This window comes from Thalassococcus profundi (assembly GCF_003344785.1).
Taxonomy (GTDB): domain Bacteria; phylum Pseudomonadota; class Alphaproteobacteria; order Rhodobacterales; family Rhodobacteraceae; genus Puniceibacterium; species Puniceibacterium profundi.
Map to the genome: position 1 here is coordinate 1 of NZ_QPMK01000013.1, position 57671 is coordinate 57671.

50 protein-coding genes (1 of these 50 running past the window's edge) are annotated in these 57671 nt (G+C 61.8%); 25 read left to right on the forward strand and 25 right to left on the reverse strand.

The window, feature by feature from the left end; translation table 11 throughout:
• Positions 1-114 (forward strand): integrase core domain-containing protein (locus tag DU478_RS15240; RefSeq protein ID WP_147276363.1); only part of this gene is annotated, 114 nt, incomplete at its 5' end.
• Here DU478_RS15240 and DU478_RS15245 read toward each other — a convergent pair.
• The 6 genes from DU478_RS15245 to DU478_RS15270 form a co-directional block, all read right to left on the reverse strand.
• Entirely contained in the window at positions 111-386 is a 276-nt protein-coding gene (locus DU478_RS15245) for a BrxE family protein (protein ID WP_158545795.1), read from the reverse strand. The two genes, DU478_RS15240 and DU478_RS15245, sit on opposite strands and share 4 nt — an antisense overlap.
• A gap of 11 nt (positions 387-397) precedes the next feature.
• Positions 398-589, reverse strand: a complete 192-nt coding sequence (locus tag DU478_RS15250) for a helix-turn-helix domain-containing protein (RefSeq protein WP_114511834.1) — start codon at positions 587-589, stop codon at positions 398-400.
• Between the two features lie 390 nt (positions 590-979).
• Positions 980-1183, reverse strand: a complete 204-nt coding sequence (locus DU478_RS15255) for a helix-turn-helix transcriptional regulator (RefSeq protein ID WP_114511835.1) — start codon at positions 1181-1183, stop codon at positions 980-982.
• A 624-nt stretch (positions 1184-1807) separates the two neighbouring features.
• Positions 1808-2725, reverse strand: a complete 918-nt coding sequence (locus tag DU478_RS15260; RefSeq protein WP_114511836.1) for a plasmid partitioning protein RepB C-terminal domain-containing protein — start codon at positions 2723-2725, stop codon at positions 1808-1810.
• The gene (locus DU478_RS15265; RefSeq protein ID WP_114511837.1) at positions 2722-3633 is read right to left on the reverse strand and encodes a plasmid partitioning protein RepB C-terminal domain-containing protein; all 912 of its coding nucleotides are present in this window, start codon (positions 3631-3633) and stop codon (positions 2722-2724) included. Before DU478_RS15265 ends, DU478_RS15260 begins: the two co-directional genes overlap by 4 nt.
• Positions 3633-5204 (reverse strand): recombinase family protein, encoded by a 1572-nt coding sequence (locus DU478_RS15270; protein WP_114511838.1) that lies wholly within the window; start codon positions 5202-5204, stop codon positions 3633-3635. Before DU478_RS15270 ends, DU478_RS15265 begins: the two co-directional genes overlap by 1 nt.
• Before the next feature lie 246 nt (positions 5205-5450).
• Here DU478_RS15270 and DU478_RS15275 point away from each other — a divergent pair, with 246 nt between their 5' ends.
• The 3 genes from DU478_RS15275 (at position 5451) to DU478_RS15285 (ending at position 6417) form a co-directional block, all read left to right on the forward strand.
• Positions 5451-5762 carry an XRE family transcriptional regulator gene (locus DU478_RS15275; RefSeq protein WP_114511839.1) on the forward strand — a complete coding sequence of 104 codons (312 nt, stop codon included), beginning with the start codon at positions 5451-5453 and terminating at the stop codon, positions 5760-5762.
• An 84-nt stretch (positions 5763-5846) separates the two neighbouring features.
• Entirely contained in the window at positions 5847-6101 is a 255-nt protein-coding gene (locus DU478_RS15280; protein WP_114511840.1) for a ribbon-helix-helix domain-containing protein, read from the forward strand.
• A 4-nt stretch (positions 6102-6105) separates the two neighbouring features.
• Complete coding sequence (locus DU478_RS15285; RefSeq protein WP_114511841.1) at positions 6106-6417, forward strand: type II toxin-antitoxin system RelE/ParE family toxin; 312 nt, start codon at positions 6106-6108, stop codon at positions 6415-6417.
• Positions 6418-6697: 280 nt separating this feature from the next.
• Here the strand turns inward: DU478_RS15285 and DU478_RS15290 are convergent, their stop codons facing one another.
• Complete coding sequence (locus DU478_RS15290; RefSeq protein WP_147276364.1) at positions 6698-8914, reverse strand: Mu transposase C-terminal domain-containing protein; 2217 nt, start codon at positions 8912-8914, stop codon at positions 6698-6700.
• Positions 8911-9465 carry a hypothetical protein gene (locus tag DU478_RS15295; RefSeq protein WP_114511843.1) on the reverse strand — a complete coding sequence of 185 codons (555 nt, stop codon included), beginning with the start codon at positions 9463-9465 and terminating at the stop codon, positions 8911-8913. Before DU478_RS15295 ends, DU478_RS15290 begins: the two co-directional genes overlap by 4 nt.
• A gap of 674 nt (positions 9466-10139) precedes the next feature.
• Between DU478_RS15295 and DU478_RS15300 the strand changes: the two genes are divergently transcribed.
• From DU478_RS15300 to DU478_RS15330, 7 genes are all read left to right on the forward strand, one after another.
• Complete coding sequence (locus tag DU478_RS15300; protein ID WP_158545796.1) at positions 10140-11393, forward strand: helix-turn-helix domain-containing protein; 1254 nt, start codon at positions 10140-10142, stop codon at positions 11391-11393.
• A gap of 195 nt (positions 11394-11588) precedes the next feature.
• Positions 11589-12662 (forward strand): DNA (cytosine-5-)-methyltransferase, encoded by a 1074-nt coding sequence (dcm, locus tag DU478_RS15305; protein ID WP_114511845.1) that lies wholly within the window; start codon positions 11589-11591, stop codon positions 12660-12662.
• Positions 12655-13143, forward strand: a complete 489-nt coding sequence (locus tag DU478_RS15310) for a very short patch repair endonuclease (protein ID WP_233501333.1) — start codon at positions 12655-12657, stop codon at positions 13141-13143. The genes dcm and DU478_RS15310 overlap by 8 nt, the downstream gene beginning before the upstream one ends.
• A gap of 12 nt (positions 13144-13155) precedes the next feature.
• A complete protein-coding gene (locus DU478_RS15315; protein ID WP_114511847.1) occupies positions 13156-14784 on the forward strand; it encodes an ATP-binding protein in 1629 nt (542 codons plus the stop codon).
• Positions 14765-15616 carry an HNH endonuclease gene (locus DU478_RS15320; protein ID WP_233501334.1) on the forward strand — a complete coding sequence of 284 codons (852 nt, stop codon included), beginning with the start codon at positions 14765-14767 and terminating at the stop codon, positions 15614-15616. The genes DU478_RS15315 and DU478_RS15320 overlap by 20 nt, the downstream gene beginning before the upstream one ends.
• Positions 15613-17436: a DEAD/DEAH box helicase gene (locus DU478_RS15325; RefSeq protein WP_233501336.1), complete on the forward strand. Its 1824-nt coding sequence runs from the start codon at positions 15613-15615 to the stop codon at positions 17434-17436. Before DU478_RS15320 ends, DU478_RS15325 begins: the two co-directional genes overlap by 4 nt.
• Positions 17433-17867 carry an EcoRII N-terminal effector-binding domain-containing protein gene (locus DU478_RS15330; protein ID WP_114511849.1) on the forward strand — a complete coding sequence of 145 codons (435 nt, stop codon included), beginning with the start codon at positions 17433-17435 and terminating at the stop codon, positions 17865-17867. The genes DU478_RS15325 and DU478_RS15330 overlap by 4 nt, the downstream gene beginning before the upstream one ends.
• A 53-nt stretch (positions 17868-17920) precedes the next feature.
• Here the strand turns inward: DU478_RS15330 and drmB are convergent, their stop codons facing one another.
• Genes drmB through DU478_RS15345 form a run of 3 tightly spaced genes read right to left on the reverse strand, consistent with a single transcriptional unit; the run spans position 17921 to position 25114 of the window.
• Positions 17921-19681 (reverse strand): DUF1998 domain-containing protein, encoded by a 1761-nt coding sequence (gene drmB, locus DU478_RS15335; protein ID WP_114511850.1) that lies wholly within the window; start codon positions 19679-19681, stop codon positions 17921-17923.
• On the reverse strand, positions 19678-22818 hold the full coding sequence (locus tag DU478_RS15340) for a helicase C-terminal domain-containing protein (RefSeq protein WP_199488356.1): 3141 nt from the start codon (positions 22816-22818) through the stop codon (positions 19678-19680). Before DU478_RS15340 ends, drmB begins: the two co-directional genes overlap by 4 nt.
• Entirely contained in the window at positions 22808-25114 is a 2307-nt protein-coding gene (locus DU478_RS15345; RefSeq protein WP_158545797.1) for a UvrD-helicase domain-containing protein, read from the reverse strand. The genes DU478_RS15340 and DU478_RS15345 overlap by 11 nt, the downstream gene beginning before the upstream one ends.
• A 106-nt stretch (positions 25115-25220) precedes the next feature.
• Between DU478_RS15345 and DU478_RS22950 the strand changes: the two genes are divergently transcribed.
• From DU478_RS22950 to DU478_RS15355, 3 genes are read left to right on the forward strand one after another with little or no spacing between them, the layout of a single operon-like run.
• Positions 25221-25931, forward strand: coding sequence for a hypothetical protein (locus DU478_RS22950; RefSeq protein ID WP_158545798.1), 711 nt, complete (start codon positions 25221-25223; stop codon positions 25929-25931).
• Positions 25915-26262, forward strand: coding sequence for a hypothetical protein (locus DU478_RS15350; RefSeq protein WP_158545799.1), 348 nt, complete (start codon positions 25915-25917; stop codon positions 26260-26262). Before DU478_RS22950 ends, DU478_RS15350 begins: the two co-directional genes overlap by 17 nt.
• Complete coding sequence (locus tag DU478_RS15355) at positions 26259-29045, forward strand: SNF2-related protein (protein WP_114511853.1); 2787 nt, start codon at positions 26259-26261, stop codon at positions 29043-29045. The genes DU478_RS15350 and DU478_RS15355 overlap by 4 nt, the downstream gene beginning before the upstream one ends.
• 184 nt (positions 29046-29229) lie before the next feature.
• Here DU478_RS15355 and DU478_RS15360 read toward each other — a convergent pair whose 3' ends face one another.
• The gene (locus tag DU478_RS15360; protein WP_114511854.1) at positions 29230-29697 is read right to left on the reverse strand and encodes a hypothetical protein; all 468 of its coding nucleotides are present in this window, start codon (positions 29695-29697) and stop codon (positions 29230-29232) included.
• 9 nt (positions 29698-29706) lie between these two features.
• Complete coding sequence (locus DU478_RS15365; protein WP_114511855.1) at positions 29707-29907, reverse strand: hypothetical protein; 201 nt, start codon at positions 29905-29907, stop codon at positions 29707-29709.
• A gap of 350 nt (positions 29908-30257) precedes the next feature.
• Between DU478_RS15365 and DU478_RS22700 the strand changes: the two genes are divergently transcribed.
• Together DU478_RS22700 and DU478_RS15380 are read left to right on the forward strand one after the other, a co-directional pair.
• Positions 30258-32888, forward strand: a complete 2631-nt coding sequence (locus DU478_RS22700) for an NACHT domain-containing protein (protein ID WP_147276366.1) — start codon at positions 30258-30260, stop codon at positions 32886-32888.
• Positions 32889-32949: 61 nt separating this feature from the next.
• Entirely contained in the window at positions 32950-34230 is a 1281-nt protein-coding gene (locus DU478_RS15380; RefSeq protein WP_114511858.1) for a hypothetical protein, read from the forward strand.
• 325 nt (positions 34231-34555) lie between these two features.
• Here the strand turns inward: DU478_RS15380 and DU478_RS15385 are convergent, their stop codons facing one another.
• Together DU478_RS15385 and DU478_RS15390 are read right to left on the reverse strand one after the other, a co-directional pair.
• Positions 34556-35197, reverse strand: a complete 642-nt coding sequence (locus tag DU478_RS15385) for a hypothetical protein (RefSeq protein WP_114511859.1) — start codon at positions 35195-35197, stop codon at positions 34556-34558.
• Positions 35198-35573: 376 nt separating this feature from the next.
• On the reverse strand, positions 35574-36050 hold the full coding sequence (locus DU478_RS15390; protein WP_233501338.1) for a hypothetical protein: 477 nt from the start codon (positions 36048-36050) through the stop codon (positions 35574-35576).
• A 392-nt stretch (positions 36051-36442) separates the two neighbouring features.
• Here DU478_RS15390 and DU478_RS15395 point away from each other — a divergent pair, with 392 nt between their 5' ends.
• The 3 genes from DU478_RS15395 to DU478_RS15405 all read left to right on the forward strand — a co-directional run bounded on the left by DU478_RS15395 (position 36443) and on the right by DU478_RS15405 (position 37834).
• Positions 36443-36838 (forward strand): hypothetical protein, encoded by a 396-nt coding sequence (locus DU478_RS15395; RefSeq protein ID WP_114511861.1) that lies wholly within the window; start codon positions 36443-36445, stop codon positions 36836-36838.
• 257 nt (positions 36839-37095) lie between these two features.
• Positions 37096-37446, forward strand: coding sequence for a hypothetical protein (locus tag DU478_RS15400; protein WP_114511862.1), 351 nt, complete (start codon positions 37096-37098; stop codon positions 37444-37446).
• Positions 37436-37834: a hypothetical protein gene (locus DU478_RS15405; protein WP_114511863.1), complete on the forward strand. Its 399-nt coding sequence runs from the start codon at positions 37436-37438 to the stop codon at positions 37832-37834. Before DU478_RS15400 ends, DU478_RS15405 begins: the two co-directional genes overlap by 11 nt.
• Positions 37835-38395: 561 nt before the next feature.
• Here DU478_RS15405 and DU478_RS15410 read toward each other — a convergent pair.
• Positions 38396-41800 carry an LAGLIDADG family homing endonuclease gene (locus tag DU478_RS15410; RefSeq protein ID WP_114511864.1) on the reverse strand — a complete coding sequence of 1135 codons (3405 nt, stop codon included), beginning with the start codon at positions 41798-41800 and terminating at the stop codon, positions 38396-38398.
• 139 nt (positions 41801-41939) lie between these two features.
• Between DU478_RS15410 and DU478_RS15415 the strand changes: the two genes are divergently transcribed.
• Positions 41940-42371: a DUF1489 family protein gene (locus DU478_RS15415; RefSeq protein ID WP_114511865.1), complete on the forward strand. Its 432-nt coding sequence runs from the start codon at positions 41940-41942 to the stop codon at positions 42369-42371.
• A 74-nt stretch (positions 42372-42445) separates the two neighbouring features.
• Here DU478_RS15415 and DU478_RS15420 read toward each other — a convergent pair whose 3' ends face one another.
• Positions 42446-43354, reverse strand: a complete 909-nt coding sequence (locus DU478_RS15420) for a porin family protein (RefSeq protein ID WP_114511866.1) — start codon at positions 43352-43354, stop codon at positions 42446-42448.
• 202 nt (positions 43355-43556) lie between these two features.
• Here DU478_RS15420 and yghU point away from each other — a divergent pair, with 202 nt between their 5' ends.
• Entirely contained in the window at positions 43557-44420 is an 864-nt protein-coding gene (gene yghU / locus DU478_RS15425; protein ID WP_114511867.1) for a glutathione-dependent disulfide-bond oxidoreductase, read from the forward strand.
• A gap of 275 nt (positions 44421-44695) precedes the next feature.
• On the opposite strand, the gene choV is transcribed toward yghU, so the two are convergent.
• The 7 genes from choV to hisS form a co-directional block, all read right to left on the reverse strand.
• A complete protein-coding gene (choV, locus tag DU478_RS15430; RefSeq protein WP_114511868.1) occupies positions 44696-45706 on the reverse strand; it encodes a choline ABC transporter ATP-binding protein in 1011 nt (336 codons plus the stop codon).
• A complete protein-coding gene (gene choW / locus DU478_RS15435) occupies positions 45703-46539 on the reverse strand; it encodes a choline ABC transporter permease subunit (RefSeq protein ID WP_114511869.1) in 837 nt (278 codons plus the stop codon). The genes choV and choW overlap by 4 nt, the downstream gene beginning before the upstream one ends.
• On the reverse strand, positions 46527-47282 hold the full coding sequence (locus DU478_RS15440; protein WP_233501340.1) for a DUF6946 family protein: 756 nt from the start codon (positions 47280-47282) through the stop codon (positions 46527-46529). Before DU478_RS15440 ends, choW begins: the two co-directional genes overlap by 13 nt.
• On the reverse strand, positions 47279-48202 hold the full coding sequence (gene choX / locus DU478_RS15445) for a choline ABC transporter substrate-binding protein (protein ID WP_114511870.1): 924 nt from the start codon (positions 48200-48202) through the stop codon (positions 47279-47281). The genes DU478_RS15440 and choX overlap by 4 nt, the downstream gene beginning before the upstream one ends.
• Before the next feature lie 542 nt (positions 48203-48744).
• Positions 48745-49461 carry an ATP phosphoribosyltransferase gene (gene hisG, locus DU478_RS15450; protein ID WP_114511871.1) on the reverse strand — a complete coding sequence of 239 codons (717 nt, stop codon included), beginning with the start codon at positions 49459-49461 and terminating at the stop codon, positions 48745-48747.
• A complete protein-coding gene (locus DU478_RS15455) occupies positions 49458-50549 on the reverse strand; it encodes an ATP phosphoribosyltransferase regulatory subunit (protein WP_233501344.1) in 1092 nt (363 codons plus the stop codon). The genes hisG and DU478_RS15455 overlap by 4 nt, the downstream gene beginning before the upstream one ends.
• The gene (gene hisS, locus DU478_RS15460; RefSeq protein ID WP_114511873.1) at positions 50546-52012 is read right to left on the reverse strand and encodes a histidine--tRNA ligase; all 1467 of its coding nucleotides are present in this window, start codon (positions 52010-52012) and stop codon (positions 50546-50548) included. The genes DU478_RS15455 and hisS overlap by 4 nt, the downstream gene beginning before the upstream one ends.
• A gap of 202 nt (positions 52013-52214) precedes the next feature.
• Between hisS and DU478_RS15465 the strand changes: the two genes are divergently transcribed.
• Complete coding sequence (locus DU478_RS15465; RefSeq protein WP_114511874.1) at positions 52215-52418, forward strand: SlyX family protein; 204 nt, start codon at positions 52215-52217, stop codon at positions 52416-52418.
• A gap of 15 nt (positions 52419-52433) precedes the next feature.
• On the opposite strand, the gene dnaE is transcribed toward DU478_RS15465, so the two are convergent.
• Positions 52434-55982: a DNA polymerase III subunit alpha gene (gene dnaE, locus DU478_RS15470; RefSeq protein WP_114511875.1), complete on the reverse strand. Its 3549-nt coding sequence runs from the start codon at positions 55980-55982 to the stop codon at positions 52434-52436.
• Between the two features lie 117 nt (positions 55983-56099).
• On the opposite strand from dnaE, the gene DU478_RS15475 reads away from it, so the two are divergent.
• The 3 genes from DU478_RS15475 to xdhA form a co-directional block, all read left to right on the forward strand.
• Positions 56100-56429 carry an ArsR/SmtB family transcription factor gene (locus DU478_RS15475; protein ID WP_114511876.1) on the forward strand — a complete coding sequence of 110 codons (330 nt, stop codon included), beginning with the start codon at positions 56100-56102 and terminating at the stop codon, positions 56427-56429.
• Complete coding sequence (locus tag DU478_RS15480) at positions 56426-56896, forward strand: SRPBCC family protein (RefSeq protein ID WP_233501348.1); 471 nt, start codon at positions 56426-56428, stop codon at positions 56894-56896. Before DU478_RS15475 ends, DU478_RS15480 begins: the two co-directional genes overlap by 4 nt.
• Positions 56897-57065: 169 nt before the next feature.
• Positions 57066-57671 carry the 5' portion of a xanthine dehydrogenase small subunit gene (gene xdhA / locus DU478_RS15485; RefSeq protein WP_114511877.1) on the forward strand. 756 nt of this gene lie beyond the right edge of the window, so 606 of the gene's 1362 nt are visible here — the first part of the coding sequence; it begins with the start codon at positions 57066-57068; the stop codon falls past the right edge of the window.

A 57671-nucleotide genomic window follows, 5' to 3' on the forward strand; every position in this document is an offset into this window, starting at 1 on the left:
ATCGAAAGATGGCGCCGCCACTACAATACTGTCAGACCGCACAGCTCCCTCGGATATCGCCCGCCAGCGCCAGAAAGCTTCATGCCGATGGACCACAGACCGACCATGCACTAACATTCCATATGGATCACTCGATGGGGGCAGGCCATACCGATGCGGCTGTCGTGAACCCGCCGTGCCGATTCGATCACACCACTAAGGCGGGCGGCGTCGGAGCGACTGCCATAAATAGGCGAAAGAAATGCCGACGCGTGAGGGGAGAGCCAAAGCGAGGCCCACCAATCGCTTTGCTCTTTCTCGCCCAAATACCCGACGCACAGCCTAAGGGTCAGGATGTCGGAAAGAGTGGCATCGGCAGCGACAAGTCTTCCTTCATTCTCAGTCAAGCTCTGCTCCCTCAACTCTTTCCTGGCTGTTTCTCGCCAGTTTGCTCATCTATCCATTGCTCGATCTCTGTGCGCCTAAAGCGCCACGAGCCGCCAACTTTGAAGGCGGGGAGCTTACCCTCACCGGCGAGGCGGTATGCCGTCTTCTCCTTTATTCTCAGGTAGGCCGCGACCTCGCTGACGGTAAGGATGTCTTGCTGCATCGCCGGCTCCGAATATTCGGCCTTCTTGAGAAAATACGGGAAAGTTGCCCCCTCCTACAACCCTCCGGTGTTCGCTTCTAAGCCATGTTTGGTGGTCGCCTGTCGGCATGGCACGTTCGCCGATCCCTGCCTCAGGGACCGGCCCAGGGTCTTCAACACCAGCCCCGCCGACGTTCGCACCGTCCCGGACGAAACTACGGAAGAGCGACGGAATTTGCATCCGGATGTCACCAAGAATGTCGCCGCGCCCTGCTAGACCCGGGCCCGCAGCTATGGGGCTCGAGGCGCACGTTTGGAGTAGTTCGCGGATGCGGAGGCCCCGGACGCAGTCGGGGCTCCCCCAACGGCCAAAGGTTGTTCCGGCGTTCGCCCGACAGGACAAACGGGGCGTCAGTAGGCCGGGACGTTCTGATCGGAGGTGGCGTTGATCACGTCGCGCTCGAAGGCCTCGATATCGGCGATACGGTAGACGACACGCCCTCCGATCTTCATGTATGCAGGGCCCTCGCCGGCCCACCGCCAGCGTTCCAAGGTTCGGTGCGAAATGGTCCAGCGTTCCGCCAGTTCTTTCTGGTTCAAGCAGGTTGGTTTCATCGTGATCTCCTTCTTCGCAACTCACAGCGGTTGCAGGAGGAAGAAGGCGTGAAAGAAAAAGAGAGGCAAGTCAGTGTCTTGAGGCGCTCTGCGCAAAGGAGCCGCGGCCGCGGAGAGCCGTTATCGCGCCCGGCGAGAGCGAGAGAAAGCAATCGTATCGGACGATATTCCCAGAGAAACGTGGCAGATGGTCGGCATTTGAATCTGCCCGCTGAGCGGAGTTTTTGCGTATCGCTTTCCCTCCGATTTCGCGGGATTACGATGGGATTCACAGCAATAACCGATGGCTACGATTCCCCTTAGAATCATGCGTTTGAAAGTCTCGGTCGGACACTTTGCTCCCGCTTTATATTTGCTTTGATCGTGTTCTGTTCAGTCGCAACCGAGTAGTAGCGAGAAGAAATGGCGGGTGGGCGTGCCGAAGTTGCCCGGCCTTCGACACGCCCCGAAGAAACGCAGTCACGAGCGCGGCCGCGCGGCCGGCGAAAACTCGAGCCAGCCTGGTGGGCCCCGAGCGGGTTCGCCGCCATCCCCACCGCCGCGCTCGATCCGGCCCACAGTCCGGCGTCTCCCGCGGTCCCCGCGCTTATCGGGTCCGGGTCCCCATCAAGTCTGCCGCGCCGGCTATTCCGTCTCGGCCGGCACCACTGACTCCATCTCGGCAATCGTCTGAAACTCGGACAGGAATTCGGGTCGCGTCTGCATGAGGTAGCGAACGACCCTGGCGTTCCCGAGCAGCTTGACGACGTAGGCCTTGATCACGGTCAGATGCAGGTGATCTTGGCCGTAGGTGTCCTGGATCGAGGCGATGCCCTCCTGCAGGCGGGCGAGTTCCTGTTCCATCCGCGCAATCGCCTCGGGAGTGATGCCCTTCACCTTCTTTGGCTTGGACGCGTCGACCAGCTGCGCCTGCGGCGTGCCAGCGAGGATCGCCTTCACGTAGGCGACGGAGTAGTTGTTGGCGTTGACCAGCAGTTCGGCCGCCTCGATCTGGCGCATGGTCTTCATCTTGCGGAGCGCGTCGAACACGGCGCCCGTAGCGGGCTTGTCTTTCAGGATCGCAATGGCTTCCTCGGAGATGCCATCGAGCAGCTTGATCTTCTTCTGGATGCTGCGGGTGCCGAGATCGAGCGCGGCTGCGATCTTCTCCTCGGGCACGCCGCGCTCGATCGCCTTGCGGATCATCCTGTGCTCCTGGATCGGCGCAAGGCGGCTGACTTGCCTATTGTAGGTGAACGCCTCGTCGTCGGTGGAGACGAGGCATTCCACCTCCTGCACGCCGTCATCCTTCAAGGCCTCGATCCGCAGGTGCCCGTCGAGCAACAACCAGGTGGCGGATTTGTCGGGGTTCGGGACGACGACTGGTGGTTCGACGATCCCGATCTGCGCGATGGAGGCGACGATCTGACGGTATTTTCGGCTGGATTTTGCGCTCTTGCTAAGGGTTCGCAGGGGCAAGATCACGTCGATCGGCAGCGTGACACAGTCATCCTCGAAGCCGTGATTGACGCTGGCCGGGCGTTTGTCCGCACCCCGTTTCATGACAAGGGTCCGTCGGTAACCGCCTGCTGCGCAAGATCGGCGGGCATCGTCTCCAGCCCCTCGGCCCGCAGCAACGTCATGAAGTGCTCGTCCGCGCATAGCTTCCGGAACGCCTCGCGCACGAACATGAGCCGGCTCTGCGTGAGTTCGGCCTTCTTGATCAGCAGCTTCTGGCGTGCCGCTTCCTGCTGATACGCCCGGACAAGTCCCTCGCTGGTCAGCGCGCGTTTCGCCACCCTCCGCCCGAGCGCATTGCTCTTGATCTGGGGCCCGCGGAGCTCGCGCTGCTGGATCAGGCGGCGCACAAGCGACAGTTTCCGGCCACGCAGCTTTTTCTGAGTGTAGGCGTCCATCAGCGCCTTCTGAGCGCCCTTGGCGTCGGTCTTGGAGATCTGGATGGCGAGGTTGAGCGGGAGCAGTCCAGTCTCCACGGCGGAGACGAGGCGCTCCTCGCCCTTCTCCAGCAGTCCGGCGATCATGTTCACGTACTCGTAGGAGACCCCGATCTTTTCGCCGATCTGGCGGTCGTTGTAGCCGCGTTCGCGAAGCGAGCCGATCTCGCGCATCAGATCGATCGGGTTGTACTGCCGCCTTGCGCAGTTCTCCACGAGGCTCATGACGAGGCAGTCGCTCTCGTCGGCTTCGATCACGATGGCCGGGATGTTGTCCTGCTTGAGTTCGATGAAGGCCTCGAGGCGGCCCTGACCGCAGACCAGGTCATACTCCTGCGGATCGGTCCCGGCGCGCGGCGCCACGGTGATCGGTCGCTTCAGGCCGATGCGCGCGATGTTCTCCACCATCGCCTCGAAGGTGCGCCGGTTGCGGACGCGGGGATTGAGGATCCGGATCCGGTCACAAGGGATCAGGGTCACCTGCTTCTGGCTGGTCGGCTCCATGTCGTCGGGCATCACGCCACCTCCGCGATCCTGGCCCGCGAGGCGAGCGCGTAGAAGAAATCGAGCGTGTCGAACCGGTACGCATCGAGCGCGAGCCCGTTCTGCTCGGCGAATTTCAGCTTCCCGAAGGTCATGTCGATGCTGGGCAGCACGTAGTAGTCGCGCGGCGCCTCGTTTACCTCGTCCATGCGCACGGCGATGGTGATGTCGGGAACCAGGCCGGTGTCGAGGCGGATGCGCCAGCGCAGCGATCCGGCCGCCGTCGCCGCGCAGCGGGCGAGCACGATGGACACGGTGAACTCGTCGTTGACGCGAAGCAGATCGGTCTCCGGATCTTGCACAGCCCGCCCACCGTGCCGCGTGACCCCGGCGATGATCTCGGCCACCACCTGCGGATGCGCCTGTCGCAGCGCCCGGTTGATCTCGATGTAGCTGTAGTCGCGGTCCGGCTCGTAGCCGATCAGCCGGTAGGCGCGCAGCAGGCTGCCGAAGCGGCTGCGATAGGCGCTGGAGGAGGGAAGATCATCCTCCTCGTCGATGATCAGACCCGACAGCATGCCTTGCCGCTTCAGGATCGTGCGCAAAGCATCGAGCAACACTTCGTCAGAGAAATGGTGGCTGCGGGCGTCGACGATTTCCCGGGTCCGCAGGAAAAGGGCCTTGTCGACGATAGCCGGGAACGCGCCCTCCGCCCGGATCCACATATCCCGAGGGTTCACGACACGGCGCTGCTTCAGCTTGAACGACACCTTGTTGAAGACGTTGTTCCCGATGTACTTTTCGTTGGTCAGCACCTGATGGACGGTCGCCCGGGTCCACGGTCGGTCGAGATCGGTGCGGTGGCCTTCGGCGTTCAGGACCTCCGCGATCTCGCGCTCGGGACTTCCCTCGTTGACGAACATCTCGTACATGCGCTGGACGACCCGCTGCTCCTCTTCAGGGCCCGGCACCAGGATCACGCGATCGGTCTGGAGGCTCTTCTGCTCGCCGCGGGACAGCTCGCCCTTCGGATTGCCGTGCTCGTCGATCAGCACTCGCCGCAGCCCGTATCCGGCGGCGCCGCCCTGGCGATAACCGAGTTCCACGAGGCGGCACTGCCCGGCGAAGACCTTCACCGACAGCTCGCGGCTGTACTCGCCGGCCATCACGCGCTTCACGGTCTTCAGGAGGTTCGAGCCGATGCTGCCGTCGTTCTCGAACTGCTCGCCGCAGTAATGGACCCGGATGCCGGCGCGGGAGCAGACGTGCTCGTGATAGGCGCCCTCGTCGGCGTCCTGAAACCGGCCCCAGCGGCTGACGTCATAGACGAGGATCGCCTTGAAATCGGCTTGGCCCGACTGGACCTCGGCCATCAGGCTCTGCAGCGCCTCCCGGCCATCCAGCCGCAGGCCGGATCGCCCGGAGTCCTCGAACGTCCGCAGGATCGTCAGGCCGCGGGTTTCGGCATACTTGCGAATGACGTCCAGCTGATTTTCGGTCGAGTACTTCTGGTGGTCTGTCGACATCCGGACGTAGGCGACAGCGGGGACGTCTTGCTCGGCCGCCGTGCTACCCGTTTCGGTGTTGCCGCTTTGACCTGCCATTCACCGTGCCCCTGTTCACAGCGCGAAGCCCCGGCAAGCCCGTTGCGGGTGCCGCGCTGTGCCTCGGCGGGCGGCCAGTCGCATTGGCCCCCTCATGCGTCCATGCGCCGGCGTTCCGGTTCTGCCGTTCATATTCCTCACCTTCGGAAGTGCGGATGCCCGCCGCAGCTTTCCGGACCGGCCCGTCACGGGCGCAGACGGATTCTGCGGTTTTCATGTCTCTCCAGACATTTAGCGGAGAAACACATGAAGATGCGGGTGAAGATGGGCACAGTTGTGCCGAAGATGGGCACATTTGTGCACCCCGAGGATGTTCCGGGCGATTATCGCGCGGCCGTGGCGATGGCGTTGCACGCGGAACTCGGATCGACCCACCGGGCGATCAAGTCCGCCATGAAGTGGACTGGGGCCAGCGAGAGGACGGTGAAATACTGGTTCGCAGGCGAGCGCGGTCCGAGCGGCGAGCACCTGGTGTCGCTCGCTCGGCATTCGGACGTTGTGCTGGTCTTGCTGCTGACAATGGCGGATCGTCTGGTTCTGGAGGATGGAGAAGGGTAGGCAGGACCGCCACCCGCCGAGCGTGCCCCTTGTTCCGTGTTCGATATTGGTTATCTTGAACACACACGATGTAGGGAGATCGCCATGTCTCGGACCACCACCATGACCGTGCGCGTCAGCGGCGCGCTCAGCGAGTTCGTCGCGACCAATGTCGGCGAGGACGGCGCCTATGAGAACGTCAGCGAGTACATCCGCGATCTGATCCGTCGCGACAAGGAGCGCGTCGAGCGTGAGGCGTTTGATCGGCTGAAGGCCGAGTTGAACCGTGCCTTCGCCGCGCCCGAGGAGAGCTACAAGCCCCTAACCGCCGCCGAGGTGATCGCCCGGAACCGGACCTGAGCGCATGGCGATCCGGATCCAGGAGGCGGCGTCCGTCCGCCTCGACGAGATCTACCAATACACACGTGACACGTGGGGCGAAGCGCAGGCCGAGACCTACATCACCGGCTTGTTCGCCGCGTTCGAGCAGATCGAAACGCGCGGTGTGCATTCGCGGGCCGTGCCCGCCGAATTCGGGGTGGAAGGGTATTTCTTCCGGTACGAGCGGCATTTCGTCTATTGGAGGCACCTGTCGAATGGCGATGTCGGCATCGTCACGATCCTGCACGAACGGATGCATCAGATTGACCGTTTCAAAGAAGATTTCTTCGGATAAAGCTCGGCGCGCGGGCCATTCTCCAAGGCCTTGAGCCGGCAGCCGCAGACAAAATGATCTTGGTTTGTATCCGTTTTGATCATGCTTTGTTTTGCAAGCAGCGCAAGCAAGCGTAGGCCCGAGTTTTGAACAGAACCTCCTTGGATTCGCCGATTTCAGAATGGATCCCGGTCGCTACTTCGAGCAGAGGTTTCAGGCGCTCCGCTCCCTCCGCCACTTGCCCTCGCGAAAGCGTTCTCCCGATCCGGCTGCGGCCGGATTTTTCCGTTGTTTTCGGGGGTTATGCGGGAGGGGCTGTTAACCGGCTCACGCGCCGAAGGGCACACACGCATTCGCGAGGCAGGATCTCCTCGCCAGGTTCCTCGCCATCGTCCAAAAGCGAACCGCCGTCGACCATGTCGAAAGTCGAAAAGAGCGATGCTTCGAGGCGCTTGAATTCCTTTTCGGAGATCGCCGTGTCGGGAAGTCCAAAGACCGCCGCCTTGTGCGCGGAAAGAGCCTCGATCTCGTCGATCGCTCGAAACACCGTCTCCTCGTCCCAAGCTTTTCGCCCTGCCGACCGGGCACGAAGCGCTCGGCGGCTCGTCAGCCAGACGTGGAGGTTCACACCGGCGAACCGCTCATGAACAGCAGGAATTTCGCGCCATTCGCCATCAAGGAAAACCTCGATTGCCCCCAGGTCTTCCGCTTCCCAGCGGATATCGACGACCGTGGGTCCGGACCGGATGAGCCGTGCCGCGAGGTCTCGGTGATGATACTTGATGCCCATGACAACGATGCCGGATTTCGAGATTTTCCGTTTGTCACGAAGCCCGAATGCCAGTCTTTTGCTCCGCGTGTCCGGCAGAGCTCGGAGCGGATAGTTGCCGTTGGATATATCCTCATCCCATTGCTCGCGGGGTGTGAGCCCTTCGAGACCCGCATGCGGAGAGTTGTGGTAAATATCGACGATCCAGCGGACCAGGGCGAAGGCGACATCTGACGCATCCAGACATGCGCGGCCTGCCGCGGGATAGTCACCCCTCTCCCTTGGATTGGAAAACGTTCGTCCGCGAAGCCGTGGCATGAGATCGAGACCTGCCGTGTGAAACACTCGCTCGACAGTCCCGCGCATGCCGGGAATGCCGCCAATTGTCCTGAGGAACGACATCCCCAAGTCCATGCAGGTACTGCTGAACAAATCCGCTTTAAAAGCTGGGCCATTGTCAGAGACAAGTAGTTCGGGAATTACGGCATAGGGCCATGGGCTCAGGGCACCCACGTCGTCTGCCCATTGACCCTTGTCACTCATCACCATGCGAAGGCATTCACGTGCTGCGCTGGTGGTCGGGTTTCTGGTAAGCTTGGCTCCAAGGATGACCTTTGTGCGACAATCTATTGCGAGAACCAACCACCAGCGCGCTTTCTCCCCGTTCAGCTCCAACGCCTCTATGAAGTCTTTCCCAAAAACCTGATCAAGTTTCGCAGAAAAAATCATGGATATGAGGTCAATTCGCCACTCATCAATTTCGACGCGTTCACCAGGTCGGGAGACCTGCACGCCCTTCGCGACGGATCGTAATTTCTTTATTGCGTGATCACGGCCCCACCGTGCGATAAGGACCTTCAGAAAGTCGAGCTTACCAATCGTTGACAGAATGGCGTCACGCCCCGGAATATCCAGCAACTCTACTCGCTCTGCCGCCGGCTTATCCCTATTCTCGGCCTCGCGCCTCTGATTTTCCTTCCGGAACCCGCGCCGAACGTCTTGGACAGTCTGCTTTTTGGTCTTTCTCTCGGTTGTAAGGTAGCTCGCCTGAACAAGCTCCATCATCAGACCGAGCACCTCCGGCCTATAGGCAGAGGTTCTGTTCCCCGAATACGAAAGATTGTCGACCAAGGCTGACAATCCGTGTTTCCGATATTCAGCGACAAACTTTCTGATCGTGTCCGAACTGAACAGGGTAACGGTTACCTCGGGCTTGCCGCCTCGCTGCTTCCGGCCAGCCCTCTCTATACGCCGATCACCACGGTTCTTCCGTTCGTGCTCGAGCATCTGCTGCTGAGAGGCCACCTCTTGGAAGTAAGGTTTGATCAGCTCCTCAATCTTGTCTCGGGACTCTTCAATGTCTGTGGTGTTATTGCGAATTCCCAGTTCTTCGACTGCCATTACATGGGCATACCGGCTGAAGAACCGTGCCCTTGGCTTATCGGGAAGATCAGAAACCCTGAAGCTGACGTCTGCCAGCCCCACCGCCGGCCTCAGATCGGCGGGAAGGTAATACCCGACCTCGTGCTTGATGCGTCCAATTGCGCTCAAGCGACTTAGATTAGACATCGGAAACTGCTCGGCTAAGCCAATCCCATCTGCAGGCACGAGTTCCACGTCTTCGCCGACGTATCTGTTCAAACGAAAGGCTTTGCCGTTGATCGTTATCCGATCATGCACGCCGATGCTGAACCCGGTCCCGACAGGCTTTATCTGGTCCGCCGGCACCATTCTGAATGGAACACTCAACTTACGGACTCCTTGCGCGAAACCAGCGTCACCGGGGTTATCCGCTCGTTTTGGGGCACGAGCAGGTCACCGAAAGAAATGAGCTTCAGGAGCGCGCGGTAGCCACGTGCTCCGAGACCGAGATTGTCTGTCAGGGCCTTGATGCTGACGCGCCCCTGAAGATTCCCCACGAGCGCCCGGGCGGCATCTTCGGCATCTGGATCCCGATCCCGAAGCGCGACGTTGATGTTTGCGTTGTGCAGCGCTTTTGCGTCGATATCCTGCTCAGTCAGCAACCGGACCGAATGGGCAAATTTCTTTTCCTGCACCCACCACGCGACTGTCCGCATGTGTTCGACAAAGCGACCCGACTGAAGGTCGATCGTCGGCTTGATTGTGCACGCAATACGCCGACCGTCGCCTTTCGTCACGACCATGTCGAAGAAATGCCGAAGCTCGTCCCGTCGTCCATAGACGAAGCGCACCTGCTCCCGCACATCGACAACGTCTGCACGCACGCTCTGCAATTGCAGATGGCACTGTTCGATCCAGGCCTCCGATACCGTGCGCATCCCGGGACCATCGCCAAGCACGGTGAAGCCTGTACAGTGCCCTTTCGACGCATTCGCGATCCTTCGGTCTGCCCGAGATGGTTCGGGCAACACTCTTCCCTCCGAAAAACACGGCATATTCGTTCTCCTTTTGCATAGAGAGACCGCCTGCCGGCACGGCGGCCGACAGCGCCCGAAGGCTGCGGTCTATTTTTGGGGTTAGTGTCGACGCTCAGCCGATACGGGCTGGCTCCGCTCTTGAAGATCCTGACATTTCAACGAGCCAGTGACTCGGTGCCAATGGATGAGCTATGGAAAGTCGCGACGTCCGATCGGGGTATCATCTCCGGTCCGTGGTTGCTTCGTTTCAAAAGCAATGTTGGCCACTCTTTCTCGCGACGAAGAATTTTTTTTCTTTTGGGCGTTTCTCCTTCTGATCAGTGATTCTCTCGCTAAGGAATCCGATCACGAGTCCTCTGGTCAACGCTGAGAAACTTCTTTGTGCGCCGCGAGTGATGCGCCGTGCTGCCAACATGGCCTCAAGCATGGAACTCGCACGGCAAAACGCTGAAGTTTAATCCAAATTCTGACGCTGAATTTTCCCGGACTATGGTGGTCAACAACCTATAAATTGTGCATGATGTGCGAAGCGGCCCCTGCATCTTGAGTCCGCTTCAAGAAGACGGAGCTTTACGGTGACCAAAGCAGCATCTTTTCGAACGCCAGATGCGCGGAGGTCGGCGCTCAAGCTGGCTGAAACCATTGGCGTGAAAAGGGCGGCTCAAGAGCTGGGTTTACACCGCAACACACTGAACAACTGGAAACGTCGAAAGAAGGAGCAAGGGACACAGGGGTTGAAGCCTTCACCCCGAAAACAGACGACACATCCGCAGATGACGCCCGCCGCCACGGTTCAGGCGATAATCGATCTCGCTTTGGCGCATCCTTCTTTCGGCTGTTACAGGCTTAGGGAACTACTGCGGTCGGATGATCGCCAGGTCTCGACGACGACGATCCAGAACATCCTGAACAGGAAAGGTCTCGGGACACAGAGGGGCCGCCTGATGGCCCTGGAGGATCGCGGAACTCTGGACGGTATGAGCTGCGAGCAGACCGAGTTCGTCAACCGCATGAATCCGTGTTTCCCCAAGTGCAATGTCCGGAACCAAGGCCCCGGTTGGGCGCTCGTGGCTGGATCATGGAGCATCCGTGCTGGCGGCTCACCGGACAACATGTTGCTCTTCACCGTCCTTGATGTCTGGACAGGATATGTGTTTAGCGTTGTGACGAATGACGATAAGAAAGATAAGGCGCTCCAGAAGCTGAACCATCAGATTGCACGATTTTACCGTGGATGGGGGTGCAAGGTTCAGTCCATATACTTGTTCGAAGGAATGGATGAGTCGGACAATTCATTTCTCTCTTATGAGAACAGCCACTTTCTTTTTCAGGCGCATCTATCTCAGAACATCATAGTGCGAAATCATCGGTCATGTTGCCTGATGCGGTTTCAAGAGATAATTTCAAAGGAATTCTTTAAGCTTCTTGATGCCGACACGTTCCGATCAAACGTGGATGAGTTCGATCAGTTGCTCCATGAATGGCTGCGCTACTACAACGCGGAACGGAAGCATGAAGGCTATCCGCACAGCGGAAGGGCACCACTTCACCGTTTCAACTTGCGACCCAAGGTTCGATCCCAGCGAAAGACGTCTGAGCGGCAGCCTCCTGAACCAGCCCGCTGCGGCACATCCGGCGCAGAAAATTCGCGTTTTTGCGAGCCGTGGCATGGTCGAGGTCGCAAGATAAATAACCTTCTCGATTTCATCGTGAACGACATTCCGGAGGTTACAATTCAGCCCAGCAACATTCACCCGCCGCCGTTCGATTTCCTCTGGTATTATTGCAACCGGTCCCGAGTTGGCCCAGCACGAGAATTTTTTTCGTGAAGGGGAAGCGGCTTATCTTTGGCTTTCGCCGCCGGCCCACGCTACTGCGGGCCCTCATGGCAGCAGGGCACCGTGAACCTGATAGTAAGCTTTGACAGGTACTTTTTCCATGGCATTGATAGGCTACAAGTTGTAGCGTCCGTGATCTGAGACCCTGGTTCTCGTATGTAGGCGCTCAATTCTCGGAGAACACACATGGCCGCTTTTTCGCACGGTTTCACCTTCATCGACCTCTTCGCGGGCATCGGCGGCCTGCGCATAGGTTTCGAGGCGGTTGGAGGCACCTGCGTCTTCACCAGCGAGTGGAACAAGTTCTCGCAGCAAACCTACCGCGCGAATTTCGAAGACGGTCACGAGATCAACGGCGACATCACCAAGGTCGACGAGCGTGACATCCCCGCCCACGACGTCCTGCTCGCCGGATTTCCCTGCCAGCCGTTTTCCATCGCCGGGGTGTCGAAAAAAAACTCGCTGGGTCGTGCCCACGGTTTCGCGGACGAGACACAGGGCACGCTCTTCTTTGACGTGGTGCGTATCCTCAGGCACCACAAGCCGAGGGCCTTCCTGCTGGAAAACGTCAAGAACCTCTTGTCGCATGATAAGGGGAACACCTTTCGGGTCATCCTCCATGCCCTCGACGAACTGGGATACGATGTCGATCACAAGGTGATCGACGCGCGCCACTGGGTTCCGCAGCACCGGGAACGCATCTTCATTGCCGGTTTCCGGCGTGACGTGCCTGCCGTGTTTTCCCTCGACGAGGTCATCCTGCCCGGAGGCATTTCACCGACACTTGCGGACATTCTACACCCGCAGGACGGTTCGGAGGCTGTCGAGGAGCCTTATACCACCGGTCCCTTGGCCGAGGTGGGAGCCAAATATACGCTCACGCCCAACCTCTGGAAATACCTCCAGAACTACGCGGCCAAACACAAGGCGGCAGGGAACGGTTTTGGCTATGGCCTGTGCCAGCCCCACAACGTCGCGCGCACGCTCAGCGCCCGATATTTCAAGGATGGCAGCGAGATCCTGATCGCCCAGGACCACGGAACGCCGCGCCGCCTGACACCGCGAGAGTGCGCGAGGCTCATGGGATTCGACCGCAAGGGTTCGAACCGCCCGTGGAAGATCGTCGTCTCCGACACCCAAGCCTACCGGCAGTTCGGCAATGCTGTCGCCGCCCCGGTTGCCATTGCCATTGCCGAAGCGATGGCCCCGTGGATCACCAATACGGTCGCACTGCACCCCAAACGGGGGATGCGTGCCTGACAAGCCGCCTATGACCCGGTCCGCGATGATGTCGCGGATCGGTCCGAAGGATACCAAGCCCGAGATGATGGTGCGCAAAGGGCTGCACAGGCGGGGTTTCCGCTATCGCCTGCACAGACGGGACCTACCCGGAAAGCCGGACATCGTTCTGCCCAAGCATCGCGCCGTGATCTTCATCCACGGTTGTTTTTGGCACGGCCACGAGGGCTGCCATTATTTTCGCATCCCCAAGACGAATACAGATTTCTGGCAAGCCAAGATCGGACGGAACCGGGAAAGGGATGCTGCGGTCCGACAACACCTTGTAGAGTCAAGGTGGCGCGTTCTAACAGTATGGGAGTGCGCAACACGCCAGGTGCCAGGGGATTTTCTGATATCGGTGATTGCAGATTGGTTGGCAGGGCCTGAAAGCGAGGCCAGCATTTCAGGGCAGGACCTTTTCTCACGTCTGGACGGAAAGTCCGGCTCGCGAATGAAGTGAAAGAGCAGGAAGATGAACGACCTCATCAACGATCCGAATGCCGCGCGGCTCATCGTCGGACTCCGTGATACCGGTTACAATGTCAAGACCGCGGCGGCCGACATCATCGACAATTCGATCGCCGCGGGAGCCAATGCGGTGAACATCAACGTTGAATTGATGCATGACGGGCGGAAGATCGTCTATTTCGGTGACGATGGTCACGGCATGACTCGCGATGAGGTTCGTAATGCCATGCGATACGGTGCCGACGAGCGCGCGGACGCAAAGAGCCTCGGGAAATTTGGGCTGGGGCTGAAAACTGCTTCCAGCTCGGTCTGCAAGCGATACAGCCTTATTTCGAGGAAGTCGCCTGACCAAGAACTGGCGAAGTTGACCTGGGATCTCGAACATGTCGAGGCGCAGAACATCTGGGAAATGCTCGACGATCCGGTGACGCCCGATCAGGCTGATCTGTTCGAGGAACTCTGTGGTGATACCGGGACGCTCGTCGTCTGGGAAAACTGTGACCGTATCCTGTCGAAGGATTACGATCCCGGTTCCAAGGAAAAGGCCGCGATCAAGCGGCTGGCCGAAACCCTGGGCAAGCACGTTGCGCTGGTTTTTCACCGGTTCCTCGACACGTCGGATGAACGCGAACGGAATGTCACCATCCGGATCAACGATGCCGATGTGGCCGCGTGGAATCCATTCTATCCGACCCGCTCCGACCAGGTGCTCGCAGAGTCGAAACAGAGAATCCTTGTCGAATTGCCCGATGGCAGCGAAGCGGAAGCCGGTATCAAGGCGTGGATTTTACCTCACCGTCGCGACATGACAAAGGAAGAAGAGGCCAAATTCGCGCGCATTTCGAACCGGGCGCAGGGTTTTTATGTCTATCGCGAGGGGCGTCTCATTCAAGATGGCGGCTGGCTGGACGTATTTGGCGCACCCGAACCCCATACGTCGCTCCTGCGCATCGAATTCGACTTCACCCACGAATTGGACGAGGCATTCCGTATCGACGTGAAGAAATCTCGCATCCTGTTCCATCCAGAACTGGAAGACGGACTTCGCGGCCTCCTGCAACCGGTCTACCGTGAAGCCGGCAACCGGTATCGCCGCATCTCCCGCGATGACGCCAACAAGAAGGCGACAGTCGACCATGGAAGTTCCAACAAGAACATCGCGGCAACGGCGAACGTCGCCAAACCACAGGTGGCCAGCGCAGATCCGGTGAGCCAGACCGTCGAGGTGAACAACAAGCGCGGCGTAAAGATCAGGATCAAGGTTCCCGTTCAGGAACACGTCAATCCGGAGTCGATTTACGTCGAGGCGGTCACGACAATCACCAGTGGACACCTGTTCGAACCCGCCTATCGCAGTCCCGGGGTGTCGGATCACGTTCCGGGCGTTCTGCTGAACAAGCATCATGACTTCTACCAGAAAATTTACCAACGCGCCGCCGCCAGCGGATATGCCGTTGAGGGCATGGACCTGCTCCTTTACGCCTTTGCGATGGCGGAACAGAATAACACAGATCCGGAACTGGAGCCGGTGTTCGAGGACATACGCGAGGAGATCTCGTCCAACCTCAAGAAGCTGCTGCGAAATCTGCCCGATCCCACTTCGGTGGAGCTGAATGAGGCTGACGAAGTCTGAGATGCTGTCAGCGCGCCAAACCCTCATCCGTGAAGAGCTGGAGGTTGGAACCGGCGCCGCGATCGGCATGGCCGTTGACGGATCGAAAACGCGGACCGGCCTGCGGATCTGGTTTGCGGATCTCGAGGAACGGCATGGCCCCGTGGCCGAGCTGCGTCCGCATGGCCTGAAGGGTTACGCGGTGACTTTGAGGTTTGGCGCATTTGCGGGTGAGGTTGTGCGTCGGATCGCCGGTGCCGTGCCCGAAGATGTGCATTTGGCACGGGCCCTCATCGCATCCATCGACAATTCTGTCGAGATCGCAATCCAAGGGCAAGACACAGCCGACTGGAAGATCACTTCCGGAGATTTCCGGATGACGGCCATTGTTCGAAACCTCCCGCGTGACCCGGAAATCGCACTGACGCAAGTAAGCCGCGACACGATCGTGCCCATGATGGCCGCCATGGCCGAACTGATCGGATACGACATTATCGATGAGGTCGACCAAGGCGAGCCGGAATATGAAGGGGCGGAACTCGTCTCAACGGTCCGGCGCCGGGAACGGAACCCCCGCAACAGGCTCCTGTGCATCAGGCTGCACGGCGAAATCTGCGTCTGCTGCGGCGTCGACCCGCGCGCAACCTACGGCCCAGCAGGGAGCATCATCGAGGTTCACCATCTCGAGCCACTTTCACTCCGTAAAGAACCACGCCTCTATGATCCCGCGTTCGACCTCGTGCCGCTCTGCCCGAACTGTCATCGCGCCGTGCACACGCGCCGCCCCGAACCGTGGTCATTGGACGAACTGCGCGAATTGATGGCCGATCCGATGGGCAAGGCAGCCCTGTGACCTTACCGGTCGACATGCCCCGCACGTTTGACGCGGTTGTCGCTGAATTTGGCGACCGGTTCAGCATTTCCGAGCGGGTCCTCGATCCGGCCCTGCGGATCGGCAACGGCCCCGTGCGCCTTGCCGCCCGGTTGGGTGGCCTGCGGACGGTTCGTGGCGCGCAGACCTTTGTCGAGTCGCCCTCACCGCGCCACGCTTGGGTGCTGGATGGCGATACGATAAGGCCTCTGCCGCAGGATACGCCTGATCTGGTAGCCAAGATCCTTGAAGGTGCCAATCCGCAGGATGTCCCGTTTGCCTTGGGCATAAGGCTTACGCGGGAGCCGAACGAATTGATCCAGATCGAGGCAGATCAGGATATGTTCCGGTCCGGCACGGGTGCCGCCGACGAACTTGGATCGGAGATGGCCATTCCCGGACTGGACGCCAAACTGTTTCCCTATCAGGCCCGCGGTGTCCAGTGGATGTGGCAGACCGCCAAGCGGACCGGAGGTTTGATCCTCGCGGATGAAATGGGCCTTGGGAAAACCCTGCAGATCATCGCACTCCTTTTGATGGATCCGCCTCCGCACACTGCACCGGCGCTCATCGTCTGCCCGACAAGCCTGATCGCCAACTGGGTCCGTGAGATCCGCCGTTTTTCGCCATCACTCTCCATTCTGGTGCATCGGGGTGCGTATCGCGCTGGCATCTACCGCGACCTGCAGGTCGCCTCCGTCGTCATCACGACCTATGACACCATGGTCAACGACATTGCCGTGCTTTCGTCTTTGGAGTGGTCCTGGGTGATCTGCGACGAAGCTCAGGCCGTCAAGAACCCGGAGTCCAATCGTCGTCAGGCACTGGCCACCATTCCTCGGCGCTGCGCCATCCCCATGACAGGCACGCCCGTCGAGAACACCCTTCTCGACCTTTGGTCGCTGGTCGATCTGGCGGTGCCCGGAATGCTGAGCACACGAAGCGTCTTCGAGGTCGAGTTCCCAGATACTGTGGAAGCTGCTCAAAGCCTTGCGCGGCTGACCGACCCGGTAATCCTGAAGCGGCGGGTCGCCGATGTCGCAGGCGACCTGCCCGAACGGATCGATGTCGATCTTCCCATCTCGCTCGACGACGACCTCGCCCGGCAATACGAATTGGTCAGGCAAACGACTCTCGAGAAATATCCTGTGGCCGGAGCGCTGGTCGCAACGCTGCAATTGCAACTGTTCTGCGCTCACCCATGGCTACGGAGCCGGGACGATGCTCAGGATCACGACAACGCCGACGTGGTGGCAAATGACACTGTGCCCCTGATGACGCCGAAGATGGAGCGGGCCATTGCACTCCTGCGCGAAGCATTCATCAACCGGCGCAAAGTGATCATCTTTGCATCCTTCAACAGGATTGGAGACCTGCTGAAGAAAGCCGGGCATGACCTGCCCACCGCGTGGTGGGGTGCCATCAACGGCAGCACTGCTCAGGAAGATCGTCAAGCCATTGTCGATGAATTCTCGGCCTTCGACGGTCCGGCCTGTCTTGTGCTCAACCCGCGCGCCGCGGGCGCAGGGCTGAACATCACCGCCGCGACCATCGTCATCCACTTCACGCCCCTCTGGAACCCCGCCCTCGAGACGCAGGCCAGCGCACGCGCGCACCGCCGCGGACAGACCGAGCCGGTTACGATTTACCGCCTCTTCTACGAGAATACTGTGGAACAGGTGATGGTCGAGCGATCAGCATGGAAGAGTGAATTGGCGAACGAGACCTTGCCCGTGGCAATCCGCGACACCGAGGATCTGACACGGGCACTCCAGATGACCCCCAATGGAAATCCCCGATGAAGAAATTCCTCAAGACCCTCAGTGCCAATGATGTCGGCTCGACGGGAGCCCACATGGGTGGCATCCTCATTCCCAAGGGCGATGCCGAGCTTCTGGCATTCCTGCCGCACTTGGACCCCAAAGAATACAATCCAGACGAATGGATCCAGTGCGTGACGCCCGATGGGCGCGAACTTCGCTTGCGTTACGTTTACTACAACAATCGCTTTCACAAACCGAACGGGACGCGAAACGAATACCGGATCACGCACCTCACAAAATTCCTGAGGACGGAAGGTGCCAAGGAAGGCGATACTTTCGAAATCTCCAAAGAGGACGGCGCCACCCGCTACCTGATCAGTGTTGTCAAAGCCGAGCAGGAACCCGACGAGCCAGCCGACGATGGCCCCGTCCGCATCAAGATTTCCAATGGCTGGCGCCGCATACATTGACCATCGGCCGACCGGGAAACGGAAGACCGAGGGTCAAAGCCCGCTCAGCTTACTTACTCGACCAGATCCTTGAAAAAAGAGAGCGGTCCGGCACTTAACAAGCTCCGGTCAAGAAAACCATTCCAAGCCTCACAACTCGTCTCTGGCAGGAACACGCAGTTATGGCAGGCCGCGTGGTTTCCGTTCGAGCCACTCCGCGCCATGCCTTCGGAACAAAGCGGATCAGCGGAGCAAAGTTCATGGTCGGCCAGCGCCTGCAGGACAAGTAGCTCCATCCGCGCCGGTCGCGCCTGCCGCGAAAGCCCGCCCATGGTTCCATCTGCATCGGGCGTTGAGGTGTAGATCAGGAGTCCAGCCATATCCGGCCCGACATAAAGCCGTTCGCGCAAGGCGCTCGAAGAATATCCGCTGTCGAGGGACAGGCGCGCGATCAGCGCATGCGCAAAAGTGTGGATCAGCATGTATCGTGCGTTGAGTTGGGATGGCGCGCCATCCGCCTGCTTTCCCTCGGCCCGAGCGGTATCCATGTGTGTCTGAGTCAGCCGGGCAAGATGTTCGATAACATCCGGCCTGTTTTCCCATTCTGAAACAGCATCGAGGTTCAACGACAGGAACACGCCTTCCCCGTGCATCGCAACGGCCGGCAGCCATGACAGACCAGATCGAGACAGCGGCACCGCATCCGGCTTGCCACCGACCTGCGCCTTCAGTCTCGTGAACCCGGTCAAGGCACGCACCTCCCGAAGACGTTCCACGGACGAAACCCAAGAGATCATCCCTGAGAATGTGGCCGGCACAGGCTGCTGACGGTTCAGCAGGATCATCGCATTTTCGTCGGACGCCGAGGTATCCGTCAGCAGCATCCGGAACTCGTCCAGCCGCAGATCTCCTTCACTTCCCGAATTGTCTTCCTTAATCTCCCTGAAACGACGAGCAATTTGCTCTGCACTTTCGGTACCGTCCCAGGTAGGAAGGACTTTCTTCGTGATGAAGGCGATCTTCATGTCTTCATCGTCGAGGAAATCGAGCATGTCGACGAAGTCCGCGATCTTTTCCCTGAATGGCACCTTCCAGTCAGGAAGCGTGATCGCGCTCTGCTCAATCGAGAAGTAGACGTTGCTTGCTCCCCGTTGCGTGATCCGTGGCGCAGCCTCGCATCCCATCTCGCGTCCGCCAAGCCATGGCCGGCCACCGCCGCACTTGTGTTTTGGGATACCCTTTGGTGAAAACGCTTCGGCCATTGAACGGCCAGCGCCGCAGGACTTGCAGGTCAGTAGCAGTCCTCCGATGCCCGCTCCGACCGTCTTCAACGCCAGGACTGGCTGAGAACATTCGGCTTCATGCGTTAGCCACGACGTCCACGGAAAATCGTCGAGGTGGCCGTTCTCGCAAATCGTGACAAAACGGACAGGCACCACGGCGGGTTTTCCGCGGCATCGGCCACAATGCAGGCTATCGCCATTCCTCGAGGGTGCCCATTGTCCTGAGCGGTTGATGGCGTGGCATTCGGGACAGGAGAGCCAATCCGGAAACCGTTCCATGGGAAGCACGCGGTCCCTGGTTTGTCCGTCCTTGAGGTAGGTCCCGACTGGCGGCGCCCGGAAGTGATCGACGCCCAACAGAGCTTCAAGTCTCGGTTCGCGAACCACGTCCTGCTTGTAGCCGCCTTTCGTGTAGGCCTCCCATGCCTCCAACCCCTGCATGACCCCTGAAAGCAGTGCGCCGCTTCCCGGCAGACGGAAATCAACAATCGATCCGGGACCGAAGGTTGATATGATCTGGCTGCGGCGGATGCTGCCAACATTCTTGCTCATTGTATTTCCTCAGCGTCCGACGAAGCAATTTCCTTGATGACGAACTCTGTCGATGGCTCGACAGCGCGAAGCGTTCCCGGAGTGGCCCGTGAAAGGCCTTTGGTGAAGCCGGAGGCATTCGATGTCGCCTGTGCGTCCGCTGAAATCAGCAGACCGTTGTCCGACCAGTTGTCCCAGTATTTCGGCAATGCCCCACGGCGCAGCCAGAGCTTGAGGAATTCTTCAAGCTCGCGACGGGAAGCGTCAGCTTCACCCGGGTCGACGTTGGCAATTCGCTGACATATCAGATCGATCAACGCCTTCAGGTCGGCCGCGTGGTCCGCCGCCGCGGCCGGAGTGTCCAACATGCCCGGCACCAGATGCCGCGCCATGGCAACGAACGGAGCATGGAGCGCCTTGTCCCGCGCCCTCGGTGCAAATGGGGTCACACCAGTTGCCTCGACATCCCGGTAGAGGGCACCATGCCAAGTCGGGAAGGTCTCATAACGGCTTCGGTCGCGGGACTTGCTCGCGTTGTAGAGCGTGACGACAAGCCCGGGCACACGACCGCGGCCAACGCGGCTCGTTGCCTGGATGTACTCGGCGATGGTCTTTGGCTGGCCGTTGACCAGCATCAAACCCAGACGCCCGACGTCGAGACCGACCGAAATCATGTTTGACGCGAGCACCACATCGGCCGCTTCGCCATTGTCGCGGGTCGCATCCAGTTCCACGAGCTTGTCGCGGATTTCGTCCGACTTGACCCGGCTGGTCAACTCAGTCGGCGGCTGCAGGTGACGAGGCTCTTCCTGCCGTCGCGCCGATACCAGTTCGAGCCCATGCGTGACGTCATCCTGCATTATGATCGAAGCGCTGCCGAGTTCGCGCAGCGAATTGAAGTAACCAACGAGCGTCCAGTAGTGATCCCCCTCCACGTCAGTGAAGCTGGGATCGGCAGCGGCTTGGAGGAGCGACGACGCGATCGCCTGATAGATGTAGCTCCCAGTGCGTCCAGCCGTCGTGACGCCCAGATACAGTCGACCGAAGCTATCCTCTTCAACACAGGCGAAACCCGAATTGGAATGATGCAATCCGGGCGGTGGGAATTGCATGACGCGACGATCGAACAGGTTCAGCACCTGATCCGCCGCGCGCCTGATCGTTGCGGTGGAGCCGATCACCTTCGGGCGTCGGCCGTCCCGGGTGCAAAGCGCGTCGATGGCAGTTTCAAAGAGGCCCGCCATGCTGCCCAATGGCCCGGATATGAGATGCAGTTCGTCTTGGATGATCAGATCGGGTGGCAACCGATCGGCATTTCCGAGACCGAAAAGGCGACCGGTTTCCTTCTTTGTGACGATCTGGACGAATTTGTCAGCGGTGCCCAGCAGCAGCGTCGGAAGTTCGCGGTAGATGTCCTCGTCAACCGTCCAGAACGGAAGGTGATCACGCGCCTGTCCTGATTTGCATCCGGCATCACGACAGCATGCATGAATCCGGTCGCCACTTGCGGCTATGTCCCAGTCGAGGTGCGAACCGCAGTCCGGGCAATGCTCGATCTGGGCCGGTGAGCCGGTCTTTTCCGTTTCGACGATCCTGTTCGGCGTTGTATCCCGCCCGACCCAGAGGCCGATGGAAATCGGCGCGCCTTGCGCGAGCGAGGAAGGGACATCGATTCCAGGGCAATCACAGTCCCCTGTCCGCAACAGATCACAGGCAAGGATCATCGCTGCTGCCCGCTGGAACTGCTGCGCCGTCAACAGACGCAGCGTGTAGCGCATCAGGACGGTCACGCCTTCCGACTCGGGGCCACCCTGCTGACGGCGCAGGAATATGGTATATGCGGTCAGCAGAAGGTAGGCCTCAGTCTTGCCGCCCCCGGTGGGAAACCAGAGCAAGTCCATCACACCGCGATCAGTGTGATCCCGGTCCCCTGCCGAAGCCATGCACAGCAGAACGAAAGCCATCTGAAACGGGCGCCAGACCAGAGGGCCGATGCGGGAATCCCGCTTCCGCTTCCATTCGTTCTGCTGCCAGAGTGCACGGTTGGCGAGGCGGAATGCCAAGAGCTCCGGACCATCAGCCCGCAGAAGATTTACACCCCCTCTCATCCTGGCCAACGCTGTGCGGCACTCATCCAGATGTCGCCGCGCCGTTTCCTGAAGCCCGGTCGGCAGCACCTCAACTTCCGCGTCTCGAGCCTTGATCCAGTCGTCGTAGCACGCGCAAAGGTCGTCGAGCGCCGCACAAACATCGCTATGGGGCGCGATAGACAGCCACTCGGACCCCAAGGCCCCCTCAAGCTTCGTCGCGACGAGTTTCGCAAAAAATTCTGGATCGCCCAAAGGTCCCGGCGATCTGACCAGAGTTGACGGCAGCCACTCGGTCGCGAGGCGAACCGTTCCATCCGGCATTTGCTCACTTCGGATGGAGCAGGTGTGGCCTGCGCCGTAGTCAGGTGCGTCGCGATAAAGCAGCGCGGCCGTGGCACGGTCCTCATCGGGCATCCGCTGCATCGGGTCCGGACGCGGAACGATAAGGCCGAAATCTGGGTCAGCCTCGACGCTGAAGCCCACCTGATGCAAATCGCCAACACCCCTCAATCCAGGCTCGGGTTTCTTTGGCGTCACGTTTCTGTTCAGAAGAATGACCGTCACGAGATAAAGGTCGCCGTGTTTGCGACTACGCAACCATAGCGCCAGATCCGGAATTCCCGGCACATCATATTCGCCGTCGCGATCCTCAGGTAGTTCTATGGAGTTACGGGCGGTCAGAGGTTTGCGGGTCCAGTCGAAGCGTGGGCGCCCTTCATCTGAGGTTGCACGGGCCACAGCCTCGTAGCGGGCCGCCGAAACATCCACATTGAGCAGGACGTTTTCGCCATCCTTCGAGCGCACGGCGAATGACAAACCGGCCGAACTCGGGCGAAAAGTTTCCGGCGGCACACGAGCCGCAGCATCGTCTTCCTCATCGGAGACAAGAACTGCGCCTTCCGTTTCGCCCACGCCCTGTGGGCTCTTCTGAGCGAACAGGATGCCCGTCATGTAAATTTCCGACGGACTGTCGTGCAGGATCTCGTCACCCACCAAGGGCCCCATGAGATCCTGCCTGAGGCGTTCGATCATCCGCTGGCGCGCGGCATCCCCAACATTATTGGTCATCGTCATTCTCCCCGTGCCCGGCGCCACGCGCGACGCCCTGAAGCACCGGCAGCAGTGTCACCGCTTGAATTTTGCCATCGCTCCGACGGTCAACCACGGTCGTGGCTCCGACCACGCGTAATGTGCCGGAGGCAAGCCCGCCCCGGGTGGACTCGATGTGATCGAGGTCATCGGTCAATTGGCCTTCGGCTTCCGCCAACGGTTCGCCACTGTCCGTGACAAGATGCCAGGGCGACCCGTCACCAGAGGCAATCCGCCGGAAAGAGCAGTTAGGTTGCCGGAACGCGGCCTCCCAGACGGACAATGCAGGAACGACCCCAGCGAGCGGGCGCAATCCTTCCGACCCTGACAAAAGAAGGCCCCCACTGTTTCCACGCAACCATCTGCTGCCATTCTTGCCAGGCCGCACCATTCCCGCCTGCGCCCTGCCCAGATACAGGTGTGTCGATGCCCTTGTCGCACCGACGAACAGAACCCTGGCCTCCTCCTGCCAATCGACATCATCGCCGGACGGAACCGGCGGCAGCATGAGAAGAACATTCGTCGCTTCCCGCCCCTTGGCACCATGGATAGATCCCAACATCGGCCCCGCGGTGCCGACATGATCGCGCATGTGTCCCACCGGCTCACGTTCAATAGTTTCCGCGATGTCTTGGGGACGAGCTGTTGGCCCTTTGCCAAGGGACTGAAGGTCAGAAAGAACGTCTTCTTCATTCACATCGAACGGCGCGGGGTGGAGGTCTGCAAGCCGCCGGCGTACATGCTCAAGGCGAATTGCGGCGCCCGGAGCAAGACCAGCGCAAATCGCGCCTACCAGAGGATCGCAAACCGTGGTTTGACCCGACAATTTCAGACGATGTACGCGGGCTGCCCGCGTCAGCCGAACCGACGCGGCCTCGGTTGCCGCGCGGCCCCGGAAAAGGACCAGGCTATCATCCCGCCACGGGAAAACCTGCCCGGTCAGGCTCACGCTCGGGTCCGTCGCCACATCCTCGAGCATTTCGCGGATTTCGAGGTAGGTCGAACGCGGATCGCCGTCGGCCTCGAGTAGCGTCCGCGCCCGGGAAAAGAACTGCCGCAAGCTGTCTGATTTCGTCCGATGGTTCGACGTCAGGGAACGGTCCTCCCAACCGTGTTTACCTCTGAGCTCGGCATGAAGAGATCCTCCACCCCCGTTGTTTCCAGCCCACGATCCGTAGATCGCCTGCGCGTCGTCGCCCAGTATCGTTACGCCAACGCTCGCTGGCAGCGCATCGATCAAAGCGCGACAGAACATTCGGCGCTCTCCGACGATGTCCTGTGCTTCATCGATCACCAGATGTGAGGTGCGTGCCAACTGATCCAGCATCGCCTGCTCGCCGTCCGTGATCGATCTCCGGGCAATGCGGATGGTCCGCTCACGTCCACCGCGCGGTCCATCACCAAGCGTGGTCACAAGGTTCCACGCGAGCGAGTCGATCGTTCCGCACATGACACCGCCGGCGTAGGTGTGCTCGGCCAAGGCATGTGAGATACGACGGCCCACCTCTTCGGCGGCGACCCGGGTGAAGGTGATGAGCCGAATGCCTGCGGGTGGAAGACCTTGCTTCACGAGATGGATGACACGTTCGGTGGCGGTGTGCGTTTTGCCACTACCAGGCCCGGCGGTGATGATTTGTCGTGCTCTTGCCGAGCACTCGATGACTGCCATTTGCGATGGATCGGCAGCCTTTCCCTCTGTCCGGGGCAAAGGGAAATACTCCCTTAGCCAAGCCGATGAATCCTCGAGGATAGGTTGGTCGGGCACGACACCTGCAAGGCACAGCACCCGCGTTACTCTGTCGGAGGAAGTCGCGTCCATCGACCAGACACCTGTGTCCAGGATTTGCCAGAGCACTACGAGGTCAGAGCCTGAAAGCTCGCCGACCCAGTCGAGGAAACTGATGACACCGGATGGGACCACATCCGTTGTCCGCAACAGGCCATGGGGTTCACCTTGAGATGGGTCGCCCCCGAGAAGGATGCATCGATCGCCCTGATACAGTACCGACACCATTCGCCGTTTGACCAGGACCTTGTCACCGTAGGATTTTCCGGAACCGACGTCGCCACACGCCAGCAACGCTGACACGACAGCCTGTGCCTGCTGCTTTGCTGCCGTCTCGGACAAACAGTCAGCCACGGCGGCCGCCTTCAGACCTGCGATTGCCCGAGATGCCGGCACCGCCCCGAGATCATGCACGTCCCTGCGCAACTGCACGGCGAGTTTCTGAACCGGGGCGACGGCCTCGAGGGTGTCGGCATCAGTGTTTTGCATTCCGCGCTGTACTCGACCTAAGGTAATGACATAGCTATTGAAAATGGCCGTAAACCGCTCAAACCATGTAGCACCATTATTGGCGTCTGCGTGACGAAATGAAAAGATGAATGACTTGTTTGCCAGTGAGGATCTGCTGGCGCAGATTTTTTCGGACCTGTCCCGGCAACGGGATGGCCGAACCATCTCCCTGATCGAGCATGGCCTCGCTCGCGACGAAATCGAGCAATTGCTGTACCACGTCAGCCAGCGGGCTGGGCAGCATCAGTTCACCAGGCGGGCGTGGCAGGACTTGCCACTGTCGCTTGCGGTAGTCGTAACCGAAATCGGCTATGAATATAGAGGGACAGGGACCGACTTCTGGCCATTGGTTGAGTCGGCAATCAAGATCGAAGTCCCAGTAACGCAACGAGGCGTGATCTCCGATCTGTTCCGGGATTGCGCAAGACGGTTCGGAACCGCGCGACCTTTTGACGATGCCTGGTCCTCCGTCTTTCCGCATATTGCATGGCCTGTCCGGAACGCCATGGTTCCACGTGAGGTCCATGGCTCCTTGGCACGACTTGTCAGGGAGTTCCTCAATCAGACTCGCAGTCTAAGCGTAACCCGCGCCGCGCTGCCGGGCCTGCGGGAACTCGCCCGAGGCTTCGGTTCGCGACGGCTGGAATCCTGGCTTCAGGATGACGATCTTGCGCTTTCGGTCATCGGCCATCTCGTCTCTGGTCGGACTGGCGACTTGGGAATGGAACCAAGATTCCTTCAACGTCTCGCCAATGACTTACGCTCCGAAAGCGAGACTCGTGGACCGCGCTCGTGAGGCTGCCCGCCTTCCTGAGTTGTCTGAACTCGTGCTGCCCGCGCCGCGCGCTGAGTGTCTCGAAAGAGTGCCATACGAATCCAGCCATCTGGACGACCTGATCGCCGCATTGGTTTCCTGCCATGTGGATGTTCAGTCCCGAAGCGGACGCTGGCTCACGCCCGCGGACCTACGTGCCTTGTTGTACCTTTTCCTGGCTCCGGAACGTGTCATGGATGACCCGGAATGGCGGGGCAGGCTGCTGCGCTTCAGCGCGGACCGCTTCACGGCGCGCGCCGTGCGCTACGCTGCCTTGCGCTATCGCGCGATGACGAATGTTGATCTTTCATGAACACGTTTCACCTTGCACAGTCGGGCTTTCACGCCCTCGAACGCCTCGTCGCAGCCGAATCTTGGGAAATGGGTGGTGCCCTCGGCGTCGCGGCTGACCCCTATCCACATCAGATCGCAAACCTGCGCCGCATCCTTGACGATACGGAAATCCGTCACTTGCTCGCCGATGAGGTCGGCATGGGCAAAACGGTGCAGGCTTTGATGATCCTCAATATCCTGCGCAGACGCGATCCGTCCTTGAGGGTCGCAATCGTTGCACCGGAACGCATTTGCTACCAGTGGCAGGTCGAGCTTTCGGCGCGCGGCCACATCGCGGCCCGCATCCTGACAGACGCAGATGAAGAGCAGGAGCATCCCGATGGCGAAGGCTATGTACACCTGATCAAAGCAGACATGGTCCGCAGGCAACCGGCGCGTCCCTCGCCGGACGACTATGACATGCTCATCGTGGACGAGATCCACGCCATGAATCTCGAGGACGCGGCATTCCTTTCCAGCCTGTGCCGAGAGCGGCGCGACGCCCCACGGTTCAGACATGTCCTGCTGTTGACTGCCACGCCGCGTCTGGGCAATCCCGCGTGGGCGCGGGCAGTCATCGGTGCGATCGAGCCGGAACGCTCTGGAATCGCCAATCTTCTCGGCCGCGAGCCCTTGGAGTTTATTGTCGAAGACGCCGCTGCGGCACAGGCGCGCGTTTCGGACGGCACCCTCTCCGCCGCGGCCTACAGGACAGCCTTCGCGGCAGATCGCCGAATCCTTCGCCAAACGCGGAGCCAATGGCCCGGCATCGCACCAAAGCGCAAGGTGTACACGGTCCAAACTGCGCCCTCCGATGCCGAGATGCCAAAAATCCTGCTGCAAAACGCAGCCTGCCGCGACGGTCGGGACGCCCCGATGGACGCGGCACCTTGGCTGCAGTGCCGTCAGATGTTCCGCGCCGGATCAAGCCTGCGTGACGTCCTCCGCCACCGAACCTTTGCGGCGCATCCGGATTTGCGTGACGAGGTGGAGTCCGCCCTGTCGCGCAATCCCGGTAACGCGTTGTTCGACGAACTGTGCGACGTGTTGCTGGGCTTCTGGCAAAAGAATCCAGAGCGGCGCATTATCGTCGTCGCCGGCGACACGCCCACCGTGGACATGCTGGAACGGCGCCTGTCCGACATGTTCCCGCACCTCTTAGACGGCGGCATTGCAACGATGCGTGGCCGCCACAACACCGATCTGGTGGATGTCGTCGGCGCCGTTCAGAGCGAGTCCACTGTCCTGATCATGGAGGAGTTTGTCGAGGCTGGCCTGAACCTGCACGACTTCGCCGCCGATATGATCTTCTACAACCTGCCGTGGCAGGCCTCGCGTATCGACCAGCTCGTCGGTCGTCTCGACCGGCTGCGGGCCGGCGGGCTCAGTGCTTACATGAAAGACCGGACCGTTGGCACCATCGGCATTTGGCGCATGGTTGTTGCCGGCTCGGCAGATGAGCGGGTGCTTGAAGCTCTCGATCTAATGGATGTCTTCGAGCAACCCTTGCCATACCTCGACGAAGCCCTGTCCCAACGTATCGACAGGATCATCACCGACGCAGCGGCTGGTCGGGCCAATTTCAGGCAGGCTGCATGTGAACTGAAAAGAGAGCTCATTTTCGGTCTGAATCCCTCTGGAGGGAGCGTTGTTTCGGCTCATGCGGATACTTCGGATGACATCAGCAGGATCGTTGGCAACATTCGCGCGTCGGAACATTCTGGAATCGCCTGGTTGCGCCTATTGCACGTCAGTGGAGCGTTGAAAGGCGGTTTCCCAAAGACCAATGATGGAGAACGGGTCGCGACACTGTCTTTACCGCCGCTTTTGGAAAATTGCCCATATAATCTCGGTGCGATGACAACGCGCGAAGCGGAGGTCTTCCGCTGGCGCCGGGATCGCCTTGGAAAGCCACCCAAAAAAGATGTCGTGCTACCAAAGGATCGCCTCGGGAAACGGGCGCGTTTCTTTTCGACCGGCGACGAATTGCATGATGACTTGGTCCATCAGGCATACGCAAACTTGAAAGCAGGCACGATTTCGCCGATCCCGGTCGGTGTCCACTTGTCCGACGAAACACTGACTTCAGGCCTGCTCGGGAAAACACTGATTCTGGTTCGCAGCGCATGGCGGCCATCGTTGCTCAAAGACAAGCAACTCAGAGTGCGCGACGACGACGCTCCTGCCGTACGAGTGGGACGCCTCTCAGACCGCCAGTGGATTTCTACCCTGTTCCCCGACGCCGTCAGGACGCGTTGCCTCGTGGTCTCCGTTGACGGCACTGTCGAGGTCGCCACCGACGAGATCGCTCGAGCCCTCCTTGGCGAAGGCTGCAAACCGACAACGAACCGTCAGATACAAAAGACGATTACGCCTTTTCGCGAAATTCAGAAGTTTGTCAGCGCACTGGAACGCGAAATGATCCAGGAAGCACGCCTGCGCCTTGGGAATTTGCGCGAGGAAGCAGCGGCAGTCTTTTCAGACAGGAGGCAGATCCTTACGTCCGAGACCGAAACATATATTCGATGGAAGCAACTCAGCATCGAGCAATTGCGCTCACGCAATATCCAGGACCAGCAACAGATCCAAATGAATGAAGGGCAGACCGCCGCCGAACAGCGACGCATAGAGGCGCGAATATCAGGAATGACCGATCGGTTGCGGAATCTCGAAGACGTGCTTGCAAACCTCGCCCACCACTCGATGCCGGAGACTTTCTTCATAATGGTGAGAGTGCTTCCGTCAGCCCACCTCGGGGGCTGAATTTTGTCACAAAGGACGGATTCCGGATATTCTCTGCGCGAGCGAGTCAATCATGCCGGTGAAACGGAAACGGACATTCGAGTCGCTCTACAAACAGGACTCGTTTGGCACTGCCGAATTGCCGCTCCGACCCGGTCAACGCGCTCTTCGTGCGGCGCGCTGGACCGGTGCTGGACTCCAGGGCCTACTCAGCAAAACGGTCGATCCCGCGGCGAAGCTCGAGCAGTGCCTCGAGATAGCCACGCATCTCGCGGTGATTGACGATCGACCCAAGCCGCCAAGGGTAGCTGGGATCAAATTCGACCGTGTCGCAAGGCGCGTAGACGGACATGAACTCCGGCACGTGAGAAGCGGCGACCTCCTTCATTGCGGCGATGAGCTCGGTTTCCAGTATCCCCACATAGATCGCCTGAAAGCGCCGCAGCTCGTCGCGCCCCCGCTCGGCCGGGCCGCAATTATTGGCCATCCAGGCGCCGTGGTGATGCGGCGCCTCGCCCCTGAGATCGATGCTGTCGAGGCGCTCGAGCGCCCCGTCGGCCAGCAGCCGCTCGATCATCGCCGCGTCGGGATTGCTCTGTGCCCCGTCGAGCTCCCAGAGGAGTAGGCGAAACGGCCCGACGAGATCACGCCAGGCCAGCCGGACTTCTTCCATGGCGAGGCGCTACCGCTCGAGCTGGTCCTGGTAGGCGCGCCAGCTATCGAAGGTGGAGGCCGCAAAGCCGGCGAGTGCGATTGCGATCGCGAACCACCCGGTCGGGCGCAGCCGCGCGATCCCGCGCCGTGTCGCATCCCAGGTGTCGCCAGCCACGGCAATGCCGGCCGCAAGAAGCGCTATGACATGCCCGATGATGCTGAGGAGCATGGGGTGGTTCCGGATGCGCGCTTGATGTTCCGCCGACTATCCACACCCGAAGCGTCGGAAGCAACATGCAGCTGGGGCTGACGCACGAGCAAAGTGGAGGCCAGCATAGTGAGCGCCTCAGAGAATGGCAGGCGCATAACATTCCAGAAGAAGCAGATCATTGCGGGTCGACGCGAACGAAATCTGGTTCCGCATAACATGAATTCTCCGAGCTCTCAAAGCCGACATCGGTCCTTCGCAGTGGGTTTGCGCTGCTTCTTGTTTTCAGAACACTGCCGGATCAGTATCTTCCCGACATGGCAAGTGCACCCTTAGACAGACGAGTCGCCTTCCAAGTTCAAGGAAAGAACGTGGTTCAGCCGCTGAGCCATTTGCGCGGCCATCCATATGTTGTTTTGCTTGGTGAGCCCGGTGCCGGAAAATCGACGGCTCTGGAGAAGGAGGCTCGTGACGAGGGTGGCGAGGTCGCAACTTGCAGGGAAGTGATGAACGGCTTTCCAATCGGCGTGTCTGGAACCGTTTATCTTGATGCCCTCGATGAATATCGTTCAGACGACGGCGGCAAAGACAAGCTTCTGCGGATCGCCAGCGCGATATCGAGCAGGAACATTGGCAGATGGCGCCTCACCTGCCGTGCTGAGGATTGGCGCGCAACGGCCGACATCAATGCGATGCGGCGTGCAGCGAAGAACATGCCCATCGTTGTGGCCCATCTCCTGCCTTTGAGCGAGGACGAGGCGCAACTGGTCTTGGCCTCTCTGGCAGAAACCAATCCCGAGCGCTTCATCCGTGAAGCACGAAATCGAGGGGCTGATGCATTTCTCGAGAATCCGCTTAGTCTGAGACTGCTTCACTCGGTTGTAGTTTCGAACGGCCTGTGGCCGACCTCCCGCTTTGACTTGTTCGCGAGAGCCACATCGTCACTTGCCCACGAACACGACCCTCAGCGCGCAACAGATCCACGGCCGGGAGCGGAAGAAATCCTCGCCGCGGCTGCCGCGATGAGCTTTTACCTTCTTGCCTCCGGGGGGAAAGCACTTTGGCGCTCAAACGCGTTGCGTCCTGGTTCCACACAAAGCGAGTATGTTGCTACGCATGCCTTGGGACTCGAAGCGCGCGTTCTCGAAGCCGCGCTGGATACAGCCCTGTTCAGGGGAGAAGGGCACGAGTTCGCGCCCGTTCACCGAACGGTCGCTGAGTTTTTGGCAGGGCGTTTTCTGGCAAGAAGGGTGACGGGTGCTGGAGAAACTTCCGCATTACCATTGCGGCGTGCGATTGCCCTCATCACGGGAAGCGACCAGAAGGCACCGAGCGAACTCAGGGGGCTATTTGCGTGGTTTGCCGCCCATTTGCAATCAGCAGGAGATCCCGGTGGTGCAAGACGGCTCATTCGAAATGATGCTACAACGGTGCTGGCATATGGCGACGCCGCAGCGTTCGACACCGATGGACGACGAGAAATCCTCTATCACCTGGATCGTAACGACCCGTTTTTCCTCGCCTCCCAAGATGACGCTACTGTCATAGGTGGGCTTGCCGGCGATGATCTTGCTGATGATTTCACAGCTGTTCTCGACGCCGAGGTCCGCAGCCATCTACAGGTCACCGTCCTTCAAGCACTCGCCGACGGTCCGCCCGTTGAACGGATGACGCCGAAGTTGCGGGAGATCGTGCTCGACGCTGCGCGACCACTCTGGATGCGGGAGAGGGCGGCCAGAGTCCTCGTCTCTAAAGCCATCGACACGGACGGTATGCAACGTGGACTATTGGACGATTTAGCCGGCATGACAGTGGACCGGGACCAAGTGGCGATCCGCGCCTGCATCCTTTCAAGCGGTTCAGCTCAAGATGTTCAGTTTTCCGATCTTCATGCACTACTAATGGATTTTAACATCGTTTCTGCGAAAACGCGTGATGGCGCAGACAACGACGATATTGGTTCGCTGGTCTCTCTAAGCATAGCGATCGCGCGGTCTCCGCGACCGGACTTTTTCGACAAAGGTATTGGACGAAGCGAAACAAAGCACCAGCACACAGTTCAGGTTCAATCACTCCTCGAACGCGCGTTTGTCATCACAATTGATGCCAACCCGGACATATCCGCTGTGCGTCTTCTATGTTGGATTGGCAATCTCCGGAAACATCGATGGGATATGCTTGTCAGCGAAGTTGTTGAGGCCATTCGGAGGTGGATTGATCGCGATTCTGACGTTCGTGAGCTTGAGTTTTTCCTCGCCCACATGGATGAAACCTGCTCCCAAGACCGTCCTTGGCTGGTGACAAGCGAATACGTCTCCACTACGAGGCGTTTGCCGTCAGACCCATTGATCCGCGGTTTATTGGATCGAGCAAAAGCGACGAAGAAAGGTGCGGCGCGAAAGCAATTATTTCAGATCGCGGCCTATACAGCGCGTAGTGAAACGCACTGGCCGAAATGGAAAGATCTGATCGTGTCGCTGCTTGAGCAGGAACACGGCTTCAAGGGTTTCATTAAGTCAATTCTCTCTGACCCCAACGCAAGATGGGAGAAGAAGGAGGCCAAGCAAAAAGTGAAACAGGAGCGAGAAACAGAGAGATCGCGGAATGGCAATGTGGTTCAACTCACGCCGAAACTCGCAGGGATCGCAAGCGGAGCTGCTGACCAGTTCGGAGTGTTGAGGTGGGCTGCCGACCATTATCGTAATGGCTGCATCCGCAAGGACGAAGCGCCGCTTCAAAAAGTTGTAAAATACACGAATGAGCAAATCGCGGCCGCGATCGCCGAAGGGTTGGTCCAGTTTGCGATAAACACTGACATCAAGGTTGATGTCCAGGATCTCGGCAGGGCCGAAGCCAAGCGCGGGACATTCCCGCAAGAGATTGTCGTAGCCGCAGGGTTGCATCAAGCGCTATTGCACGGGCGTGAAAACGACATCGATGCGTCCCCCTTGATAATTGCGTTGGTCGGGCTTCGGCAAGCCTATTTCCAGCTCCGACGATGATCCTTCGATCGCCGCTTGGGCAGTTGACCGCTTGGCTCGCTATCCTGATCAAGGCGCTGCCATGATGGTACAATATTGGAACGCCGCTCTGGATGCGGGCGATGACGACCTCGACGCTATCCATTATCTGACGAGTGCAGACAGGCCGGAACTGGTATCCATGTGCATGGTTGGCCTACTTGGCGAGAGACCGGGACTTCCAGAGCCCGCCCTAAAGCAGGCGATCTCCGCATGCGCGGCCAGTTTAGATAGCAGTCAACTCACAGAGCTTGTCAGGCTTGCACTCGATCGCGATGATCTCGAGCGGGAGCAATTAGATCTTTGGTCGTTCGTCGGCCTCGCGCTGAAGCCCGAGGAATTTGCCGATCGGTTTTCGGAAAGAGATCTTGAAGCGGCGCTGTTGGCTCCGAACGGGGACCTTGTGCAAGCATTCAACGAGTCGTGTCCGAACATCGATCTGCTGGACCACATCAGGATAAGCGTTCTCGGCAAAAGATATCAGGCACGCGACAATGATTGGTGGCATTCAGATGGAGGAAGTGGGATTGTGCGAGCGGCCATTCAGCGCCTCGGAGCATCCGATGCAACTGATGCGGGAGAGCGCCTGAAAAAGCTTGCTCCAACCGTGGACGCAAGTTGGGCGCCGCACATCGCGCATGCAGCTGCGGAACACGCTCGCAAGCTGAGGGATGAGCAATTCTCAGCACCTTCGGTAATCCAGCTGATGAGCGTGCTCGCAAACGGCTCCCCGGCATCTGCATCGGATCTTGCGGCCGTAGTTCTCGAGGAAATCGACCGATACAAGAGTACCCTGAGAACAGGAAGCGAGACACCCTGGAAGCGGTTCTGGAACACCGATAAGTATGGAGCGGCGACAGAACCACAGATCGAGAATGAGGACAGGGACCGCCTTCTGGAACTGTTTCGTCCGCGTTTCGAAAAATATGGCATTGCCGCCAGCATTCCCGAGGCACGTCGCGGCGAAAACACCAGAGCCGACATCCTAATATTGAGCCACGCGGGTAAGAATCTGCCGATTGAAGCCAAGAGACACTACAACGGCGAACTCTGGACGGCCGCTTCGACCCAGCTGGCGGGCTACGCCGCCGATCCGGACGCCTGCGGTTTCGGGATCTATCTCATTTTTTGGTTCGGCACGGAATTCAAAGCCGCGAAGAGAAACGATGGCGCCGACGGGCCAGACAGCGCCGAAGCGCTTGAGGCAATGCTCGTAGATGACCTTCCACTTCACTTAAAGGAGAAGTGCTCGGTTGTGGTTCTGGATGTATCTCGGCCCCAGCCGATGATCGACTCTGTCAACAAACGACGAAAAATAGCTTGAAACAGGCGGTAGCATCTTTTCATCGGCAGCATGCTCCATCCTAAATTGCATTGGCGTTGCCCGGCAAGAGGCACATGAGGTTGGCCATCGTGAACGGCAGCTAAGCGGACGCCGCATTGCAGTGACGAACTCCAAGATGAAAGTCCGCAAAGGGCCGCTCGAGACATTCCGGCAGATCGGGCGGACAGCGGACGTTTGCTGCACCTCGGGCGAACGGCAGCTATGCTCAGACAGTCGCGGTAACTCCGGGAGTTGCCTGCCAACCCTCACTGCAGCATTTTCAGCTTGTTGATAGGCAGGTCAGCATACCTTCCGACCACTCCATCTACCGCGCAAGATCATATTGAAGCCGGTCGATTGCGTTGTTGGCCAACGTCTTAAACCGGTAGGCATCCGTTACGCTAACTTCCTCGGTGTGGGCTGCCGCGTTCCGCAAACTCTGGAGATGGCTGATCATCTCCATCGTGTGCGCGTGAATGACACCCATTTTATATAGCTTCATGCCCACCTGGAGCGGGGCAATCATTCCCTTCTCCCGAGGCAGACCGGATCTCTCAAAGGAGCGCTTTAACTCCAGCTCCACATCACGCCAAGCGTCGAGCACGGCAGCACTCGGGGAAAGCTTGGCTATCTCAGTGAAACGATCCTGCCGTTCGGATATTTGAATCGTCTCAGGACCATCATCGGAAGCCCGTTCGCAGTCTGTGTTTGTCCGCGTCGCGGACTGTGATGCCTCGATTGAAGTCTCTCCGACATCTGCTTCTGACCGTGTCAGAAATCCGCTGGCCTGCGCCTCGATCTTGTCCAATTCGGCGCCAAAATAGACTTCGGCGTTGCCATACTTTGCTCCCTTAATCCGCTTGAGAAGCCGGCCGATTTGCCCCCGATATATCAGCGCGACAACGCTGATCGCTATGGGCCATGCCGTCGAGCCTATGACCGCGGATGACCATTCCAACCAATTCATATTACTCGCCTCTCATCTTATCTGGCCATGCCGACATTTATATTCTTCGAGATTTTTCTGAGATGTCGCTCTTCCGCATCCAAGCATCTATGCTTCATTGGAGGTCGAAGCACTTCAAATACCACAACCGATTGCAATAATGTCAACTCAGAGAGCTCAAATCGTCGGCCTGTTTGGGCCTTCAAGACACAACACTCACGAGGTTCGCTCGCGGGTCAACGGTTGGCCATTCCCGCCTGTTTTAACCAATGCCGTGAATCGAACGAATGCCGGAGAAAGGGCCAAGAACGGTCATTCACTGCACTTGGCTCGAAGATCGGCCGTGGGCTGTTTGCGTTTAGATTGCGTGAGCTTCCACCCTGACAAGACAAACATGTTAAGAGAACTGGATTGCGTAGCTCCATGATTCATCCGATGAATACTCGCCCGCAATAAAGTGGATCAGATGATGCCCTGCTTCGAGAAACTCCCTTGTTCGATCGTGTGTGAAAGGCGCCGAAAGCTGAGCCTTGTTTCCGTGTGCAACGTTATTCCGTAACTGCGCGTAACTACGCCCCAACAATACCTGCCAAGACCAAACTTCGATTTCATCACTGTCCCATTTCAAACCGCTGCCATCTTTGGCTACCAGAAGTTGAGGGGTCGTTCTTTTGAAGACTTGGAATCCCGACCCTACAAAATCAAACTCTTCGAAAGGATGCTTGCCTTCCAATGATTGGCCGATCCGGTCCCAGTTGACGCCCCTAACTACCCGCGTCTCTCCATCCACATGGGCAAAGTCTTGGGTGAGATTGACCAAAAAGAACTCCAGCTTGGCAGCCAAAAGCATAAATTTTGAGATTTCTTCGTCCAAGCAAGCCTCCCGCATGTTCGCGTCAGGCTACAGCTCAAACTGGTAAGGGGCAACTTAGCCTTGCAATTGGCATCTGTCCGCTCTGGGAAGCCGCACCGCAGCATTCATCTCCCATGCAGAGGTCCGGATTTGGCCCGGAGACAGCCTGCCGGGCAAAGCAAAGTTCAAAAAAACTTCTTCGTCCTCAAGAGATCTGACCAATGTTCCTTGCATCCCGGGGCACAGACCGCGCCGGAACCCTAAGAGAGAGAGGAACCGCACATCCTTCCCGACGCCGATCTCCTGCCCTTTCTGAAGAGGCGTCCGCTACGGCGACCGGCAACCAACACGGATCTCCGACCCGCCCTGACCCCTGGGGCGATACCCGGGACCAAGAAACCAAAGGAGGATCCATGTTTCACACGAAATTCATCCCCGGCGCGGAAGACCGCGTAATTCCGACCGGAGAGCTGGCCCTGCGAGCCTATTTCTCCGGACACGACGAGGCGCTCGGTCATGCGGCCGTGCTGTTGGCAGGTCGGCGCGGTGCGCGCCTGGTAAACGCCATCCGCGATGGCCTCGACCAGCGCGGGCGGATGACGTGCCGCGTGCAGCGCCTGCTCATCGAACTTCGCCGGATCCTGTTTCTCGATCACGCAGATGATGATGACTGGGACGACTCAAGCAGCATTGCGATGGTAGAACCCGACGATCCCATCGTGCCAGAGATCTGCCTGCTGGCGGATGGTCTCGACGAAGCACTGCACGCGGCCGGGATCGTCAGAGCCGCGGACGAACGCGCTGCCTAAAGCCCAACTCCGCGCCGCCGCAAACGCCTGTGGCGGTGCGAGACAGGAACTGGCAAGAAATTTCTCGGCCGGCACATTTCCCCTTCGTGGTCGGAATGAACGGCTAATTTCCTTCTCATCAGCACCCGAGGCCAGCCTTGGCAACCAATCGAAAGGAGCCGGTCGAACCCACCCTGTCTCCCGCGACGCACGGAACATGACGCCGAAGAACAGGCAAAACTCCATCGTTTCCGCCACCGCATGAAAGGGAGATTATCATGCTAAACACCAACACCTTCGACACCGCCGAGGCACGTCTCGGCGCGACCTATTTTGTCGAGCAGCACCTCCGCCGTCACGGCGCGAGTCTCTGCGACCTGCTCGACGCGCTCGATGACAGGAATGGGTTCGCTTCTCTCTGCGATCTCCATGGCGCCTTCGGTCGGCCGATCCCGGATACCGATGCCGTCGAGGCCGCGCTGCGCGACATCCGACGCATCCTGGCCGAGCAGAGCCCCTCGTCGCTCGACCGGATCGGTCACGATAGGGGGCTGCCAGCCTCCGACATGGCACGGTGGCACGGCGCACGCATCAGCGAGCTCCTCGCGCGGTTCCGTCATGCCGAATGAGACCGGGGCACGCTGTGCCCTTCAGGTGGCGCGTCAGCGCCGCCTGAGCGTCCGTCCCGATGAGTTCGGATTGGAGCAGGACATTTGCGACGTGACGCTGTGGCTCATCGAGATGCACAGCCTGACCCATGTCCACGTGTGGGTGGACCGTCACTACACGCAGATCGGCCGGGAGATCGCCGGCGTGACCGTCATGACCTCGCCGACGCACCCCGAGGGGCTGACGGAGGCGGCGCACGAGGCGTTTCTCGCGCTCGGCTACACGATCGAAGACACCCGCGCAGACACCTACGGCCACCAGTTCTGCGACGGGCATCACTCGAAGCATGAGGCGATCCAGGCCTACGCGCGTATCGAGGGTGCGTTGCGACGCTGGCGATCCCTATAGGAAATTCGCAGGCACCCCGGAAAAGGGCGGCGAAAGCCGCCCTTTTTTCTCCTGTCGGGTTCGGTACACCGCCAACTTACGCCCTCCGATCAGTTTTCTGGGAACCGTGTCCTGTCTCCATCTGCCTCAGGCGCGGAACGCTCTCATGTCACGCGTCAAAATCACCCAATATGCGCCGCCTTGGGTAATAGATGGCCCGGAGCTCCGACTACCGACACCATGGATCGGAATTGCTGTAGGAAAAAGACCCACGTTGTCACGCGGGCAGCGAGGCCATGGGCCCCATAAAAGCAGAAACTGACAAGGAAAAACGGCCCGCCTCCCGGAAGGGAAGCGGGCCGAACTTTTACTCATGCCGGAGAACTCAGGGGGGACCTGCCAGCAGGAATGTCACGGCAGCATTTTCCCACCAAAACAGGCTTGGATACGCGTTCTCAAGAAACCCAGTGATTTCAATCCCTAACGGGCTCCTGGCAAAACAGGTCCCGACCCTTGGCAGGCAAACTCACGGGTTTTGGCATAACTACGCCCGTAAAAACACTAAGTGGACTTAGTCAATGACTATTGGCATTTCGAATGGCCGCAGCTGGCGCAGGTCATGCAGCCCTCCACCATGCGCATGTCGTATTGACCGCAGCTGGGACAGACCTTCCCGCGGGGGGCGTCGAGGTTGACGACACGGGCTTGCGGGTCGGTCTTCAGGCCCATGCCCTCGCCTTCGAGGAAACCGATGGCGATCAGGTGTTGTTCGATCACGCCGCCGATGGCTGCAAGGATCGACGGAATGTATTTGCCCTTGACCCAGGCGCCGCCGCGCGGATCGAACACGGCCTTGAGCTCTTCGACCACGAACGACACGTCGCCGCCGCGCCGGAACACCGCCGAGATCATCCGCGTCAGCGCCACCGTCCAGGCGAAATGCTCCATGTTCTTGGAATTGATGAAGACCTCGAAGGGCCGCCGGCGACCGCCCACGACGATGTCGTTGATGGTGAGGTAGATCGCGTGTTCGCTGTCGGGCCATTTCAGCTTGTAGGTGTTGCCCTCGAGCGTCTGCGGCCGGTCCAGAGGTTCCGACATGTAGACCACGTCGCCATGGGGCTGCTGCGGTTCGGCGTCGGTCAGGGCGATGACTTCGGGGGCGGTCTTCTTCTCCTCAGCCACGCTCAGCACCGACCCCGTCACCTCGTTGGGCCGGTAAGTCGTGCAGCCCTTGCAGCCGCTCTCCCAGGCCTGCAGGTAGACTTCCTTGAAATCCTCGAAAGAGATGTCTTCCGGGCAGTTGATCGTCTTGGAGATCGACGAATCCACCCATTTCTGCGCCGCCGCCTGCATCCGCACGTGGTCCAGCGGCGCCAGCGTCTGGGCGTTCACGAAAAAACCGGGCAGCTCGGCGTCCCCATGCTTTTCGCGCCACATCTGCACGGCATAGTCCACCACCTCTTCCTCGGTGCGCGACCCGTCCTTCTGCAGCACCTTGCGCGTGTAGGCATAGGCAAAGACCGGCTCGATCCCCGAACTCACGTTGCCGGCGTAAAGCGAGATCGTGCCAGTGGGCGCAATGGAGGTCAGCAGCGCGTTGCGGATGCCGTGCTGCCGGATCGCATCGCGCACGTCTTCGTCCATCTGCATCATCGTGCCCGAGGCAAGGTAGGCCTCGGCATCGAAGAGCGGAAACGGCCCTTTCTCTTTCGCCAGTTCGACCGATGCAAGGTAGGCGGCACGGGCGATGGCGTGCAGCCAGGCCTCGGTCTGGGCGGCGGCCTCTTCCGAGCCATAGCGCAGGCCCAGCATCAGCAGCGCATCGGCAAGGCCTGTCACCCCCAGCCCGATGCGGCGTTTCTGGCGTGCCTCTTCGGCCTGCTGCGGCAGCGGGAATTTCGAGGCGTCCACGACGTTGTCCATCATCCGGATCGCCGTGGTTACAAGCTCCGACAGCGCCTCCGCATCCAGCGCCGCGGCATCCTCGAACGGGTCGGTGACCAGCCGGGCGAGGTTGATCGACCCCAGCAGGCAGGCGCCGTAGGGCGGCAGGGGCTGTTCGCCGCAGTTGTGCACATAAAACCCGTTTGCGTCGAAAGCGTTGACCCCAGGCACCTGTACATCGAACACCTCGGCGACGCCGTCTTCTTCCACTTCGCTGACCTGCGCAACAAACCGTTCGCGGTTGAGAGTGCGCTTGTAGCTGCCCAGCGCCGCCGACAGCCGCTGCGCCTTGTCCGCATCGGCAAACCCGACGCGTGCCTGATAGACTTGCAGGTTCGCACCGCTGACCACCAGTTCATGCTGTGCCTTGACCTCATAGGCCTTCTGCCCGCCTTTGCCATCGGGAAGCAGTGTCGTGCTGCCCTCTGGCCGGCGGTCGGTGTAGATCGAGGCGTTCACTCCCAGCCGCGCCAGCATCCGCTGAACGGCTTCGAGCAGGGCGAGGTCGCTTTGTGCCAGACGCACCGACACACCCTTCTGCTGGTTGCCCTGCACCGATCCGTCGGCGTCAAAAAGCCCCTGCAGCACGGCGGCGACAAATCCGGGCGTGGCAGCCTCGATCTCGGGTGTGATCGTCTTGCGGCCTCGGGACAGGTCATAGCGCGCGGCAAGATCGCGCAGCCCGACGGTGCCGATCCGATATTCGCCCCGACCTTCCACACTTTGCCAGCCTGCGAAATCCGCGCGGTGCGGCAGGGTGCGCAACAGCTTCTCGACCTTTGACATGACGTGATCCAGCTCGAAGGAACCGTTGGCCACCGCAGGCCTGGGCCAGACCGAAATCAGCGTCTTGTCATCCCGGATCACGCCGTCGCCAATCAGGAGGCCGAGCAAGTAGCCCTTTGCGTCCTCGGGATGTTCACGGAGCAGCGCCCCGCGATGATCGTGCAACATCACCTCCTCGCCGGGGGACAGCGTTCCGGCAGCGACCCACGCGGTCTCGAGCCGCCAGCGGGAGCGTGCCGTCACCTTGCGTACCAGATGATCCGCGGTGAGCCGCAAGACGCGCCCGCAGCGTGTCGACAGCCGTTTGACCGGCTTGGTCCCGGTCGGGAAGAACCCCTGCGGACCGCTGGAATGAACGGTTCCGTCGACCAATGCCTCGAACGGTCGTCCGATCAGATCGCGCACCTGCCGTGCACCATCGGGCGTGGTGACCCAGGTGTCGGCGGTCACGCAGGGGTTGGTCGCCGCGATGGTTTCGCAGTAGCTCAGGTTGTTGGCCTGGTTGATACGGTCAATGAAGATCACCCCGGGTTCGGCGTAATCGTATGTGGCACGCATGATCCGGTTCCACAGGTCGCGCGCCTGCACGGTCTTGTAGACCTTGTCGCCGAACCGCAGATCCCACGACCCGTCCGCCTTGACCGCATCCATGAACGGATCGGTGACCAGAACACTGAGATTGAACATGCGCAGCCGCGCGGCGTCGGACTTGGCGCCGATGAAATCCTCGATATCCGGATGGTCGCAGCGCATCGTCGCCATCATCGCCCCACGGCGCGACCCCGCGGACATGATCGTCCTGCACATGGCGTCCCAGACATCCATGAAGGACAGCGGCCCCGAAGCGTCCGCCGCCACGCCTTTGACATCCGCGCCCTTGGGCCGGATCGTGGAGAAATCGTAGCCGATCCCCCCGCCCTGCTGCATGGTCAGCGCCGCCTCTTTCAGCATCTCGAAGATGCCGCCCATGCTGTCGGGGATCGTGCCCATGACGAAGCAGTTGAAAAGCGTCACCGACCGTTCGGTGCCGGCACCCGCGGTGATGCGCCCGGCGGGCAGATACTTGAAATCCTCGAGCGCGGTGAAAAACCGCTCTTCCCAATGCGCCGGATCGCTCTCGACCTCGGCCAAGGACCGGGCGATGCGGCGCCAGGTGTCCTCGACCGTGCGGTCGATTGCCGCGCCGTCCGCCTCTTTCAAACGGTATTTCATATCCCAGATCTGTTCTGCGATGGGGGCGGCAAAGCGGGTCATGGGCGATTCCCTTCGAATGGCAGGCAAGCAGAATAACGCGAAGCGGCAAGGCGACACAACGGCTACCGCGGGAAATGCACAACTGCTTGAAGGCTTGAACATCCAGTCTACAATATATGCGCAGCTTGGGGAAGAATCTGTGGATAATTTCACGCATATCCTGAAACTCAGCGTCGGCACGGAGGCGGTCGAGGACCTGGCCGCCTGGCAGGCCTCTGCCCGCGCACGCGGCGCCGACGGCCTGCCCCGGCACGTGACGCGGATGTGGCCCAAGCGCGAGGCAGAGATTCTGGGCGGCGGCAGCCTCTACTGGGTGATCAAGGGGGTGATCCTGTGCCGTCAGCGCATCCTGCGGCTGGACGAGGTCACAGGCTCCGACGGCATCCGCCGCTGCGCCTTCGTGCTCGACCCCAACCTGATCCGCACCAATCCCGCGACCAAGCGCCCGTTCCAGGGCTGGCGTTACCTGGCGCCCGCCGACGCGCCCGCCGACCTCTCGGCGAAACGCGCGCAGGACGATGCCCTACCCCCGGAACTGGCCGGCGCGCTGGCCGACATCGGCGTGCTCTGATCCGTTCCGGACTCACCACGCATAAGCGCGCCGACCCGCATCGGCGCGCTGTCATCGGCTCATCCGATCCTCGATCAGAAACCGATGCCGGAAATCAGGCCCGACACCGCGTTGCGGTCGCTCTTGAGCAGCGGGCTGGTCACAGCATTGCCCGGAACGCGCTTCTCGCGTGCATCGCCGAACAGCACCGTGGCGCTCAGGCTCAGGCGGTCCGCGCTTTCGTCGAAGCCCGCGGCGTCGAACCGGGCGCGGGCGTATTCGCCGCTCAGGATCACCGGCGTTCCGCCCGCATTCAGCGCATAATTGACGCCCACCGACGCAGTGCCGACCTCGGCATCCACATCGTCGATCGAGGTCGACTGGTAGCCGCCGAACATCGCGAAGCCGTTGCCGAAATCGTAATGCGCGCCAAGGCCCAGGCTGTAGGCATTGACGTCGTCGCCGCCGGCTTCGAAATTCGACCGCACGCCGCTGCCGAACAGGCTCAGTTGCGGCGAGGCATCGAACCGGGCACGCAGGCCGATGTCGCGGATGTCGAGGTCGCCCGCCAACTCGTCCGCATCGGTCCTGCCCACAAAGGCCGAACCTTCGAAGCCGGCGCTGCGATAGGTGCCTTCGATCCCGTAACTGTCGAGGTTCACGACGTCACCGACATCGAGGTCGAGCGAGTCGCGTGAGAAATACACACCCGCCCCGGCGCTTTGCGAGAACCAGTATTTCGGCAGGATCTCGGTGCTGAGGTTCGACACGTCGATGCCGTCGTCGCTGGCGCGGTCCCACCCCAGGTCGATGTCCAGCGTGACGTTGCCGAAGGACAGGTCGGTTTCGCTCTGCAGGGTGGTGCCGGTCGCGTCCAGCCCGTCGGCGTTGTAGTTGTTGACGCCCAGCGTCAGCGCGGTGCCGTAAGACGATTGCGCCGTCGCGGCCCCGGCCAGGCACACGGTGACGGCTGCCGCACCTGCGGCGATGGAAAAACTGCTCATGATGACCTCGGGTTATGATGTTGTTATCGAACAGCATTCGCACAGGGCACGGACCTTGGCAATCGGGGCGCGAGGCCTCGGGCGCAAGGGCCGTTCACATCTGAGTCATCGCCCCGGCGCGCGGCAGGGGATGGCTATTTTCCGCAAAGCGCTTACATCTCCGCCGAACCGACACAACCGCACAACCGAAGGAGCCGACGCCATGACCAAAGCCTATGAACCGCCCAAAGTCTGGACACACGATGCCGAGTCCGGCGGCAAGTTCGCCAGCATCAACCGACCGGTCTCGGGCCCCACCCACGACAAGGCGCTGCCCGAAGGCAAACATCCGTTCCAGCTTTATTCCATGGCCACGCCCAACGGCGTCAAGGTCACCGTGCTGTTCGAGGAGTTGCTGGCCGCCGGCCACAAGGGCGCCGAATACGACGCCTGGCTCATCCGCATCGGCGACGGCGACCAGTTCGGGTCTGGCTTCGTCGAGGTGAACCCGAATTCCAAGATCCCCGCGCTGCTGGACCGCAGCGGCGAGACACCTATGCGCATCTTCGAATCCGGCGCCATCCTGCTGCACCTGGCCGAAAAATTCGGCGCCTTCCTCGGCGCCCCCGAGGACCGGCCCGAGATGCTGTCCTGGCTCTTCTGGCAGATGGGCAGCGCGCCCTATCTCGGCGGCGGCTTCGGCCATTTCTACGCCTACGCGCCCGAGCCGATGGAATACCCGATCAACCGCTTCACCATGGAGGCCAAGCGCCAGCTCGACGTGCTGGACAAGCGCCTGGCCGAAACACGGTACCTCGTGGGCGACGACTACACCATCGCCGACATGGCGGTCTGGTCCTGGTACGGCCAGCTGGTGCTGGGCCGTCTTTACAATGCCGCGGACTTCCTCGACGTGGACAGCTATACCCACGTGATGCGTTGGGCCAAGGAGATCGACGCCCGTCCCGCCGTGCAGCGGGGACGCATGGTCAACCGCACCTTCGGCGCGCCTGAAACCCAGCTACACGAACGCCACGACGCCGCGGATTTCGACACCCGCACCCAGGACAAGATCGCGGCGGAATAACGCGGGTATTCCCGATCCGACCGGAGTCGCAGCGGGCCCGTCTCCTTGCGGCTCCGGTCCACGAACCGCGCCGGGCGGACCGGCGTAGTCACAGGAAACATGAGCGGCCCGCCCAAGCCATCGAACGCCGCGCGCCAGGTCTTCATGCCGAACGGCGCCCGACCGCAGCCCGCCCCAGCTTCTTCTCTGGTTCCAAATAACCCTCGGGGGAGTCGCCGCTCGCGGCGACGGGGGCAGAGCCCCCTCCCACACGGCAGATGCGCAAGGATCGCCGGTCAGGCCGAAAGCCGCGCCACGATAGACGCGGCGCTCACCCGCCCGATCACCTTGCCCAACTGCTCGACCGCCAGCGCCTCGGTGCCGCGCAGGCGGGCCATGACCTCGCGGACCGGCAGTTCGGCATTGACCCGCGCCAGCCCGTCCGCGGCCGCGTCGGTCATCACGTCGCGGGCGGTCAGCACGCCGAGCGGGTTCATGTTCGCCACGAACTCGGCCACGTAGTCCGATGCCGGGTCCGAGAAGATCTCGCGCGGGGTGCCGATCTGCACGATCCGCCCGCCCTCCATGATGGCGATGCGCCCGCCCAGCTTGAACGCCTCGTCAAGGTCGTGGCTGACGAAGACGATGGTGCGCCTGAGGTCCCGCTGCAGCTCCAGCAACTCGTCCTGCAGCCGCGTCCGGATCAGCGGATCGAGCGCCGAGAACGGCTCATCCATCAGCAGGATCGGCGCTTCGGTGGCGAAAGCGCGGGCCAGCCCCACGCGCTGCTGCATGCCGCCCGAAAGCTCCGCCACCTTGGCCTCGGCACGTTCGGCAAGCCCCACCAGCTCCAGCTGCCGCGCCACTTTTTCGGCACGATCGGCCTCGGGCATCCCGGCCAGTTCCAGCCCGAAGCCGACGTTTTCGCTCACCGTCCGCCAGGGCAGCAGCCCGAACTGCTGGAACACCATGGCGACGCGGGTCTGGCGGATGCGGCGCAGGTCGGCGGGCTTGCACTTGGTGACGTCGACCATCTGCCCGCCGTCGTTGACCCGGACAGCACCCCGCGCCACCGGGTTGAGCCCGTTCACCGCCCGCAAGAGCGTCGACTTGCCCGATCCCGAAAGACCCATCAGCACCAGGATCTCGCCCTCGTCCACGTCGAGCGTGCAGTTGTGCACGCCCAGCACCTGGTCGGTCTCGGCCTGGATCTCGGACCGCGTCTTGCCCTTGTCCGCAAGCGGCAGCGCCCGGTCCGGGTCGGCGCCGAACATGATGCAGACCTTTTCGAATTCCACGGCCTTCATCGCTTGTCCCCCACCCGGAGCATCCGGTCGAGCATGATCGCCACCACCACGATCACGAACCCGGATTCGAACCCCAGCCCGGTGTCGACGCGGTTGAGCGCCCGCACCACCGGCACACCCAGCCCATCCGCGCCCACCAGCGCCGCGATCACCACCATCGACAGCGACAGCATGATCGTCTGGTTGAGCCCGGCCATGATCTGCGGCAGCGCGTAGGGCAGCTCGATCTTCCAAAGCGTTTGGCTGGGCTTGGCCCCGAAGGCCTCCGCCGCCTCCAGAAGCGCGGTCGGAGTGTTGGAAATTCCCAGGTGCGTCAGCCGGATCGGCGCCGGCACAACGAAGATCACCGTGGCGATGAGGCCCGGCACCATGCCGATGCCGAAAAACACGATCGCCGGGATAAGATAGACGAAGGTGGGAAGCGTCTGCATCAGGTCCAGCACCGGCCGCAACCACGCGTAAAGGCGTGGACGGTGGGCCGCGGCGATGCCGATGGGCACGCCGATCCCCATGCAGACCACGCAGGCCGAGAGCACCAGCGTCAGGCTTTCCGTGGTCTCTTCCCAGTAGCCCTGGTTGACGATGAAGAGAAACCCGAGCCCCACGAAGAGCGGCAATTTCCAGCCGCGGTGGATCCACCAGGTCAGCGCCACGAAGACCGCGATCACCAAAAGCGCCGGCGGCGCCTGCAGCACCCAGAGCACCGCGTCGATCAGCGCCTCCATCCCGATGGCCAGCCCGTCGAAGAACCAGCCGCCGTTGGTCTGCAGCCAGCCAAAGACCGCCTCGGCCCAGTCTCCCACGGGTATCTTGCGGTCGGTCAGCCAGTCCATGCGGGGGTCTCTCCTGTCTGTGTCGGATCGGCGAGGAAGTCGGGCGCACCCTGCGCCCAGCCGATCCAGAGTTCGGTGCCGCAGGGCAGGCGCTTGCGCCCGAGCCGGCCGTATCCGGCGTCCATGTCCAGCGCCCGCGCGAAGGCCTCGAAATCCTCCAGCCAGCGGGCGCCGGGCGAGAAGGACTGCACCACCATGGCCGCGACCGGCCGGCGGAACCTCTGCGCTTCGAGAACCGCCGCGGCAGTACGGTGCAGCAGTTGGTAGCGCAGCACCTCCGGCGGCGGGCCGTCCAAGCCCAGCAGGTCGCAGATCGCGCTCAACCGAAACTGCTTGTTATCCGAGCGGGGACGAAGCCACTCCGCCACCGTCGGGCCGAAGGGTTCATCGACCTTCGCCTCGATCGCCAGCGCGACGCCCTGCGCGCCCGCCTGTACCAGGGCAAAGACGTCGCACTGGCTGTCGGCGCCGCGGCCCGGAAGCGGCACCTTGTGTTCGGGGATCGCCAGTTGCAGCTCTGTCTCGCCGCCCAGCAGCGCATCGATCTCGGGCGGCAGACCCGCCGCGGCTTGCCAGCTTTGCGCCGCCGCCATCGCCGAATAGCCGGCGCGCCACTGGCGAACCGGATCGGCCAGCAGCGCTTGCCAGTCTGCGACGCCCTGCGCTGGAATGTAGATGCGTGCCATCTCTGCGGATGTCGCGACCGGCCCGCCGAACCCTTCCGGCGGGCCAGCGATGCTCACATCTTGAGCGCGTCCATCACCGCCGCCTCGGAATCGCCGCCGTCCACGGTGGTGACACCGTCGAGCCATCCGCTGACCACGTCCGGATTGGCGGCCATCCAGGCGCGCGCGGCATCCTGCGGATCCTCGCCGTCGTCGAGGATCGCACCCATGATCTCGTTTTCCATCGCCAGGGTGAACTCGAGATTCTGCAAAAGCGCGCCGACGTTCGGGCATTCCTCGACATAGCCCGCGCGGGTGTTGGTATAGACCGTGGCCCCGCCCAGGTCCGGGCCGAAGTAGTCGTCCCCGCCTGTGAGGTAGGTGAGGTCGTAATTGGCATTCATCGGATGCGGCTCCCAGGCCAGGAAGACGATCGGCTCGTCGCGGCTGCTGGCCCGGCCCACCTGCGCCAGCATCCCCTGTTCGGAGCTTTCGCGCACATCGAACTCGGACAGGCCAAAGGCGTCTTCCTCGATCATGCTGAGGATCAGGCGGTTGCCGTCGTTGCCGGGCTCGATGCCGTAGATGTTGCCCTCGAGCGCGTCGGCGTTCTCGGCGATCTTGGAGAAATCGTCGATCCCCAGCGCCGCTCCGGCGGCATTGGTGGCCAGCGTGTACTTGGCGCCTTCGAGATTGGCGCGCACGGTATCGACAGTGCCCGCCTCGCGGTAGGGGGCGATGTCGGCCTCCATCGTCGGCATCCAGTTGCCAAGGAAGACGTCGATGTCGCCATTGGCCATCGACGTGTAGGTCACGGGCACCGACAGCACCTTGGTGTCGGTCTCGTAGCCCAGCGCCTCGAGCACCACGGTCGTGGCGGCGGTGGTGGCGGTGATGTCGGTCCAGCCGACATCCGAGAAGGTCACGCTGTCGCAGGCGGCAAAGGCCTGTCCGGCCAGCAGGGTCAGGGCGGCGGCGCTGGTAGTGGTCTTGATCATAAGTCTCTCCCGGTTGGTGTCTTGTTTGGGGGAGAGTTAGCGCCGTTGCGTCCCACAATGCAACCAAAGCCGCGCCATATCCGGCCCGGCGCCGTTTTCCTCGCGGAAAACGAACCGGAAACCTCAAGGTTTCCGGACCGTCCAGACAGATGCACCGTCACGATCCGAATCCGGCATCGCGGAGGTGACGAACCTCTGCCGCAGAAAAACCGGATTGAAGCCGTTCGCGTATCCGAGCACCTTTCGCAAGCGGTCTGATGCTCCCCGCAAACTGTGCCGCGGCCGGAACTCCCTTTTTCCTCGCGGAAAACGGGCCGGAAACCTCGGGGTTTCCGGCGGCCTCACCCAAGCGGTCCGGTGCGGTTCGAACCCGGCATCGCCGAAGCGGCGCAGGCCGGGCTCCCGGAAACCGGATCGGACCGTTCCCTTCAGCCGTCCGGCCACAGGCGGCCTGCCAGGACCGGATCATGGCATCGCGGACGGGATCATGGTCCTCTCCAAAAGCGCCGGGCGGGTCTGACGGGTTTTCCGCCGCCCAGGCCTCAGACCGTCACGCGGTTGCGCACCTCGAAACCAAGCCGGTCGTAGAGCGCGCTCAGCACCGCCTGGTGTTCGGGCTCCCGCACGGCGCGGCGGCTGCGGTAAAGCGTCGCCTGGCTGCGCAGCACCGGTTCCTCGGAGAGGATCTTGAGGTGGTTGGCCCGCAACGTCTCGCCGGTCGAGGTGATATCCGCAATGGCCTCCGCCGTCAGGTTCTTGACCGTGCCCTCGGTCGCGCCCTGGCTGTCGACCAGCCGGTAGTCGGCGACCCCGCCCCGGCGCAGGTATTCCCGCACCAGCCGGTGATACTTGGTGGCGATGCGCAGCCGGACGCCGTGCCGGGCCCGGAACGCCGCCGCCGCCGCGTCGAGATCGTCGAGGGTGTCCACGTCGACCCAGGCCCCCGGCACCGCCACCACCAGATCGGCAAAGCCGAAGCCCAGCTCCGCCAGCGGTTCGACCTTCTGGTCCCATTGCACCAGCGTCTCCTGCACGAGGTCGGTGCCCGTGACACCGAGGTGGATGCGCCCCGACGCCAGTTCGCGCGGTATCTCCCCGGCCGAAAGCAGCACGAGGTCGATGCCCTCGATCCCCTCGACCGCCCCGGCATATTCCCGCTCCGACCCGGTGCGCGACAGGATCAGGCCGCGGTCCGCGAACCAGTCGAAGGTCTTTTCCATCAGCCGCCCCTTGGACGGCACCCCCAGCTTCACGCTCATGCCGCGGTCCTTTCGGTCAGGCGCAAGAGGATGTCGGGCCGGATCACCCCGCCCACCGCCGGAATGCTCGCCCCCTGCCCCAGTTGACGGGTCAACGCATCGTAACGCCCGCCGGTGGCCACGGGCGGCAGGTCAGGCTGCGTCGCGGCGTAAAAGCCGAAGACGAAGCCGTCGTAGTATTCCATCGAAGTGCGCCCGTAAGAGGCTTCGAAATCCAGCGCGTGAATGTCGACACCGCGCTGGTAGAGCGCCTCGCAGCGCAGCGCGAACCGTTCCACCGCATCGTGGATCGCAGGCAGGTCGACGGCGATGTCGCGCAGGTGATCCAGCGCAAAGGCGCAGGTCTCGCGCACCGCCAGCACCGCGTCGATGAGCGCCACCTGCCCCTCGGCCAGCGGCGGCTCCGCGGCATCCTCGCGCAGCGCCGCGATCCGCTCGCCGATTTCCTCCGCGCTGCGCCGGCCGATCATCGGCGCCGCCCCGGCCAGGGGGTCGGCGGCCTCCAGCAAGGCGGCGCGGGTCGCCGGCACCGGGCTGCGCCCGGCAAAGCGGTCGACCAGCTGACGAAACCGCCGCGGCCGCCAGATGTGCCGCATCAGAGCCGCGCGCCGGCGTTCGGAGGTCTTCAGCCCCTGCACCGCCGCGGTAAGAATGCCGATATCGCCCGTCGCCGCGCGCAGACCATGCGGTTTCAGCACCTGCTCGAACAGCGCGAAGACCTCGGCATCCGCCGCTTGCGGGTCGGCGCGGTCGAAGACCTCGAACCCCACCTGCAGGTATTCCGACGCGCGCTCGGGGTGATCCTCCTGGCGCCGGAACACCTCGCCCGCATAGGTATAGCGCGCAGGCTCCGCCCCCTCGGCCATGTGCATCTGCACCACCGGCACGGTGAAATCCGGCCGCAGCATCTGCTCGCCGCGGCTCGGGTCCTGCGTCACGTAGGCGCGCGCGCGGATATCCTCGCCGTAGAGGTCGAGCAGGGTTTCGGCGGGCTGCAGGATGGCGCAGTCCACCGGTTGCGCCCCCGCCGCCTCGAAGCGTGCGCGCAGGCGCGCCGCTTCGGCCCGTATCGTGGCGATCCCGGTCACTGTCCCAGCATCTCGCGCACGCGGGCCACGAGGTCGGCACGCGGCACCTCGACCTGGCTCGGCCGGTCCTTCCATTCCTCGAGCGTCGCGTTCTCGGCGATCTGCGCGCCCAGGACCAGGTCCTTGATCTGGACCTTTCCGGCGTCGAACTCCTCGGCCCCGGCGATCACCGCCACCGGGCTGCCGCGCTTGTCCGCGTACTTGAGCTGGTTGCCGAAGTTCTTCGGATTGCCCAGGTAGACCTCGGCCCGGATACCGGCGCCGCGCAGCTCCGCCACCATCTGCTGGTAGTCGGCCATGCGGGCGCGGTCCATCACGGTGACGACCACCGGCCCCGGCGCCTCGCCACCGACGCGGCCCTTTTCGCGCAGGGCCGCCAGCAGCCGGTCGACCCCGATGCTGACGCCGGTGGCCGGCACTTCCTGCCCGGTGAAGCGCTTGACCAGGTCGTCATAGCGCCCGCCGCCCGCGACCGAGCCGAACTGCCGCTTGCGGCCCTTCTCGTCGAGGATGTCGAAGGTCAGCTCCGCCTCGAACACCGGCCCGGTGTAGTACCCAAGCCCGCGCACCACCGATGGGTCGACGATTATTTGATCGTCTCCATAACCCAGACAGAAGCAGAGGTCGCAGATCTCCATAAGCTCACCGATGCCTTCGTGTCCGACATCGGATTCTCCGATCAATTCTCCGAGCCTTTCGAGCGTCTTCGTATCGGTCTCGCGTCGCGCTGTAACGTAACCAACAGCTAGCTCAATCTGCGCGTCGCTCAGCCCTACCCCGTCAATGTAAGCGCCCGACGCATCGAGCCGCCCCTTGCCCAGCAACTCGCGCACACCCGCCTCGCCGACCTTGTCGAACTTGTCGATGGTGCGCAGCACATCCGCCGCCTGAGCCTCGTCAGAGACACCCATCGCCTCCAGCACCCCGTTCAGCACCTTCCGGTTGTTGACCCGGATCAGGTAATCCCCGCGCGGAATCCCCACCTCTTCCAGCGTGTCCGCCAGCATCGCGCAGATCTCCGCATCCGCCGCCACCGACGCCGCCCCCACGGTGTCCGCATCGCACTGGTAGAACTGCCGGAACCGCCCCGGACCCGGCTTCTCGTTGCGCCAGACCGGCCCCATGGCATAGCGCCGGTAGGGCAGCGGCAGGTCGTTGCGGTGCTGGGCATAGACACGCGCCAGCGGCGCGGTCAGGTCGTAGCGCAGCGCCACCCAGCCCTCGGCATCGTCCTCCCAGGCAAAGACGCCCTCGTTGGGCCGGTCGACATCGGGCAGGAACTTGCCCAGCGCCTCCACCGTCTCCACCGCCGACGACTCCAGCGCGTCGAACCCGTAGCGATGATAGACCGCCGCGATCCGCTCCAGCATCAGCGCGCGGTCGCGCACCTCGGCGCCGAAATAGTCGCGGAACCCCTTGGGCGTCTGAGCCTTGGGGCGGGGCTGTTTCTTGGTCTTGGCCATGGGACGATCCAGCTCTGTGCACATTCGCCGCCCGGATACCCGCTCCCCCTCGCGGGGGCAAGCGTCCCCCCTTCTTCGGTTCACAATAACCCTCAGAGAGCACGAGAGACTGGTCTCTCGTATCGCCCGGCACGGGCGATCCGGCAATTGCGCGCACCGGCCAAAGCGCCTATGTCCCGGGCAGCCCCAAGGAGCCGGAGCCATGACCGACACCACAGCCCTGACCGAACACCTGGCCCACCTCACCCGGATGCTGGACGACCTGTCGGACGTGGTGGCGCGGCAGGACCGTGAAATCGAGCGGCTGAAGACCCGCGTCGAAATGCTGAGCCAGCGCGAGGCGCAGCGCGAGGCCGATGCGACCGGGGCGGTGGTGCTGGGCGACGAACGCCCGCCGCATTACTGATCCGCACCCGCCGGATCAGAATTCCTCGACCGCGAGGATCCCGCCCAGCGACTTGATCGCGCCCTTGATCTCGGGCGTCACCGGGAACTGCTGGCCCAGGTCCATGTCGACCTCGCCCGGCAGCCCCGCATCCGACAGGCAAAGGTGCACCGGGCCGCGCGCGGCCTTCGGCAACTGTTCCGCCGCACGGCCCAGCACGGAGGCGATGTGCGGAAGCGCGTCGGGCGTCTCGACGAAGATGCGCAGGCCCAGCGCCGCCGCCCCCGCCACAGCCGCGTCCACGGGCGCCACCGACCGGCCCAGCAGCTTGAGCTGGTCGCTCTCCATCGTCGCCTCGACCGTGACGACCACCTTGGCGCCGGTCTCCAGGTGCTCGCGGCTCTTCTCCAGCGTTTCGGAAAAGAGCGTCACCTCGTAGGCACCCGTGGTATCGGAGAGCTGCGCGAAAGCGAACCGGTTGCCGCGCGCCGACTTGCGCTCCTGCCGGCCGGCGACGACGCCCGCCAGCTTGGCGATGCAGGGGCCGCGCTCGGCCTTGGCCATGACCTCGTCCAGCGTCATCACCCCATTGCGCTTGAGCGGCGCCATGTAATCGTCAAGCGGATGGCCCGAGAGGTAGAATCCGATGGCCTTGAACTCCTCGGACAGGCGTTCGGCGGGCAGCCAGTCGCTGACCGGCGACAGGCGCGGTTCCGGCAGGTCGTCGCCGGCCTCGCCGAAAAGCGACACCTGCGCCGATCCCTTCTGCTCGAAGATCGCGGCGGAATAGTTCACCAGCGCGTCGAGGCTGTCGAAGACCCGGCGGCGGTTGGGATCGAGCTGGTCGAAGGCGCCGGCCCGCGCCAGCATCTCCAGCGGCCTCTTGCCGACGCGTTTGAGGTCCACGCGCCGCGCGAAATCGAACAGCGTCGCGAACGGCCGCTCCGCGCCCGCGCCCGGCGAAGACGCCCGCCCGGGCGGATGAGCCCCTTCGCGCCGCCCCTCGACCACCAGCCGCATCGCGTCGAGGCCGACGTTCTTCAGCGCCCCGAGACCGTAGACCAACGCCCCGTCCTGTACGTCGAAGGCCGGCTGGCTGCGGTTCACGCAAGGCGGCACCCAAGGCAGGCCCAGCCCCTTCTTCACCTCTTCGAAATAGATCGCCAGCTTGTCGGTCAGGTGGATATCGCAGTTCATCACCCCGGCCATGAACTCCACCGGGTGATTGGCCTTGAGCCAGGCGGTCTGGTAACTCACCACCGCATAGGCCGCGGCATGCGACTTGTTGAAGCCGTAGTTGGCGAATTTCTCCAGCAGGTCGAAGACTTCGCGCGCCTTCTTGGGATCGACGCCGTTCTTCTTGGCGCCGTCCTCGAACTTCGGCCGCTCGGCGTCCATTGCCTCCTTGATCTTCTTGCCCATGGCGCGGCGCAACAGGTCGGCGCCGCCGAGGCTGTAGCCCGCCATCTCCTGCGCAATCTGCATCACCTGTTCCTGGTAGACGATGATGCCCTGCGTTTCCTCGAGGATATGGTCGATCAGCGGATGCACGGATTCCCGCTCGCGCAGCCCGTTCTTGACCTCGCAATAGGTCGGAATGTTCTCCATAGGGCCGGGGCGATACAGCGCCACCAGCGCCACGATATCCTCGATGCAGGTGGGCTTCATGCGCTTCAGCGCATCCATCATGCCCGAGCTTTCCACCTGGAACACCGCCACGGTCTTGGCCGCGGCATAGAGTTTGTAGGATGCCTCGTCGTCCAGCGGGATCGCACCGATGTCGTCCACCGCCACGTCGGGCGGCTGGTAAAGCTCCGTCCCGTCGGCGGCGATGTGCAGGTGCCGGCCGGATTTCTTGATGAGATCGACGGCGTTCTGGATCACCGTCAGGGTCTTGAGGCCCAGGAAGTCGAACTTCACCAGCCCCGCCTGTTCGACCCATTTCATGTTGAACTGCGTCGCGGGCATGTCGGATCGCGGGTCCTGGTAGAGCGGCACCAGCGCATCCAGCGGCCGGTCGCCGATCACCACGCCCGCCGCGTGGGTCGAGGCGTTGCGCAGCAGCCCCTCGACCTGCTGTCCGTAGGTCAGAAGCCGGTCCACCACCTCTTCGGCGCGAGCCTCTTCGCGCAGGCGCGGCTCGTCGGCCAGCGCCTTTTCGATGCTGACGGGTTTGACGCCCTCGACCGGGATCATCTTCGACAGCCGGTCGACCTGCCCGTAGGGCATCTGCAGCACCCGCCCGATGTCGCGCACCGCGGCCTTGGACAAAAGCGCGCCGAAGGTGATGATCTGGCCGACCTTGTCCTTGCCGTACTTGTCCTGCACGTAACGGATCACCTCTTCGCGGCGGTCCATGCAGAAGTCGATGTCGAAGTCGGGCATCGAAACCCGTTCGGGGTTCAGGAACCGTTCGAAGAGCAGCGAATAGCGCAAGGGATCGAGGTCGGTGATGGTGAGCGCATAGGCCACGAGGCTGCCCGCGCCCGACCCCCGCCCCGGCCCGACCGGAATGTCGTGATCCTTGGCCCATTTGATGAAATCGGCCACGATCAGGAAATAGCCCGGAAAGCCCATGCCCTCGATGATCCCGAGCTCGAATTCGAGCCGTTTCTCGTACTCCTCGACCGGGGCCGCGTGCGGGATCACCCGCAACCGTTCGGCCAGCCCTTCCTTGGCCTGTCGGCGCAGTTCGTCGACCTCGTCATCGGCGAATTTCGGCAGGATCGGGTCGCGGCGGTAGGCCATGAAGGCGCATCGACGGGCAATCTCGACGGTGTTCTCCACCGCCTCGGGCAGGTCGGCAAAGAGTGTCACCATCTCCTGCTGGGACTTGAAGTAATGCTGCGGGGTCAGCCGCCGCCGTTCGCCCTGCTGGTCCACGTAAGCGCCCTCGGCGATGCAGATCAGCGCGTCATGCGCCTCGTACATCTTGGCCTGCGGGAAATAGACGTCGTTGGTGGCCACGAGCGGGATGTCCATGGCATAGGCCATCTCGACGAACCCGCGCTCGGTCGCGCGCTCGGCCTCCGGCAGGCCGCTCTCGCCCGGATGGCGCTGCAACTCGATATAAAGCCGATCGCCGAACGCCCCGTGCAGCCGCACCATCAGCGCCTCGGCCGCGCCCCGCTGGCCCTGCCGCAAAAGCCGCCCGACCGGCCCGTCCGGCCCGCCGCTGAGGCAGATCAGCCCCTCTGCGTGCCGCTCCAGCTCTTCCAGCGTCACATGGGCGAGTTCCCCGTCGCCGCGCAGATAGAGGCACGAGTTGAGCTTCATCAGGTTCTCGTAACCGGCCTCGTTCTGCGCCAGCAGCACCAGCGCCGCCGGATCGCGCGGCCGTTCGCCCTGGGCCGGTTCGACGTACCGCAGGTCGACCTGGCAGCCGATGATCGGCTGGATGCCCTCGCCCGCCGCCGTCACGGAGAATTCCAGCGCCGCAAAGAGGTTGTTGGTGTCGGTCACCGCCACCGCAGGCATGCCCGCCGCCGCACAGAGGCCCGGCAGCTTCTTGAGGCGCAAAGCGCCCTCCAGCAGCGAATATTCGGTGTGAGTGCGCAGGTGAATGAATCGGGGGGTGTCGGTCATGATGCCACACTATGTTGCGGCGCCGGGCCTGAGAAGGCCCAAATCCACTTTCAAAAACCTAGCCATCGAGCTATCTTTTTGATTGACGCGACGTCGCATTCAGCGATACTTAGCCAAATGGATACCCAACTCGACACCTTCTTTGCCGCCCTCTCCGATCCGACCCGTCGGGCGGTGATCGAACGGCTCACGCAGGGTCCGGCGCCAGTGTCCGAACTTCACGCGCCGCACGACATGGCACTGCCGAGTTTCCTCAAGCACCTGCGGCGCCTCGAAACGGCCGGCCTGATCCGCAGCGAGAAAACCGGCCGCGTGCGCAGCGTGCGTCTGGCGCCGGAACCGCTGCGTCAGGCAGAGGACTGGCTCAATCGACAACGCAAGCTCTGGGAAGGCCGGACCGACCGGCTCCAGGCCCTGGCGGAAGCCCTGGAAAGGAAACCATCGTGACTGATTTCGACCCGACCCTCGATTTGCGGCTCGAGCGCATGATCGCCGCCAGACCCGAAACGCTCTGGCGCTGCTGGACCGACCCCGAATTGATCAAGCAGTGGTTCTGCCCGGTGCCCTGGCGCGTCTGGCACGCCGAGGTCGACGCGCGCCCCGGGGGCATCTTCCTGACCGCGATGGAAGGCCCCGACGGCGAACGCCACGACGGGGAACCCGGCTGCGTACTGGCGGCGGAACCGGGGCGGCTGTTTTCCTTCACCGACAGCCTTTCGCCGGGGTATCGCCCGCGCGGCTCCGGCTTCATGACCGGCATCATCAGTTTTACCGCCGATGGCGACGGCACGCGCTACCTGGCGCAGGTGCTGCACGGCACCGCAGAAGACCGGCAGAAACATCTCGAAATGGGGTTCGAAGAGGGCTGGGGCATCGCCGCGGACCAGCTGGCGGCACTCGCGGCAACGCTCTGACGCCTGCGCAGCGGGCAGCGCCCTGCAGCGTTCTCGACGCTCCGAAGAAATCGCTTGCAATACCGCGCGGCCCGCGCCTAGCCTGACCGAAAGACCGGCCCGCGCACCTTCTACGCCGCATCGAGGGCGCGCAAGATCGGGTCTTCTGGTAAGGCGGCGGGTTTTCACCATGGATATCACCTTTCTTCTGAACGGAGAGAGTGTGTCGCTCACGGGGGTCGCCCCGACGGTCACGCTGCTCGACTGGCTGCGCGAAGAGCGCAGCCTCACCGGCACCAAGGAGGGCTGCAACGAAGGCGATTGCGGCGCCTGCACGGTGATGGTCACCGGGCCGGGCGGCATGGCACGGCCGCTCAACGCCTGCATCCTGCTGATGCCGCAACTCGACGGCCGCGCGGTGCGTACGGTCGAAGGCATTGCCGCACCCGACGGCACGCTGCACCCGGTGCAAGAGGCGATGATCGACTGTCACGGATCGCAATGCGGCTTCTGCACGCCGGGGTTCATCGTCTCGATGGCCACGGCACATCTGAACGGAGACACCGCTCATGACGACGCGCTGGCGGGCAACCTCTGCCGGTGCACCGGCTACGCGCCCATCGTCCGCGCCGCCGAGGCTGCGGCGGAGAGCCCCGCGCCCACGCATCTGCGCGACGACATCTCGGCACTGGCCGCCACCGGCGACAGCCCCGTCAGCGCCGATGCGCTGGCCGAAGCCTATGCCGCCAATCCCGACGCCACGCTGATCGCGGGCGCGACCGACGTCGGCCTATGG

Coding starts and splice junctions, on each gene's coding strand:
- DU478_RS15395 (WP_114511861.1), top strand. CDS start 36,443: ATGTTTCACACGAAATTCATCCCCGGCGCGGAAGACCGCGTAATTCCG.
- DU478_RS15270 (WP_114511838.1), bottom strand. CDS start 5,204: ATGGCAGGTCAAAGCGGCAACACCGAAACGGGTAGCACGGCGGCCGAG.
- DU478_RS15465 (WP_114511874.1), top strand. CDS start 52,215: ATGACCGACACCACAGCCCTGACCGAACACCTGGCCCACCTCACCCGG.
- choV (WP_114511868.1), bottom strand. CDS start 45,706: ATGAAGGCCGTGGAATTCGAAAAGGTCTGCATCATGTTCGGCGCCGAC.
- DU478_RS15365 (WP_114511855.1), bottom strand. CDS start 29,907: ATGCTCCTCAGCATCATCGGGCATGTCATAGCGCTTCTTGCGGCCGGC.
- DU478_RS15295 (WP_114511843.1), bottom strand. CDS start 9,465: ATGCGCACGGTATCGGAGGCCTGGATCGAACAGTGCCATCTGCAATTG.
- DU478_RS15380 (WP_114511858.1), top strand. CDS start 32,950: ATGATGGTACAATATTGGAACGCCGCTCTGGATGCGGGCGATGACGAC.
- choW (WP_114511869.1), bottom strand. CDS start 46,539: ATGGACTGGCTGACCGACCGCAAGATACCCGTGGGAGACTGGGCCGAG.
- dcm (WP_114511845.1), top strand. CDS start 11,589: ATGGCCGCTTTTTCGCACGGTTTCACCTTCATCGACCTCTTCGCGGGC.
- DU478_RS15405 (WP_114511863.1), top strand. CDS start 37,436: ATGCCGAATGAGACCGGGGCACGCTGTGCCCTTCAGGTGGCGCGTCAG.
- DU478_RS15285 (WP_114511841.1), top strand. CDS start 6,106: ATGGCGATCCGGATCCAGGAGGCGGCGTCCGTCCGCCTCGACGAGATC.
- DU478_RS15280 (WP_114511840.1), top strand. CDS start 5,847: ATGTCTCGGACCACCACCATGACCGTGCGCGTCAGCGGCGCGCTCAGC.
- DU478_RS15255 (WP_114511835.1), bottom strand. CDS start 1,183: ATGAAACCAACCTGCTTGAACCAGAAAGAACTGGCGGAACGCTGGACC.
- DU478_RS15340 (WP_199488356.1), bottom strand. CDS start 22,818: ATGACCAATAATGTTGGGGATGCCGCGCGCCAGCGGATGATCGAACGC.
- DU478_RS15275 (WP_114511839.1), top strand. CDS start 5,451: ATGAAGATGCGGGTGAAGATGGGCACAGTTGTGCCGAAGATGGGCACA.
- DU478_RS15410 (WP_114511864.1), bottom strand. CDS start 41,800: ATGACCCGCTTTGCCGCCCCCATCGCAGAACAGATCTGGGATATGAAA.
- DU478_RS15360 (WP_114511854.1), bottom strand. CDS start 29,697: ATGGAAGAAGTCCGGCTGGCCTGGCGTGATCTCGTCGGGCCGTTTCGC.
- DU478_RS15355 (WP_114511853.1), top strand. CDS start 26,259: ATGAACACGTTTCACCTTGCACAGTCGGGCTTTCACGCCCTCGAACGC.
- DU478_RS15345 (WP_158545797.1), bottom strand. CDS start 25,114: ATGCAAAACACTGATGCCGACACCCTCGAGGCCGTCGCCCCGGTTCAG.
- DU478_RS15315 (WP_114511847.1), top strand. CDS start 13,156: ATGAACGACCTCATCAACGATCCGAATGCCGCGCGGCTCATCGTCGGA.
- DU478_RS15260 (WP_114511836.1), bottom strand. CDS start 2,725: ATGAAACGGGGTGCGGACAAACGCCCGGCCAGCGTCAATCACGGCTTC.
- drmB (WP_114511850.1), bottom strand. CDS start 19,681: ATGAGCAAGAATGTTGGCAGCATCCGCCGCAGCCAGATCATATCAACC.
- DU478_RS15250 (WP_114511834.1), bottom strand. CDS start 589: ATGCAGCAAGACATCCTTACCGTCAGCGAGGTCGCGGCCTACCTGAGA.
- hisS (WP_114511873.1), bottom strand. CDS start 52,012: ATGGCCAAGACCAAGAAACAGCCCCGCCCCAAGGCTCAGACGCCCAAG.
- choX (WP_114511870.1), bottom strand. CDS start 48,202: ATGATCAAGACCACTACCAGCGCCGCCGCCCTGACCCTGCTGGCCGGA.
- DU478_RS15475 (WP_114511876.1), top strand. CDS start 56,100: ATGGATACCCAACTCGACACCTTCTTTGCCGCCCTCTCCGATCCGACC.
- DU478_RS15330 (WP_114511849.1), top strand. CDS start 17,433: ATGAAGAAATTCCTCAAGACCCTCAGTGCCAATGATGTCGGCTCGACG.
- hisG (WP_114511871.1), bottom strand. CDS start 49,461: ATGAGCGTGAAGCTGGGGGTGCCGTCCAAGGGGCGGCTGATGGAAAAG.
- DU478_RS15385 (WP_114511859.1), bottom strand. CDS start 35,197: ATGAATTGGTTGGAATGGTCATCCGCGGTCATAGGCTCGACGGCATGG.
- DU478_RS15420 (WP_114511866.1), bottom strand. CDS start 43,354: ATGAGCAGTTTTTCCATCGCCGCAGGTGCGGCAGCCGTCACCGTGTGC.
- DU478_RS15265 (WP_114511837.1), bottom strand. CDS start 3,633: ATGCCCGACGACATGGAGCCGACCAGCCAGAAGCAGGTGACCCTGATC.
- DU478_RS15400 (WP_114511862.1), top strand. CDS start 37,096: ATGCTAAACACCAACACCTTCGACACCGCCGAGGCACGTCTCGGCGCG.
- yghU (WP_114511867.1), top strand. CDS start 43,557: ATGACCAAAGCCTATGAACCGCCCAAAGTCTGGACACACGATGCCGAG.
- DU478_RS15320 (WP_233501334.1), top strand. CDS start 14,765: ATGAGGCTGACGAAGTCTGAGATGCTGTCAGCGCGCCAAACCCTCATC.
- DU478_RS22950 (WP_158545798.1), top strand. CDS start 25,221: ATGAATGACTTGTTTGCCAGTGAGGATCTGCTGGCGCAGATTTTTTCG.
- dnaE (WP_114511875.1), bottom strand. CDS start 55,982: ATGACCGACACCCCCCGATTCATTCACCTGCGCACTCACACCGAATAT.